Here is a 55,996-nt window from a genome sequence, read left to right on the forward strand (position 1 = left end):
GCGTCGTCAGAGATGGACTTAGGGCGGGTACGCCAGCTCTGATCTGCATGTTCATAGATGTAACAATGGTCGCACGCAAGGTCACACCTGCTGTGAACCTTCAGCACGACCTCGCGAAAGGGGACCAGGGGTCCTGTCATTCGCCCAGTCTAGCCAACGGCCCTCGTCTCAGAGTGCAGAGCTGAAGGTCGAGATTTCGGTGGGGCGACTCGTGGAGGTGCCGAATACCCGCCCGATCTTCCGTGACGCGTCGGCACCCCGGACGTCGATCTTGGCGAGCGGTACGCGGCTCTTCTTCGCAATGGCGAAGGAGGGGGAGGTCTCGTAGGTCTTCACGGGCCGTCCTTGATGGATTGTTTCTGGACACTGGATCACAGCCGGTACCTGCATATTCACAGTGCCCGGCGGCACGACTTTACCGTCCCCACGGGTGGCCGCAAACGCCGCCGTGAGAGGAAATCCTGCGTTTACGCCGAATTGCGATGGCCGAAATCCTGACGCCGATTGAGCCACACGAGCGAGCGCCCGCCGGGCACGTCAGGTGCGGGTGCCAGGACGCGCCGGGTGACGGAGCCGTTCCACCTCGTGATTCTGGCCGCGAACGGCGGTGCCGCCTCCTGCGCGCGCCCCATACACCACCCGTCGCGGCACCACCCGAACGGCAGCGCCCCGGAGTCTCGGGACACCCCCCGTCAACAGGCAGCTCCACAGACGGCGTTCACCCGTCCGGCGCTCGGACACCCTGTGTCCCGCGGATCGCGGCGGGCTCGGGCGTCAGTCGAGCGGAGCGAAGGCCGTCGCCCGCGCACCCTTCAGGCAGTCCCCGATGCGCTCATGGCTGTCCCCGACGACGTCGACCACCCTGACTCGCACGTAGAGAGCGTCGACACGTTCCAGGAAGCGCTTCGAGAAGGCTCCGACCAGCACCGTCTCATAGCTGCCGGTACTCACCAGCGGAAATCCCGGGCTGATGTCGACGAGCTGGAAGTCCTCGGCGACCGTCAGGCCCAGGGCCGTCAGTTCGGCCGCCGCTCCCGGGAGACCGGTCCACCGGGCGGCGGCGTCGGGGGCATCCGCGCCGGCCGGGACCACCAGGAAGTCGTACGACTCGACGGCGGCGATGTGCTGACCGCCGTTCAGCAGGCCCATCCTCCAGGCCTGCGCACCCCCCTTGAGGTGTTCCCTCACCCAGCCCCCGCGCCAGCCCAGGTAGGGGCGCACGGTTCTGGCGTACTGGGCCCGCGCCAGGACGGCGCCGGCCGCGACGGCCAGGAGGCTGCCTAGCGCCTCCATGTCGAGCAGCTGCAGTCGCCAGGGCCAGTCGCTCCGCGCCCCGGGGGCGACATTCGCCCGGACGGACTCCCACACCAGGACCACCGTCAGCAGCAGGAGGAGCACCAGGGGCGCGGTGAACAACAGCGGGCTCCGACGGACTCTCCGCTGGGCACCGGCCATGGGGACGGCAACCCCCGGCTCCGCTTCGGCCACTCACCCTCCCTGGCCGGGCGCGGAGGCAAGAACCTCCGCGCGGATCATCAATTGCCTTACGTGAAAGCCCTGTTGAGCGATCGTCGCACAGGAGTACGCATCGCACGAGAGGGCCCCATCGCAGGAATGCACGCACCCGTGCGCCGCCGAGGCGCCATTGCCGCCGGCGAAGGCGCGACCTACTCTCATGGCCCCGGCAGGCGGTCGCGCATCCTCGGAGCCCCGGGCAGCACCGACGGACCCGGCACCGGCAGCCGGCCCGGCCGCACGACCCACACGTGAGCCACAACTGCAGACGGGGGTGAACATGACAGCGATTCCCGGACCGCTGCAGAGCATGGTCTTCAGGAGCGCCGACCTGCCCGCACTCTTCCACCACACGGACGCCGTCGCCGTCGCCCGCCAGCGGGAGGCGGTCAACAGCACACGCGCACAACTGGTCCTTCTCGTCCTGGGTACCGTGCCCGCCGCGCTGCCGTGGCACGCGGAAGTCGATGGCTCGTTCCAACTCCTGGACGTGATAGCGGTGTTGGCCTACACCGGTGTCCTGATCACGACCTACCTCACCTCGCGCCGCAAAGCAAAGTCGCACTGGCAACTCAACCGCTCCGCAGCCGAGTTCATCAAGTCCAACTGCTGGCGCTACGCCGTCCACGGCTCGCCGTTCGACAGTGGCATCCAGCACCCGGAGGCGGTGTTCGCCAGCCGGCTGGAGGAGGGACTCCAGGAGTTGCGGAAGGTCGGTTGGGACGACCCCCGGGAGCGGATGGCCGACTCCGGGGGCGGGCTCATCACCGCGTCCATGCGGGAGTTACGGGACAAGGCGTTCACCGTGCGCAAGGAGACGTACGTACGGGACCGGCTGATCGAGCAGCGGCGCTGGTACCGCAGACGGATGCAGGTGTCGCGGCGCGGCGCGCTCGTCTGGTCGAGCACCATCGCCCTGCTGACGCTCCCCGCGCTGGTCCTCGCGGTGCTCCAGATGTTCGGCGAGGCCGACTCCTTCGCCCTCACCGGGTCGTTCTCCGCCGCAGCCGCGGCCTGTCTCGCCTGGAACGAGATGAGGCGCCATCACCCTCTCGTCTCGGCCCACTCCCTGGTGGAGGAGGACCTGGAGAACATGCAGGCGGCGATGGAGACGACCCTCACCGAGCGGCACTGGGCCGCGGCGGTCTTCGAGACCGAGCGGATCGTCTCCCCCGAACACACGGACTGGCTGGTCCGCCACAGGACGTGACACCGCCGCCGGTCACGGTCCCGTGCCGGCCGGCACACGCCTCAGCCGCGCTCCACACCGTCCTGCCAGATGACGGTGACCGGCCGGCCGAGCGCCCGCGCGTACGTCACGATGTCGCCGGTGCCGCCGAGCCCGCGGGCCGGGCGCCCGTCCCAGACCGCGAGCAGCCGGTCGCAGTGGTCGGCGATGTACGCGCCCGCCGCGTAGTACGCCTCGTCGGTGGCATGGGGGAAGTCCAGCCGCACCTCCCGCGCGGCGCGGGCCTTCAGCGCCCGGTAGCGGGTGAGTTCGGCCTGGTCGGCGAAGCCCTCCTCGTAGTCCCCGCTGGGGATGACGACGGTCAGCTCCGCGCCGTGGGCCAGCGCGATGTCCGCGAAGAGCTGGTCGGCCCCGACCGCCAGGCTGGAGAGGGCTTCGAGGGAACCGTCGTGGCCGCAGAACGCCGCTCTCATGCTCTCCAGCACATGGGCGTGGGCCTCCGGGGGGATGGAGCGGTGACCGGTCACTCCGATGCGTTTCACGGACCTGGAACCCCCTGGTGTCTGCGGGGGTTCCGGAGGGCATCCCTCCGGAGCGCACAGCCTCCGCCCCCCGTGATGCCAATGCGACCGACCGTAGCGCCATCCTCTCAAAGGGGCCGGGCCCAACGGGAGCCCCCGCCGGAATTCGGCAGGGGCTCACGGGAGTGCGACGGTGCCCCGACGGGTCAGAACACGCTCACCCCGTAGGCGCTCAGGGCTTCTGTGACCGGCTGGAAGAAGGTCGTGCCCCCGGAGGAGCAGTTCCCGCTGCCGCCCGAGGTCAGACCGATGGCCCGGGTGCCCGCGTAGAGGGGGCCGCCGGAGTCGCCGGGTTCGGCGCAGACGTTGGTGCGGATCAGGCCGAGGACGATGTCGCCGCCGCCGTAGTTGACGGCGGCGTTGAGGGCGGTGACGGTGCCGCTGTGAGTTCCGGTGGTCGAGCCCCGGCGGGTGACGGACATCCCCACGGTGGCGTCGGCCGCGCTGGTGATGTCCTGGCTGCCCACGGTGCCGGACTTGGTGACGGAGGCGTTGGTGTAGCGAACGATTCCGTAGTCGTTGGTGGGAAAGCTGGAGCCGGTGGTGGTGCCGAGGACCGTGGTGCGGGCCGAGTCGGACCACCAGGTGCCGGCCCCGTCGGTGCAGTGACCCGCGGTCAGGAAGTAGTACGTGCTGCCGCTGCGGACGTTGAAGCCGAGGGAGCAGCGCCAGCTGGAGGCGTGGACGGCGTCGCCGCCCGAGATCAGCTTGGTGAGTTTCCCGGGGGTGCGTTCGATACGCAGGGCTCCCGCGTCGGCTCCCGCGGATTCCTTGATCTTCGCGATGTCCGCCGGCGTGACCGTGCTGTCCGCCGTGACGACGACGCGTCCGGTGGCCGGGTCGGTGTTCCAGGCGGTGCCGGCGACGTCGGCTTCGAGTACGGCCGCTCCGGCCGCGGCGAGCCGGGCGGCACTGTAGGTTCCTGGCTGGTCGGCTTCGGCCGCGGGGACCGCGAGGGCGGCGACCGCCACGAGTCCTGCGGTGACGGCGGTGATCCGGCTGCGTCTCACCGTGGTGCCGTTGCGGGGGGTGGTGTGCTGGTTCATCCTCACTTCTCGTTCCTCCCGAGGGGAATCGGGGGCCCGTCTGTGGGGTGGCCGGGCCCGTGAGGCGCGGTCGGGCGATGCGCGGCCGGGAGCAACGGAAGGCGTTGGGGTTCCGGTCGCCGCGCGGACCCGACGAACGCTGCTCGGGAGTATCGGGCGGTGCCGGTATGGCGCACAAGGGCACATTTCGGCCGCCCGGAGGGGCCACGGGGGCAGCCCCGGCACCCCCGTGACCGACGGGACTGCCGAGGTTGCCGAGGCTGAGAAGCCTGCCGGGGCGGAGGGGACGGAGGAGGTCGTCCCGCGGTGCGGCACGGCCGTACCGGATCAGCCGTCGATGCGGTTCCGCTCCCCCGCCGGCACGGCCACGGCGAGCGTGTTGCCGGGCGGCGGGAAGGGGCAGATGAAGTGGTCGGCGAAGGCGCACGGCGGCAGCAGCGCACGATTGAAGTCGACCCGCACGCTGCCGTCCTCACCGGGTGCCCGGGGCCGCAGGAAGCGGAAGCGGTAACTGCTCGTGCCGCTGGTGGTGTCGGCGAAGACGGCCCAGAGGGAGCCGTCCGGCTCGACCGCCACCTGGAGGGTGTGCTCGGTTCCGTCCACGGTGAAGGCGATCTCGCCCGAGAGCCCCAGCCCCCGCTCGCGCCCGTCGGCGTTACCGACCCTGATGTTCTTCTCGGCGGCGTACGGCCGGTAGGTGCCCTCCAGCGACCAGCGCGGGTCGTACGGGGTGGCGTCGATGGTCCGGAAGGCGTGCCTGGCCGGCGAGAGCGGGTCGAAGTCCCGCACCGCCCAGAGCCCTTCACGGCGCAGCACGACCAGGCGGCGCTCCCCCTGGGCCACCCTCGACGTGTCGATGGCACCGCGGTCCGCGTCCAGGCGGACCTCGCCGGTGAACGGTTTACCGTCGACGGTCAGCGTGTCTTCGGGGCCGGCGGTGAGCACGACCTCGTCGCCGTCCTCGGTCCACTGCCCGGGAACGGCCGGAATGCGACCCTCCGGATGGTCGGCGAGCCAGTGGGTACCGGTGAGGGCGAGCGGGCCGTGCGGCGCGGCCACCGCGACGATGCGCCCCTCGTGCCAGCGCTGCCAGGCGTGGAACTCCTCGCCGCTGTCCTGCTGTGCGTCCGTGCTCATGCGGTCAACCTTTCCATACCGGCTCGGCCAGGCCGAGGTGCGACCTCAGCGTGGAGCCGGTGTATTCGGAGCGGAAGGCTCCACTCTCCTGGAGGAGCGGGACGACCCGGTCCACGAAGCCGTCGAGGCCGCCCGGGGTGAGATGCGGTACGAGGATGAAGCCGTCGGCCGCGTCGTCGGCGACGAACCTCGTCAGCTCGGCGGCGACCGTCACCGGTGAGCCGATGAAGGACTGCCGGGCCGTGGACTCGATGACCGTACGCCGGATCGAGAGCCCCTTGGCCTCCGAGAGCGCGCGCCACTTCGCGGCCACGGCGAGGGGGTCCGCGACCCTCACCCTCCCCTGGACCAGGCTCGAAGCGGGGTCGGGGTCGATGTCGGGCAGAGGGCCGTCGGGGTCGTACGCGGAGAGGTCGCGGCCCCAGACCTGTTCGAGGGCGAGGATGGCGTTCTGCGGCGAGACCTGCTGGGCGCGGATCTCCGCCGCGTTGTGCTGGGCCTCCGCGTCGGTGTCGCCGAGCACGACGGTGACACCAGGCATGATCTTCAGGTCCTCGGGCTGCCTGCCGTACTTCGCCAGGCGTCCCTTCACGTCGGCGTAGAACGTCCGGCCGGCCTCCAGGGTGCCGTGCCGGGTGAAGATGACGTCGGCGGTGGAGGCGGCGAACTCCCGGCCCTCGCCGGAGTCCCCCGCCTGGATGACGACCGGGTGCCCCTGGGGTGAGCGGGGGACGGTGAACTCCCCGGCGATGTCGAACTGCGGTCCGGAGTGGGTGAACGGCCGGGACGTGCCGTCCGGCGTCCAGGAGTCCCACAGTTCCCGCGCGGTCGCCACGAACTCGGCGGCGCGGGTGTACCGGTCGGCGCGGTCGAGATAGCCGCCGCGGCGGAAGTTCTCGCCGGTGAAGGCGTCCGAGGAGGTCACAACGTTCCACGCCGCGCGGCCGGCGCTGAGGTGGTCGAGCGTGGCCAGGCGGCGGGCCAGTTCGTAGGGCTCGTTGAAGGTGGCGTTGACCGTGGCCGCGAGCCCCAGCCGGTCCGTGACGGCGGCCAGTGCGTTCAGGACGGTGAGGGACTCGGGGCGGCCCACCACGTCCAGGTCGTGGATGCGGCCGTTGTGCTCGCGCAGGCGGAGCCCCTCGGCGAGGAAGAAGAAGTCGAACCTGCCGCGCTCCGCCGTCCTCGCCAGGTGCTCGAAGGAGCTGAAGTCGATCTGGCTGCGGGAGCGGGGGTCGGCCCACACCGTGGTGCTGTTGACGCCGGGGAAGTGGGCGGCGAGGTGCATCTGCTTCATGACTGCGGCTCCGAGGTGCTCGCGGCGGCGAGGCGGCCGGCCGGGCGGGCCAGGCCGAGGTGCTCGCGGAGGGTGCCGCCCGGGTAGAAGGTGCGGAACAGGCTGCGGTGCTGGAGCAGGGCCACGGTCCCGTTGACGATCCGCTCCAGATCGCGTTCCGGGGCGATCGGCGTCAGGTGGAAACCGTCCACGGCCCCGCCCCGGTGCCACCGGGTGATGTGCTCGGCGAGGTCGACGGGTCCGCCCCGGAAATAGGTTCCCGGCCCGGCCGGTCGCGGACCGCTCCCCAGCCCGGGTTCGGGTGCCGTCTCCGCGTCCCCGAGGTCGACGGTGAGAGCGGCCAGGACCCGCAGGGTGCCGGGGTCGCGCCCGTGGGCGGCGGCTCTGCGCCGCAGGTCACCGGCGAGCGACTCGGCCTGCTCGGGTGAGGTCGCCCGCACGTGTACGACATCGGCGTACCGGGCGGCGGGCTCCCTCGCCGGGCCGCTCGTGCCGTCGATGACGGTCACGGGGTGTCCCTGCGGTGGGCGGGGCACGATGGCCGGGCCCCGGACGGAGAAGGTGCCGCCCTCGAAGTCGACGTAGTGCAGTTTGTCGCGGTCGACGAAGCGGCCGGTGGCGACGTCGCGTATCTCCGCGTCGTCCTCCCAGCTGTCCCAGAGCCGTGCCCCGACGTCGGCCACCTCGCCGGCCTCCCGCCACAGCGCGGCGGCGGGGGCGGCGGACCGGCGGCCGAACAGGCGCGCCTCGGCCTCGGTGGCGGACACGTCGGCCTGCCAGCCCGCCCGGCCCTTGCTCACCCAGTCGAGGGTGGCGACGGCGGACGAGACGTGGAAGGGCTCGGTGTGTGTCGTGGTGACGGTCGGCACGAGGCCGATCCGGGTGGTGGCCGGGGCCACGCGTGCGAGCACGGCGAGTGCGTCGGGGCCGGGGCGGGCGAAGGAGTCGTCGAGGGTGACGTAGTCGAGGGTGCCCTGCTCGGCGAGGCGGGCGAGGGCGACGTGGCTGCCGGCGTCGTAGCGGGGCGGGCCGCCGATCTCGGCGGCGAGGTGGAGTGGCCTGGTGGCGGACATGCGGACCTCTCGGAATCGGGTCACGGCCGTGGTGGGGCCGGACGGCCGGGCGTCCCGGCATCAGGACCCGGGCGTGGGGGTGGAGCCGGAAACGGCCGGGCCTTCCGGGGTCAGGACCCGGCCGTGGAGGGGCCGGGCCTTCCGGGGTCAGGACCCGGCCGTGGAGGGGCCGGGCCTTCCGGGGTCAGGACCCGGCCGTGGTGGAGCCGGAAACGGCCGGGCCTCCCCGGATCAGGACCCGGCCGTGGGGTGAGTCGGCGTCAGCTCTTGGTCCTGGGGAGGCCCGGCGGGTTGATCTCGGACTTCTCGACGGCCTCGTTGGACAGACCCCAGCGCGCCAGCACCTCGGCGTACGAACCGTCCTGGATGATGTGGTCGATCGCGGCTCCGTAGGCCCCGACCAGCCCGCTGTCCTTCTTCGTGGTGGCGGCGATCTTCCCCTGGACGCCGTCGCCGCCGCCCGAGAGCGTGCCGACGATCTCGGACTGTCCTGCCGACGCGACGTGGTAGTTGGCCGAGGGGCTCGGGCCGAGGTGGGCGTCGATGCGGCCCGACTGGAGGGCCAGGTAGTAGTCGGTGTCCTTCTGGAAGTACTTGATGTCCACCGGCTCGCGTCCGGCCTTGACGTTCTGTTCGTTCCAGTCGACGAGGATCTTCTCCTGGTTGGTGCCGGAGGCGACGGAGACCGTCTTCCCGGCGACGTCCGCCGGGCCCTTCACCTTCCAGCCCGATCCCTTCTTCGCCTCGAAGGCGATGTTGTCGAGGCGGTAGGTGGCGAAGTCGTACTTCTCCTTGCGCTCCTCGGTCACCGTGACGTTGGACAGGACTCCGTCGAACTTCGAGCTGTCGAGGCCGACGAACAGGTTCTCCCAGGAGACCTCCTCGAACTCGGGCTTGAGGCCGAGGGTGTCGGCGATGAGGGTGGCCAGGTCGATCTCGCTGCCGATCCGGGTCCTGTCGTCCGTCGCGTAGAAGCCGAGCGGCGGCGAGGCGTCGGCGCTGGCGCCGAAGCGCAGCGTGCCCCGCTTCCGTACGGCGGCCGGCACCTCGGCCGCGAGGGCGTCCACCTTCTTGCCTCTGATGCGCTTCTGGTCGGGGCCGATGTTGATACCGGTGTCCTTCTGGCCCTTGGGGCGGATGACGTCCTCGGCCGCGTCACTGGCACCGCAGGCCGTGAGCAGCCCCGCGGCGGTGAGGGTGGCGAGGGCGGTGGTGAGGGTGCGGCGGACGGACACGTGGCTGCTCCTTGACTGCGGGGACGTGTGGTTCGAGGGCGTGGCGATGGGGGACGGGACGCTCGGGGGCGTGGCTTTCGGAGATGCGGCTCCGGGGGACCTGCGTGTCCTCGCCACGGCTCAGAGGACCTTGGAGAGGAAGGCGCGGGTGCGTTCCTGGACCGGGTGGTCGAGCACGTCGGCGGGCGGGCCCTGTTCGACGATCCTCCCCTCGTCCATGAAGACGACGGTGTCGGCGACCTCGCGGGCGAAGCCGATCTCGTGCGTGACGACGATCATCGTGGTGCCGCCGTGGGCGAGGTCCTTGATGACGTCGAGGACCTCGCCGACGAGTTCGGGGTCGAGTGCCGAGGTCGGCTCGTCGAAGAGCAGCAGCTTCGGTTCCAGGGCGAGGGCGCGGGCGATCGCGACGCGTTGCTGCTGGCCGCCGGAGAGCTGCTTGGGGTAGGCGCCGGCCTTGTCGGCGAGTCCGACGCGCGCCAGCAGCCGCTCCGCCGCCTCGACGGCTTCCTTGCGGGGCCGCCCGAGCGCGGAGACCGGGGCCTCGATGATGTTCTCGAGGACGGTGAGGTGCGGGAAGAGGTTGAAGTTCTGGAAGACGAAGCCGATCCGGGTGCGCTGGCGCAGGACCTCGCGTTCGCGCAGTTCGTACAGCTTGTCGCCGGACCTGCGGTAGCCGACCAGGGTGCCGTCGACGCTGATCCAGCCCCGGTCGACCTTCTCCAGGTGGTTGATGGTGCGCAGGAGGGTGGACTTCCCCGAGCCGGAGGGGCCGAGGACGACGGTCACCTCCCCCGTGCGTACGGACAGGTCGATGCCCCGGAGCACTTCGAGCGGGCCGAAGTTCTTGTGGACGGAGTGGATCTCGACCATGGCTTCTGTGCCGGTGGTCCCGACGGGTGCGCTCATCGCACGGCCCCCTTGGCGTAGTGACGTTCGACGTAGTGCTGGAGGACGGAGAGCGCGGTGGTCAGGAGGATGTACCAGACGGTGGCGACCATGAGCAGCGGCACGACCCGGCCGTTGCGCCCGTAGACGACCTGGACCTGGTAGAAGAGTTCGCCGATCGCCATGACGGAGACGATCGAGGTGCCCTTGAAGAGGGAGATGATCTCGTTGGCGGCGTTGGGCAGGATGGAGCGCATGGCCTGCGGCAGCACGATGCGCCGCAGCTGACGGAGCCGGGGGATGCCGAGCGCGGCTGCGGCCTCCAACTGGCCGCTGTCCACGGCGAGTACGCCGCCGCGGACGATCTCCGCGGCGTAGGCGGCCTGGTGCAGGGCGAGCCCGAGCACGGCGGCGCTCATCGCGCCGACGAGGTTCATGGTGTCGAAGGAGACGAAGCCGGGCCCGAACGGGATGCCGAAGCGGAGCTCCTTGTAGAGGTAGGCGAGGTTGAACCAGAACAGCAGCTGGACGATGAGCGGGATCGAGCGGAAGGCCCAGATGTAGGCGTACGCGACCGCCCTGAGGAACGGGCTGGCGGACAGCCGCATGAAGGCCAGGACGATGCCCAGCGCGAAGCCGATCACCGTGCCGTAGAAGGTCAGCTGGAGTGTGATCCAGACCGCGTGGAGGATGGTCTCGGTGGTGAAGAAGCGGGCGAAGACGTCCCATTCCCAGCCGGGGTTGGTGATCAGCCCGTTCACGAACTGGGCGAGCAGGACGGCGGTCACGGCCACCGCGACCCAGCGCCAGGGGTGGCGCACGGGGACGACTTTCAGGGCGGCGTACTCCAGGGCCGCGGCGTCTTCGCCGGGGCCGGCCCCCGCGGGGGTGTCGACGGGTGGATCGCTGGTCAGCGACATGGTATGGGTTCCTTCTGCGACGTGTACGGGCAGGGGGACGCGCGTTCAGGCGGTGCGGAGGTCCCGACAGGAGAGGTCGCGCAGGAACGCGAGGGCCGTGCGGGCGGTGGCGTCGTTCTGCCGGAAGGCCGGCCCGCCGGTGCGCGGCCGGGTGAAGGCGCCGCTGGAGCGGGCGGTGGTGTAGGGGCCGAGTGCGAAGCGGCGCGGGTGCGGACGGCCGTCGCGGTCCAGGATCCGGCTGTCGGCGGGGTCGACGGCGAGCAGTCCCGACTCGGTGCCCGCGGCCCCGTCCGCGTACAGGCCGCTCAGCAGGGTGCTGCGGGTGCGACGCAGAGACGGGTCGGGCAGCCTGGCCTCGACGAGGGCGCGGGCCTCCGTGCAGGCGCCGGGGACGGTGGCGCTGCGGGCCCGGAAGACGCCCTGCTCCTCGTCGGTCTCGACGGTCGTTTCCGCGCCGAGGAAGCGCACGATCCCGGCCCGTGAGAGGGCGAGGAGTTCGCGCAGGCGCTGCCCGGGCGGGCCCGAGGCGAGGTAGCTGAAGAAGCCGTGCCAGTGGCTGCCCGTGTCGCCGCCCAGCCGGGTCAGCTGCGCGTAGGCGGAGAGCAGTCCGAGGAACACCGCGAGGTCGGGGCTGTGCCGGGGGTCGTGGCGGCGTGCGAGGTCGGCGGTGATGTAGTCGCGCAGGGTGTCCTGCAAGGTGTCGTACGAGGCGTGGCGCACCCCGTCGAGCGGCCGGTCGAGGGCGTCCAGGTCGAGCCGGTCAGCCGGGTCGGGTACGGCGGACGCGACGAGGGCGGCGAGTTCGGGGCTGCCGGGATCCGCGACCGCGTACTTCTCCTCGAAGTCGGCCAGGCCGACGGCGGTGCGCTCGGGGTGGGCCGTGAACAGCCGGTGGTAGTGGGCGTGGCCGAGCTCCCTGGCGATCAGCGGCCACAGGTCGCGGCGGAAGTCCGCGGGGCCGGGGCGGTTCAGGGCCTCCGTCAGCTGCTCCGGACCGAAGTGGCGCGGCAGGGGCGGGCGTTCGCCCTGCCAGGTGTAGCCGATCTTGGAGTGGTAGGGGACCCCGCGCCGGGATCCGACGTACAGGACGGGCTCCTGGCCGGAGGGTACGTAGACACCGTTCTCGTGGCGCCCGCCCCGGCCTTCGGTGAGCAGCACCATCAGGTCGATGAAGGCGAGGCCGAGGCCGCGCACGATGACGGGTTCCCCGGCGGGCAGGGCGGTCAGGTCGGTGTCGGCGGTGAAGTCCGGTGGCAGGTGGACGAGTCCGTGCCGCGCGGCGAACGCGGAGAGCGCCGTCTGCTCGTCGTCCGGTTCCGCGTCGAGGTGCCCGACGGTGAGGACGACGAGGTCGGCCACGACCGGTTCGGCGGTCCCCTCGATCCAGACGTGCTGGCGGCCGTCCCGGGGTCCGGAGACGCGGTGCGCGAGCCCCTTGTGCTCGTGGACGGTGATGCCGGGCGGGAGCGCGGCGCGCGCCTGGTCGTACACCCAGCGCAGATAGGCGCTCTGCAGCCGCCTGCTGGGGAAGTCCTGGTCGCCGAGCCGGCGGATCTCCTCCAGGACCTCGGGGACGGCGTCGATGACGGTCCGTCCGTCGCGCACGCGGGCGGCCCAGGTGTGGAGCGCGGGTCCGGGGCGTACGGGCCCGTCGAGCTGGACCGTGTCGTCGGTGTACATGGTGACGTCCTCGGCCATGGAGTTCATCCAGAGCAGCGGGGACTGGTCCGCGCGCCAGATCCGGCCGCCGCCGGGCGGGTACGGGTCGACGAGGTGGATGTCGAGGGGCCGGTCGCCGTACAGCTCGGCGGCGTTGGCGGCGATGCGTTCGACGACTCCGGTGCCGCGCGGTCCGCCGCCTATGACGGCGAGGACGGGTGTGCGGCTCATCGTGCACCCGCCGTGCCGCGCGCGTAGTGCCGTTCGACGTAGTGCTGGCCGACGGACAGCAGCGAGGTGACGGCGACGTACCAGAGGGTGGCGACCAGCAGGAGCGGGATGACCTCGTAGGTGCGGTGGTAGACGAGCTGCACCGAGTAGAGCAGGTCCTGTACGGCGATGATGCTGACGATCGAGGTGCCCTTGAGCGTCCCGATCAGCATGTTCCCGGCGGGCGGGACGATGGAGCGCATGGCCTGCGGCAGCACGATCCGGCGGAGCCGGCGCCAGGGCCCGAGGCCCAGCGACTGGGCGGCCTCGATCTGGCCGGGCTCGACGGACAGGATTCCGCCGCGGACCACTTCGGCGGCGTACGCGGCCTCGTGGAGCGTGAGTCCGATGACGGCGACGGCGACGGGACCGAGAAGGTTGACCGTGTCCACGCCGAGGATCTGCGGGTAGAGCGCGCCGATGTTGAACCAGAAGAGCAGCTGCACCAGGATCGGTGTGGACCTGAACAGCCAGATGTAGCCCCAGCTGACGCCCCGCAGGACGGGGTTGCCGGAGAGCCTGAACACGGCGAGCAGGGTGCCCAGGGCGAAGCCGAGCATCATCACCAGGCCGGTCAGCCACAGAGTCAGTCCGAGGCCCCGGAGCACGGAGTCGGTCGTCAGGTGTTCGCCGACGACGTCCCACTGGAAGGCGTCGTTGCGGACGACGGACACCAGGGCCCCGGCGAGGAGGGCCAGGACCACGACGGCCGCTGTCCACTGCCCTGTTCGGCGTACGGGGACGATGCGCGGGACCGGTGCCCGGGCGTCGTCGTTCTTGCGGGGCGGGGCGGGGGGCGAGGAGGGAGGGCTGTCTGTCTGCGCGGGCATGGGAAGGCTCCGTGGATGCAGAGATCGAACACGGGGCGTGCCTTCAGCGCGAACACAACGTGGACCGGGCCCCTCAGCGCCGGTCCGTTCCTGAGAAAAGCGTCATGCGGGACGAGTTGTCAAGCCTGTCCACAGTGTGAGCCGTACGTCTCACGGCAGTTGACGCGCACCCGGATGCCTGTTCCACTGGGGCCATGTATCCGCAGCTGTGGCTGGTCACCCGCTCCCACATCGACTTCGGTCGTGTGTGGTCCTGTTCCTGTTGAGCTGACCCCCCTGCGCTTCCCCTGCCTCCGCTCGCGCCCTTCCCGGCGTTCGAGCTCTTTCCGCAGCGTTCCTTCGCGTGCACAACTCCGCTCCACCCTCCCCTCGTTCACCTGATCTCCCGCCGCGACGCTCCGTGCCGCCCATGCCACGGAGCGCGGTCGACGAACCCGGAGAAACTCCGTCATGCCCAGAAACAGGCACACCGCCGCCTTCGCGCTGATCACCGTGGCCGCCCTCTCGCTCACCGCCTGCGGGTCCGGCGATCCCGCCGCCTCGCCGGCCGGGGCCACGTCCGGGGTCAAGGGGAAGATCCCCGTCACGGACGTGGTGTCGTCGGTGAAGAAGGACGACGCGGCGGCGAAGCTGCTGCCCGGCAGGGTGCGCGCCTCGGGCACCCTCTCCCTCGCGTCCAGCATCGGGGCGCCGCCCGGGGCGTTCTACCTGGAGGACGGGAAGACGCTCGCCGGCGCGGACATCGACTTCGCGGACGCGGTGGCGAAGAAGCTGGGGCTGAAGCTGAAGCGGGAGGTGGCCTCGTTCGAGGCGATCCTGCCCGCGCTCGGCAGCGGGAAGTACGACGTGGGCACAGGCAACTTCGGAGTGACGGACGAGCGCCGGAAGACGATCGACTTCGTGACGTACATCAACGACGGCCAGGGCTTCGCCGTCCGCGACGACAGCGAGCTCAAGGAGGTCACGGACCTCACCCAGCTGTGCGGCCTGACCGTCGGCACGGGCGCCGGGACCACCTTCGAGGCGACCCTGGAGGAGAACAGGCACCGGTGCGCCGACGCCGGCAGGAAGCCGTACGAGGTCAGGACGTACGCCGATCAGGCGGCCGTCTGGATCTCGCTCCAGCAGGGCCGCAGCGACGTCCTGATGAGCACGATCAACGGGCTGCGGTACGCCGTGTCCCAGCAGGAGGGGCTGCGTTTCCTCAACGAGTTCAAGCGGCTGGACGTCGGTTTCGCCTTCAAGAAGGGCACCCCGTTGGCACCCGCCTTCCAGGCCGCGGTCAACGGCCTCAAGGAGGACGGGACCTACGACCGCATCCTGAAGAAGTGGGGCACCGGGGAGTCGGCCATCGAGTCGTCCCGGATCTCGCCGCCCGAGATCCGGTGAAGCACGGCCGGCGCGGCGGCCGGTCCGGTGCCGGCGGGCGTTCGGACCCGCTGCGCGGCAGCGGTCCGGCGCCGGCTCAGCAGTCGCACCCGCAGTCGCAGCCCTCGCAGCAGCTGCAGCAGTTCCCGCAGCAGTCGCAGCCCTCACCGCACCCCTCGCACCAGTCGCAGCAGTCGGCCTTGTGACAGAGCCCTTCGCGCTCCCTGCCGCTCCAGGGGTCGTGGAAGCTGCCGGCGCAGCACAACTGGCAGGTGCAGGCGAGACCCGCCCAGACCAGGCAGCCGGCGACGAGGCCCCGCCGGTTGCGGGGCGGTTCGGGAGGAAGCGGCGGGCCGGGCGGAGCACCCGGGGCGTACGGGTTCCCGGGCGGCGGGCCGAACGATCCGGCCGGCCCCCCGCCCTCCTGGTGGGTGCACGACGCCGAGCCGAAGGCCCGGTCCACGGAGCGCCGGAGCTCGTGGACCAGCAGGACGTGCGCGAGCGTGCCGTCGGTGAATTCCGTGTCCCGCAGCGCGAGCCGCACGCCGTGGAGCGCGTCGTCGCACAGCCGGCGCGCCTCGGTCAGGGGTGTGCCGGTCGCGGCGAGCGGGTTCCAGGCGCCTGACGCGGCGTCTGTTTCCCTGTCCTCCACGGCGTCCAGCAGATGCGCGAGCCGGCCGAAGAGGCGCCCGGCCTCGGCGAGCGGCGCCGCGTTCCCGGGCTTCCCGGCGAGCACGGCGGTGTGCGCGAAGGCCGCGGCGGTGGCCGTCTCGGTGGGTTCGGTGACCGTCAGCAGCGGGGTGCCGGGCCCGGTGAGGGCCTCGATACCGGTCTGCCGGTCGACGGCCTCGACCAGCACGGTGGTGTCGAAGCCGAGCTCGGCGCCGGTGCGCGCGCCCGCCCTGTCCCAGCCGGCGGCGACCCGGCGTGCGGCGGCGGCCACGGGGCGCCGCTTCAACAGGCCGTCCCGGTCGGCCACATGGTCACGGACCTTGGCGGAGGCCAGGACCAGCGACACGGCGGCGGCGAGCCGGGCCCCTTCGCCTCGGGCCACCGGGGCGGTCCGCATCGAGCGCAGGGGGCAGGGTCCCGCCGTACGCCTCTGCCCGCCGTCCCGGACGGACTGAGCCTCCGTCAGGACCGAGACGATCAGGCCGTCGTAGTTCGTGACGACCCGGGCGAACTGCCCGTGGTCGGCGCGCAGGGCGAGGCACAGCCCGCAGAGATGCGCCATCCACTCCGTTTTGAGCCCCTCGGAGAGCCGGTGGGTACAGGGCCTCACGATTCCGAACACGACGATCCCCCGGGAGCCGTTCACCTGACGCACCGCGCTCGTGCGCCTGCGCGGCGTGCATCGTATCGAGTGATCCGTTCACCCGTACGTACTCCATGTCACCCGTACGGACGGGAGCATCATATTTTCCTTCCGCAACCCCACTTATACGGTAGGAACCCTGACGAATCGCCACATGATCTGCACCAGTAGCGTCACGAATCGCCTGCGCGCCGACTATCCCCTTGGCGCTGTATCCGCATCATGGACGACCATAGGGATAGGAAAGAGATGCGGAACACCAGAGAACCGCGGTGAGAGGAGGCGTCCATGGGATCGGTGCGCAAGGCAAGTGCCTGGCTGGGCCTCGTGGAGGACAACGACGAGCGCTACTACGACGACGAGTACTCCGAGGAGGGCGATACCGGCACGAACCAGCCCTGGGTGACCGACCCGCGCGTTCAGGTCGCATCGGAGAAGGCCGTGGACACGGGCCGCCGGATCGCCACCGTCACCCCGGACAGCTTCCGGGACGCGCGGGGCATCGGTGAGCTCTTCCGGGAAGGCGTACCGGTGATCGTCAACCTGACGGCCATGGACCCCACCGACGCGAAGCGCGTCGTGGACTTCGCGGCGGGACTGACCTTCGGCCTCCGCGGCTCGATCGAGCGGGTGGCGACCCGGGTCTTCCTGCTGACCCCTGCCCACACCCAGGTGGTGAACGGCGAAGCCGCCGGCCGGCCGGCCGACGGCTTCTTCAACCAGAGCTGAGCAGGGCGCTCGCCGGGGAGTCCTACCGGAAAGCGTCCAGGCCGGTGAGCGCCTTGCCCAGCACGAGCTGGTGCATCTCCACGGTTCCCTCGTAGGTGAGCACCGACTCCAGATTCGTCGCGTGACGCATGACCGGGTACTCCAGGGAGATCCCGTTGGCGCCGAGGATCGTCCGCGAGGTGCGGCAGATCTCGATCGCCTCACGCACGTTGTTGAGTTTTCCGAAGCTGACCTGCTCCGGGCGGAGCCTGCCCGCGTCCATCCGGCGGCCCAGATGGTGGGCGAGCAGGACGCCCTTGTGGAGTTCCAGGGCCATGTCCGCGAGCTTGGCCTGGGTGAGCTGGAAACCGCCGATCGGCCTGCCGAACTGCTCGCGGGAGCCCGCGTAGTCCAGCGCGGCCTCGAAGCTCGCGCGCGCCGCGCCCATGGCCCCCCAGACGATGCCGTAGCGGGCGTGGTTCAGGCATCCGAGAGGTCCGCGCAGCCCGGTCGCCCCGGGCAGGACCGCGTCGGCGGGCAGCCGCACCCCGTCGAGCACCAGTTCACTGGTGACGGAGGCGCGCAGCGACCACTTGTGCTTGATCTCGGGCGCCGAGAAACCGGGGCTGTCCGTCGGCACGACGAACCCGCGGACGCCCGCCCCGCCGCTCGCCTCGTCGGTCTGCGCCCATACGACGGCGACACCGGCGACCGAGCCGTTGGTGATCCACATCTTGCGTCCGGTGAGGACCCAGTCCGTGCCGTCGCGCTTGGCGTGGGTGCGCATCCCCGCGGGGTCCGAGCCGTGGTCGGGTTCGGTGAGGCCGAAACAGCCGATGATCTCGCCCGCGGCCATGCCGGGCAGCCAGCGCTCCCTCTGCTCCTCGGAGCCGAAGCGGTGGATGGCGTACATCGCGAGCGAGCCCTGCACGGAGACCAGGGAGCGGATGCCGCTGTCCGCGGCCTCCAGCTCCAGACAGGCCAGGCCGTACTGGACGGCGCTCGCTCCCGCGCAGCCGTATCCCTTCAGGGACATGCCCAGCGCGCCGAGCGACCCCAGCTCCCGGGCCAGCTCACGGATGCCCGGCAGCTCACCCTTCTCGTACCACTCGGCGATGTGCGGGAGGACCCACTCGCCGGCCCAGGTGCGCACGGTGTCCCGGATCGCGAGGTCCTCCGGGTCGAGGAGATCGTCGATGCCGAGGGGGTCGCGCGGGTCGAACGGGGGGAGCTTCGACGGCTTCGCGGACTCGGTGGTGGACATGAGGGTGCCTCCGGCGGCTCGCACGGTACGGAAACGGACGCGCCACGGTACTGAAACTAGCAGTGCTCATTTACGACGCCCTGCCGACGGTACGGCTCAGCGTGCGGCCCGTCCAGAGCCCGCCACCTCGGCCGGTTCGCGGCGCGCGGGCAGCACCGGCCTGCGCCCCTGCCCGGACGCCTTGCGCGGCCCCGCTCCCCGGCCCGGGCCGCCCGGTGCGGCGGCCTGCTCCGGCACCGCGGCCGACGGCTCCCGGCAGGACTCCGCCGCGGTGGAGCAGTCCATGACCCGCGGCAGGCGCAGCGCCGCCAGGGCGCCGAGCAGCAGCAGACCGGCGCTGACCAGGAGCGTGATGTGCAGCCCCTGCACGAAGGCATGCCGGGCCGTGTCCCGCAGCAGGTCCCCCATGGGCCCGCCGAGCCGCCCCGCGACCTGGTAGGCCTCGCCGAGCGAGCGTGAGGCCGCCGCTCCGGCCGGGGCGGGAACCCCCTCCTCGTGGAGCCGGGAGAGCCCGGGGGTGTACGCGGCGTTCATGACGCTGCCGAGCAGGGCGATCCCCATGCCCGCCCCCAGCTGGTAGGACGTCTCGCCGATCGCGGCCGCTCCCCCGGCCCGCTCGGCGGGGGCCTCGCTCAGCATGGACTCGTACGCCCCGAACAGCGTGGACTGCAGCCCGAAGCCCAGCAGCACGAAGGCCGCCGTGAGCAGCGCGGGCCGGTCGTGCTGCCCCATCAGGGTCAGCAGCAGCACCGAGGCCGCCGTGAGCACGAAGCCCCAGCCGACCATCCGGCGCGGGCCGACCCTGCGCAGGGTGTACGAGCCGGTGGCTCCCGCCGCCATCGCGGCGAACGTCAGCGGAAGGAGGCGCAGACCGGTCTCCAGCGGGCTGAGGCCGAGGACGAGCTGGAGGTACTGCACGGCGATCAGTTCGAGGCCGACCAGGGCGAGCATGGCCAGGACGATGCAGCCGACGGAGGTGGTGAAGGCGGGCCGGGCGAACATCGTGATGTCGATCAGCGGATGCGTACGGCGCTTCTGCCGGCGCACGAAGAGGACGAGCAGGGCGGCGCCGACGAGGAGGGGGACGAGCGTGGCGGCGTCCACCAGCCCCTCGCCGCCGCCGATCCGCTTGATCCCGAGGACGACCCCGAGGACACCGGCGGCGGCCATCAGTGCGCCGAGCACGTCCCAGGGACCGTCGTCCCCGCCGCGCGACTCGGGCAGCAGCCAGCGGCCCAGCGGGAGGATCAGCGCCATGAGCGGGATGTTGATCAGGAAGACGGAGCCCCACCAGTAGTGCTCGACGAGGAATCCGCCGATGACGGGTCCGGTGGCGGCGCCCACCGCGGCTACCGCGGTCCACACCCCGATGGCGAGGGCCCGCTCCCGGCGGTCGGGAAAGACCTGGCGGAGTATCGACAGCGTGGCCGGCATGATCATCGCGCCGCCGACGCCGAGCAGGGCGCGGGCCGCGATCAGCATGCCCTGCGAGTCGGCGGTCGCCGCGAGCGCGGAGGCGATCCCGAACAGCGCGTAGCCGATCAGGAGGACCCGGCGTCTGCCGATCCGGTCACCCAGCGTGCCGAAGAGGATCAGCAGCGAGGCGCAGACGAGCGGATAGGCGTCCACGATCCACAGCAGTCCGACGGCACTGGGCCGCAGGTCCTCGGTGACGGCGGGGACGGCGACGTGCAGCACGGTCGCGTCGAGCGCGACCAGCAGCAGACTGAAACAGAGGACGACCAGCACGACCCAGCGGTTGGCACCGTCGGCCGCAGCGCGCAGCCTGCTCACGGCTGTGGACGTCCCGGTCATGTACGTACCTCCCACAATGAGTCCCTCGCGCTCGGCAGACCGCTGGGGATCCGGCTTCCGGCAATCCCCCAGGCCCGGCATCGACGGGCGAGTGGCCGCCAGCGTACGCGAGTTCTCCGTGGTCACACGTGGTGCACCTCATACGTTCGCGCGCCACGCGGTGTGGTGTACGCCACTTGACTTCCGGCGCCCGGGGCGCCCGGTGAGCCACCCCGGCCGCAGGTCCGCGACCCTGCGGCCGTCCGCCGCGGGCCTGCCCCGAATAGCTCCGCGCAGGTGCGAAGGAGCGGCCCTGCACCAATTCATCGACCCTCAAACATTTCTGCGAATAACGCCACACGCGAATAGCGGGAGAGGCCGGGGGGATTCCGCGGAGGGCCGGGAATGGATACCGGCCTGAGACGAAGTCCACATCACATCGTCATCACAAAGACGCGGGATCGGCCGGATCGCACACTCACTCGCTGTAACGTCCATTGCGTGCGTACCGACATCTTTGCCCGTCTGGACCGGGAGCCGGAACCGCCGAAGATAGAGATCCCGCGGATGAGCCGTCACCGCATCGCTCTCTTCGGCGGGACTTTGGCGTTCTATGTCGCCATCGTCTTCGCCGTGCTCGTCTCGTCCTGGCTGGTGGCCCTCGACTGGAAGGTCATGCTGTTCCGGCCGTATCAGCAGTGGCCCGGACTCCATGCCTTCCTCGACTACTACGTCGTGCTCGGACAGCGCGGCCCCACGGCCGTGATGGTCGCCGCCTGGCTCGGCTGGCGCTCCTGGCGCCAGCACACGCTGCGTCCTCTGCTCACCCTCGGGACGTCACTGCTGCTGCTCAACGTGACGGTGGGTGCGGTCAAGCTCGGACTGGGGCGGCTCGGACCTCATTACGCCACGGAGATCGGCTCGGCCGAGCTCTTCGCCGGCGGCGATATATTTCCTTCGGGACACACCGCCAACGCCGTCGTGACCTGGGGGATCCTCGCCTATCTGGCCACCACGCCGCGTGCCAGGCGCTACCTGTCGGCCGTGTCGGCGTTCGTCTCCCTGGGCGTGGGGCTGACCACGGTCTACATCGGCACCCACTGGCTGAGTGACGTGCTGCTGGGCTGGGCGGCCGGCCTGCTGATCCTGCTGGCCCTGCCGTGGTTCGAACCGCTGATCACGCGTACCGAGGTGTGGATCCTGTCGGTGCGCGAGCAGTGGCGGGCCCGGCGCAGGCTCCGGGCCTCCGTTCCGGCAGCCCCCGTGGGGCCGGGACCGGTCGTCGTCCTGCCCCAGTCGCTGAGCGTCGGCGAGGGCTCCCAGGAGCCGGCCAAGGGCCAGGCGCAGACGGGCCCCGCCGGGCATCCGGGGGCGGCCCGGGCGAGGGCGCACCCCGTGCGCTCCGAGCGGACGCCGCTCACCCCGGGCGGCTCGCGCCGTCCGCCGCACGCCGACCGCGCGCCGCGCGGCGCCACCGCTCAGGCCCGTCCCGTCACGGGCGGGACGGTGTCCCCCTGAACGGTGTCCCCCTGACCTGCGGGAACGGTGCGGACGCCCGGTGATCGTGCATGACTGAGGGCCCCGGCGATGCCGGGGCCCTCAGTCATGCACGGCTGCGGTGGCCGGGGTCAGCCCACCCAGCAGCGGGTCACCGTCGCGTCCTCGACCTCGAAGTTGATGCGGCCGCCCCGGAACTCCATGGTGATGACCGTGCCCGGCGGGAGGGCCCTGACGGTGCTCCAGCCGCGCGCTCTGGCCTGCTGGTCGGCGGTCTCGGCGGCGAGGCCGACGTAGGACTCGGGGTTGTCGTCGGGCTGGGCGGAAGCGTTGGGTAGAGGTGCCATACCCCTCACCGTAGGCCGCCTCGCAGCGTGACGGAAGCGGGACGCGGCCCGGCAGCGGCCCACCCCGTGCCCCTCGGCTGTCACGCTTGTGTCACAGGATCCCCACGACCGTTTACGGCGATCCACTTCATCCGAACGGGCGGACGAGCCGTGTCCGGAACAATTGCGAACCGGTCGCGATATGCCGCACCGGTCGTCGCCCCGCCCGAATACACACAGGCCGGAATCCCGGGTGGCCCTCACATTCCCGTCCCCCCGGAAAGGCGAATACACGACCGATCCACTCGGAATTCACACCCGCTTATCCAGGGCTTACCCGGCCCCGGCGCCGCCGCCTCCGGGGGCGCCCCCTGGCGAGGCGGTCCCCGGCACCATCCGGAATGAACCGGTCCGGCAAAGCGCGGGCGCGGGGGCCTCCACGGGCGGCCAAGGGATGTCCCGCGGTCCGTGGTGGACCGGCGCGCGGCGTCCGTTGCGGGACTTCGCACGGCGGAGGGGGGTCCGCATCCGGGTCGCGTCCGGGCGTCCCGACACGGCGGCGAGGGGCCGTGGCCGTCGTCGTACGCCCGCCGGGGCTGACGGGGCAGCCCCTGGGTGCCGTAGCCGTACGCCCACCCTGGATGGCGGGCGGCTCTCAGTTCCGGCCGCGGCGGATCACCTCCGCCGCCCTGTGGCGCAGCGCGTACACCCCGTCCAGGGCATCGCCGCCGGATCGCCAGACCGCGTTGCGCATCGCGCCCTGCGAGCGGCCCCGGGCACCGCGCGCGATCAGATCGTTGAAGAGCGCCTCGTGCCGCTCCGCGATGAGCGCGGGGTCGAACCGGGCGGCGGACTCGCGCGCTGCCCGGCCCATCCGCCGGCGCAGGGCGTGGTCGTCCACAAGGCCGAGGAGTGCCCGGGCGAAGGCCGCCGTGTCCCCCGGTGGCACCAGCCGGCCGTCCGTGCCGTCCTCGATGATCTCGGCGGGCCCGTGCGGGCAGTCCGTGGCGACGACCGGCACCCCGCAGCGCATCGCCTCCACGATGGTCATCCCGAAGGACTCGCGCTCGGAGGTGACGGCCGCGATGGAGCCCTTGGGCCACTCCGCCTCCATCGGGTCGACCGATCCCATCAGGGACACGCGCTCGGCGAGCCCGAGCTCACCGACGAGCGCGCGGAGCGGCTCCCGTTCGTTGCCGGAGGCGTCACCGGCGCCGTAGATCCTCAGCCGCCATTCCGGGCGAGCGGCGGCCACCTCGGCGAACGCGCGGATCAGGACGTCGTACCGCTTGACCCGGTGCAGGCGTCCCGCTGCCACGATCCACTTCGCCTCGCCGTCGGCGGGAGGTCCGGCCGGTTCGGGAACGCTGTTGGGGATGGCCTCGATCCTGACCCCGGGCAGTCGCAGTCTGCTGCGGTAGTCGCGCGCGTCGGCCTCGGTGACGGTCGTGAGCGCGTCGATGAGTCCGTAGCGGTGCCTTATCTCCCTGCGCAGCCGGTAGCCGTGGCTCTCCAGGGTGAGGTGCTCCTGCCCGACGCGCACCGGGCCCCGGCGTGCCTGCCTGCTGATGTGGATGTTGAGGCCCGGGCGCGTACCGACCACGACGTCGGCCTCCAGTGCCCCGAGGTGGCGGGCGATGCGCCGGTCGGTGAGCCTGCTGTACTGCCGGTACCTGCTGTCACCGCGCGGGAAGACCGAGGCGGGCACGGCGTGGTCGGCGCCGGCCCCCTCGTAGCCCGGGCTCGACTTGCGGAGGTCGACGAGATGGCTCATCCGGACACCGGCCGGCGCGCCGAGCACCGGATCGTCCCGGTGCCGGAAGACGGAGACGATCTCGACGTCGTGCTGCTCGGCCAGGGTCCTGGCGAGCGTGAAGGTGGTACGGATCGTTCCCCCGATGCCGTACGCGTTGTGGAGCAGGAATGAAATGTGCATTGCGTAGTCGTTTCCCCTGATCGACCGGTTGGCTTCGGACCTTACGCGGCGTCAGAAGAGGGCACAGGATTCGCACAGGAGTCGTACAGACCCGTGACGATTCGAACGAACAGCCGTGATCTGAGAGGTGTTTTACGGAACCCATGACTCCGAATCCGCTGCGTGCTGCTGCGGCCGGTCACCGTGCGGAATCGGCCGCCCGATCTCCCGTATTCGCGCGTGACCCCGGACCCGGTACGGCCGTTGTCTCTTCATGAGCCGGGAACCGCCCGGCCCATGCCCCGAGTTCGAGGAGCCACCCGTGCCGCGCATGCTCGACGTCAGCGAGGACGTACGCGCCGAGATCGGCGATGCCGAAGCCGACAGGCTGCTCGTCGGCGACAGCGCCCCAGGCAGTTACGACTGCACTTCCTGCCGCACCCCCGGCGACTCCGACCAGGAACGCACCAGCACGGTGCTGTTCGTCGGTGACGAGACCGCCGTGCTCGCCTTCGCCCACGCGACCTGCATCCCCTCACAGGTCGTCCAGGTCGCGGAGGACCAGTTGCAGGGAGCCGTGCGGTCCATCACCGGCAGCGAGCCACAGAATCCGGAGGGCCTCATGCCCGAACAGGCCGTCCTCGGTATCACCAGCGGTCTCGTCCTGATCGAGGACGACCTCCGCCCGGCGCTGGTCGTCGAACCGACCGGTCCGATCGCCCGGCCCGGGACGGACGGCAGCGGTGGCGACCAGTTCCTGCAGCTCCTGCTGGAGCAGGGGTTCATGCACACCCCGAACCTGAACCAGCTCCCCGGTGTCCTTCCCGGGTGGTCGGTCCTCCTGGCGATGGGTCAGCTGCACGCCGTGCTGCAGCCGGGAGCCGGTGGCGGCAACCCGGTCGCCTGGTGGCAGGCGCACCAGCCGCTGCAGGTCACCGAGGGCTGGCGTACGGCCGCGAGCAAGTCGCGGAGCGTCCTGGTGTTCGCCGCGCCGGCCGGCTCCATCGGCCAGCAGCCGCGCGAGGACCTCCTCCGTGACGCCCTGGACAAGGCCGCGGTCAACGGGCTCCTGGTCGCCGCGACGATGCCGCTGGCCGGGACCTGATCGTGCCCGCGCCGCTCTCCCCTGCCCGCCGAACTGCGATTTTCCCGTCCGGCCCGCATCCGACGGGCGGTGAGGTCGTTGGCACCTACGTGCACTCATACGACCCTTCTCGCCACCAGCAGCCCCCGATCCCGGCCATGCGCCCGTCGCAGGAACCCTCGGGAGGCAAGTCCCCCACCCCGATCTACGACGCGCTGTACTCCGAGTACCGGCGATCGTTCCGGGCGCTTCCGGGGGATCGCTCCGGCGAGGAGAATCTCGGCTTCCGGACGTTCGGCATCGGGATGTTCGGCAGCCGTGCACCGCTGAGCGGCCGTACGGCGGCGAACGCCCAGGGAAGTCACGGCGCGGGCGGCGCCAACCCGGGGTCCTGGCAGCGTGTGGGACGGCACGCGGGGCGGGCCAGGCCCGCGGCGCTGCCCCCGGGGTCCACGGACGTGTGACGGCTGGACGCGGCACGGACGCGTGACGGCGTGACGAAGCCCCGGACCTCCCGCTCGACGCGGGGGGTCCGGGGCTTCGTCGTGCACCTGCCGGGGCCGGAGGCCGGCCCTCGGCTCACTTCTTGCGGCCGCGCTTCTCGCGCACCCGTACGGACATGTGGATCGGGGTGCCCTCGAAGCCGAACTCCTCGCGCAGACGGCGCTCGACGAAGCGGCGGTAGCCGTGCTCCAGGAAGCCGGACGAGAAGAGCACGAAGCGCGGGGGCTTGGTGCCGGCCTGGGTCCCGAAGAGGATGCGGGGCTGCTTGCCGCCGCGCACGGGGTGCGGGTGGGAGGCGACGATCTCGCCGAGGAAGGCGTTCAGCCGGCCCGTCGGGATGCGGGTCTCCCAGCCCTCGATCGCGGTCTCGATCGCCGGGACCAGCTTCTCCATGTGGCGGCCGGTCACCGCGGAGACGTTGACGCGGGGCGCCCAGGCCACCTGCGCGAGCTCGGTCTCGATCTCGCGCTCCAGGTAGTAGCGGCGCTCCTCGTCGAGGGTGTCCCACTTGTTGAAGGCGAGCACGATCGCACGGCCCGCTTCCACGGCCATGGTGACGATGCGCTGGTCCTGGACGCTGATCGACTCGCTGGAGTCGATCAGGATGACGGCGACCTCGGCCTTCTCCACGGCGGCCGCGGTGCGCAGCGAGGCGTAGTAGTCCGCACCTTCCTGGAGGTGGACCTTCCGGCGGATACCGGCCGTGTCGATGAACTTCCAGGTGATGCCGCCGAGCTCGATGAGTTCGTCGACCGGGTCGCGGGTGGTGCCGGCGAGCTCGTTGACGACGACGCGGTCCTCGTTGGCGACCTTGTTCAGCAGCGAGGACTTGCCGACGTTCGGACGGCCGATGAGCGCGATGCGGCGCGGGCCGCCGAGCGCGTTGCCGAAGGTCTGGGCGGGCGCCTCGGGCAGGGCCTCCAGCACGGCGTCCAGCATGTCGCCGGTGCCGCGCCCGTGCAGGGAGGACACCGGGTGGGGCTGGCCGAGACCGAGCGACCAGAGCGCGGTGGCGTCCGCCTCGCCGCTCTGTCCGTCGACCTTGTTGGCGCACAGGACGACGGGCTTCTTGGCCCGGCGCAGCAGCCTGACGACGGCCTCGTCGGTGTCGGTCGCCCCGACGGTGGCGTCGACCACGAAGACGACCGCGTCGGCGGTCGAGATCGCGTACTCGGCCTGGGCGGCGACGGAGGCGTCGAGGCCCAGCACGTCCTGCTCCCAGCCGCCGGTGTCGACGAGCTTGAAGCGGCGGCCCGCCCACTCCGCCTCGTAGGTCACCCGGTCGCGGGTGACGCCCGGCTTGTCCTGGACGACGGCCTCGCGGCGGCCGAGGATGCGGTTCACCAGGGTCGACTTGCCCACGTTCGGGCGGCCGACGACGGCGAGCACGGGAAGCGGTCCGTGACCGGCCTCACCGATCGCGCCCTCGACGTCCTCGAGGTCGAACCCCTCCTGCGCGGCGAGCTCCATGAACTCCGCGTACTCGGCGTCGCCAAGTGCTCCGTGCTCGTGGTCCGAGCCGCCGGAGTGAATCTGGTCGTTCATGAAGTCCGTTCCTCTTTGCATCATCATCGATGGGCCACGATCGCGCGGCCCACTACTCAAGTGTCACAGGCGTCCGGTGAGACGCCTGGCGTTCCCCAGGTGAGCGGTCAGCTCGGCCTGGATACGCACGGTCGCCTCGTCCAGCGCCTTCCTGGTCCGCCGCCCGCTGCCGTCGCCCGCCCGGAAGGCGTCGCCGAAGACGACGTCGACCCGGCTGCGCAGCGGGGGCAGCGCCGGTATCAGCCGTCCGCGTGCCTCGGTGCTGCCCAGGACCGCGACGGGGACGATCGGCGCCCCGCCGCGGACCGCGAAGTACGCGAGTCCGGCGCGGAGGGAGGCGAAGTCCCCTTCGCCCCGGGTGCCCTCGGGGAAGATCCCCAGTGCCCCGCCGTCCGCCAGCACGCCGAGTGCCTGCGTGATGGCGGTGCGGTCGACGGTCGTACGGTCCACCTTCAGCTGCCCGATTCCGCGCAGGAACGGGTCGAGGGGGCCGACGAACGCCTCCTTCTTGATCAGGAAGTGGACGGGCCTGGGCGCGGTGCCCATCAGCATCGGCCCGTCGAGGTTGTGCGCGTGGTTCACCGCGAGTATGACGGGTCCGGAGGCGGGGACCCGCCACGCGCCGAGCACACGGGGCCTGAACAGCCCGTACATGAGCCCGATGCCGATACCGCGCCCGACGGCCGCTCCACGCGGCGTGGGTGCGACGGTGGCTGCGGTCACTTCGCCGCCCGCTTCTCCCCGACGAGAGTGACCACACACTCGATGACCTGCGCGAGGGTCAGCTCGGTGGTGTCCACCTCGACGGCGTCCCCGGCCTTGGCCAGCGGCGAGGTCTTGCGGCCGGAGTCGGCGGCGTCCCGCTTGATCAGCGCCTCCTTGGTGGCCGTCAGGTCGGAGCCCTTGACCTCACCGCTGCGACGGGCGGCGCGCGCCTCGGGGGAAGCGGTCAGGAAGATCTTGATGTCGGCGTCGGGCAGCACCGTGGTGCCGATGTCGCGGCCTTCCACGACGATGCCGCCCTCGGCCTCGGCCGCGATCGTGCGCTGCAGCCCGGTGATCCGCGCCCGCACCTCGGGCACCGCGCTGACGGCGCTGACCTGCGAGGTGACCTCCTGGGTGCGGATCGGACCGGAGGCGTCCTCACCGTCGACGGTGATCGTCGGGGCGGACGGGTCCGTGCCCGAGACGATGACCGGCTTGGCGGAGGCCGTGGCGACCTCGGCCGCGTCCCGGACGTCGATGCCGTTGTTCAGCATCCACCAGGTGATCGCGCGGTACTGGGCGCCGGTGTCCAGGTAGCGCAGGCCGAGCTGGGCCGCGACGGCCTTGGACGTGCTCGACTTGCCTGTGCCGGAGGGACCGTCGATGGCGACGATCACTGCGGCCGGGGCGGTCCGGGCGGCGGCGCTTACGGTTTCCACGGTGGTGGACACCTTCCTGGTACACGGGGGCGGGCGAGCGGGGCCGTGAAACGGCCTCCCCCAAGGTTACCGAGTGCGCGAAGCGCCTTTGTACCCCTGGGGACGGGGGCCCGTCCGGCCGGTCCGTCAGGGCCGGATCGACCAGCCGCGTTCGCCGAGTGCGGCGCTCAGCGAGGGTGCCGCGCTGGGCTCGACCATGAGCTGGACCAGGCCGGCCTGCTGGCCGGTGGCGTGCTCGATGCGGACGTCCTCGATGTTGACCCCGGCCCGGCCCGCGTCGGCGAAGATCGCGGCCAGCTCCCCCGGCCGGTCGCTGATGAGCACGGCCACGACCTCGTACGAGGCCGGAGCGGCCCCGTGCTTGCCGGGCACCCTGACCCGGCCGGCGTTGCCGCGCCGCAGGACGTCCTCGATGCCCTCGGTGCCCGAGCGGCGCTTGTCCTCGTCGGCGGACTGCAGTCCGCGCAGTGCCCGGACCGTCTCCTCGAGGTCGGTGGCGACCCCGGCCAGCACGTCGGCGACCGGGCCGGGGTTGGCGGAGAGGATCTCCACCCACATCCGGGGGTCCGACGCGGCGATCCTGGTGACGTCCCTGATTCCCTGCCCGCACAGGCGGACGGCGGTCTCGTCGGCCTCCTCCAGCCGGGCGGCGACCATCGAGGAGATCAGCTGCGGGGTGTGGGAGACCAGGGCGACGGCACGGTCGTGGGCGTCGGCGTCCATGACGACCGGGACGGCCCGGCAGAGCGCCACCAGCTCCAGGGCGAGGTTGAGGACCTCGGTGTCGGTGTCCCGGGTCGGGGTGAGGACCCAGGGGCGCCCCTCGAAGAGGTCGGCGGTGGCGGCGAGGGGACCGGAGCGCTCCTTGCCGGCCATGGGATGCGTGCCGATGTACGGAGCGAGGTCGACGCCGAGCGCCTCCAGCTCGCGGCGCGGGCCGCCCTTGACGCTGGCGACGTCGAGATAGGCGCGGGCCACTCCGTCCCGCATGGCCGCGGCGAGCGCGGAGGCGGTGTGGGCGGGCGGCACGGCGATGACGGCGAGGTCGACGGGCCCCTCGGGCGGTCCGGCCGTACCGGCGCCGAGGGCTGCCGCCGTGTGCGCGGAGGCCGGGTCGCGGTCGACGAGGTGCACCTGGACGCCTCGGCCCGCGAGGGCGAGGGCGGCGGAGGTCCCGACGAGGCCGGTTCCGATGACGAGGGCGGTTCTCACTGGGCGATGTCCTTGCGGAGGGCGCCGGTGGCGCCGAGGTAGACGTGGCTGATCTCCGCTTTGGAGAGGTACGTCTCGACGTGGGCCATTATGCGGACGACCCGGGGCATGGCACCGGCGATGTCGAGTTCCTGGGCGCAGATCAGCGGTACGTCGACGATCCCGAGGCCCCGGGCGGCGGCCGCGGGGAAGTCGCTGTGGAGGTCGGGGGTGGCCGTGAACCAGACGCTGATCAGGTCGTCGGCGACGATCTCGTTGCGCTCCAGGACGGCGGTGAGCAGCTCGCCCACGCGCTCGGCCATGTGACCGGCTTCGTCCCGCTCCAGCTGGACGGCTCCACGGACCGCTCGTACCGCCACGTCGTACCCCTCGTCGCTCGTGCTGCGTGCCCTTTCAGCCTAGAGGTGCGGCCGGCTCCCCGGTCACCGCGCTCTGTCCGTGAGACGTGGCGGAGGCGTGCACGGCGAGGAGCGTGCGCCAGACCTGCCCGGCGAGTTGCTCCGGCCCGGCGTCGATCCGGCCGTGGACCCAGTCGGCGAGTACGCCGGTGAACAGTCCGGCCACGGCGCTCGCGGTCAGGTCGTGGCCGCTCCCCGCGGGTCTGCGGCGGCGGAGTTCGTCGAGGCTGCGGCGGCGGAGCTCCCGGTGCAGCAGTTCCCCGAGCGGGCCCCCGCCGGGTCCCAGGAGGCTCCGGTGGAGGGCGGCCCTGCCCCGGATCCCGCGGAGCAGGGCGACGAGCTCGCGCGGCGGGTCCCCGGGGCCGGGCGGGGTGCGGTCCCAGGCGTGCAGGGCGTCGACCGCCTCCCGTACGGCCTCGGCGCAGGCGTCCAGGGCGAGCGCGTGCAGATCGTCGTAGTGCAGGTAGAAGGTGGCCCGTCCGACGCCTGCCCGGCGGACCACCTCGGCGACGGCGACCCGGTCGGGCGGCTGCTCCTCGCAGGCCTCCAGCAGGGCGGCCCTGAGCCTGGCGCGGGTGCGGGCGGTCCTCGGGTCCTTGCTGCCGCCGGTCACGGCGGGCGTCATGCGCTCAGCCCGCCGCGAGCACGACGGCGAGGGCGAGTGCGGCGGGCGCCGCCTGGACGTAGAGGATCTTGCGGCTGACGGTGGCCGCCCCGTAGACGCCCGCGACGATCAGGCAGCTCAGGAAGAAGACCGCCGCCTGGTACCCGACGGGGTCGGCCGCGATCAGGCTCCAGACGAGTCCGGCGGCCATGAAGCCGTTGTAGAGCCCCTGGTTGGCGGCGAGCGTGGCGCTCTGAGCGGAGAACTCCTCGGTGGTGGAGAAGGCCTTGCGGCCGCGCGGGGTGTCCCAGAGGAACATCTCCAGGACCAGGAAGTAGGTGTGGATCAGTGCGACGAGCGCGACCAGCACCTGGGCGGCGGTCTGCATGGGGGGCCTCCTGCGGCGGAATTTTCTGGACGACTGTACAGGAAATAGCCGGACCGTCACCCACTCGGCCGTAGCCGCCGCCCGGTTGCTTCGCCGGTGCACCGCGGGGCGCCACGATGCCCTTCGGCGGCCGTCACGCGGTCCGGCGACCGCCGCACGACGACCAGCAAACGAGGAGAGTCATGGACGCACGGCGAAGGACGGTCCTGGGCGCGGGGGCCGCGGTCCTGGTGACCGGCTGCGGCTCCTCCGGGGACGGGGGCGGCGGTGGCGGCGACGAGAGCTCGGCGCCCGCGTCCGCGGGAGGCGAGCTGGCCCGGACCTCGGACATCCCCGTCGGCGGCGGCACGATCTTCAAGGACCGCAAGATCGTGGTCACCCAGCCGAAGGCGGGCGAGTTCAAGGCCTTCTCCGCGGTGTGCACGCATGCGGGCTGCATCGTCGCGACGGTGGCGGACGGCACCATCGACTGCGCGTGCCACGGGAGCCGGTTCGCCATCGAGGACGGGGCGGTCGAGCGGGGCCCGGCGACACGGCCGCTCCCCCCGGAGCGGATCACCGTCGAGGGCGGTGCCGTCCGGCAGGTCTGAGGGCTGTCCCGCCCGGATCGTGCCGGGCTCGCACGCCCTGAAGCCCTCGTATCGTGCCGGGCTCGCACGCCCTGAAGCCCTCGTATCGTGCCGGGCTCGCACGCCCAGAAGCCGCACCCCGACCCGGACGGAGGACCCGGGGCGCGTACCGTCTCGCCCATGATCACCCCTGAGGGCGAACGGCTCGTAGGCGAGCACACCGTGTACTCCTGCGTGACGGGGTCCCGCGCCTTCGGGCTGGCCACCGAGGGCAGCGACACGGACCGGCGCGGGGTGTTCCTCGCGCCCACCCCGATGTTCTGGGGGTTCACCAAGCCGCCGGCCCATGTCGAGGGGCCGGGCGAGGAGCAGTTCTCCTGGGAGCTGGAACGCTTCTGCGAACTGGCGCTCCGGGCGAACCCCAATGTGCTGGAGTGCCTGCACTCCCCACTGGTGGAGCGGATCGACGACACGGGCCGCGAACTCCTTGATCTGCGCGGGGCGTTCCTGTCCCTGCGCGCCCACGAGACGTACCTGCGCTACGCGCTGGGCCAGCGGCGGAAGCTGGAGGCGGACGTCCGCACGCACGGTGCCCCTCGCTGGAAGCACGCCATGCACCTGCTGCGCCTGCTGGCCGCCGGAAGGGACCTGCTGCGGACCGGCGAGCTGCGGGTCGAGGTCGGGGAGGCGCGTGAGGACCTGCTCGCGGTGAAGCGGGGCGAGGTCGCCTGGGCCGAGGTCGAACGCCGGATGGCGCGTCTGGCCGGGGAGAACGACGAGGCGGCTGCGCGCTCCCCGCTGCCGCCCGAGCCGGACAGGGACCGCGTGGAGGCGTTCCTGATCCGGACCAGGCGGGCCTCGGCGGGCGTCCGGCAGCGGTCAGAGCGCTCCTGACGCGCCGCTCCCGGGCAGGACGAGGGACCCCAGCCGTGCCCGGACGACGAGATCGTGCAGGGCGTCGAACCCCGACGGGGCCTCGGCGAGCCGGGACCGCGCCTGTGCCTCGTCGAGGACGGCGTGGAGCGCCGCGACGTCGCGCGCGGCCGCCGCGGCGTCCACCATGTGCGCCGCGCCGTGTTCGGCGTCCGCCTTCGCCTCGATCAGGGCGGGCAGGCAGGCCGGTGCGGACACCTCGCCCACCAGGGCCGGCAGGTGCGCGACCAGGGTGCCGGTGCGCATGAGGTGGATGCCGGTGAGCAGTGCGCGGAAGGTGTAGAGCAGCGGTTTCAGCTCACCGGTCCTCTCGTACAGCCGCCATTGCGTGCCGGCGAACCCCCGGTAGTGGTGGGCGTGATGACGCGTCAGCACCGTCGGGGCCAGTGCCGCGAGTTCCTCGTGGAGCGGCGTGGTGTGCACCACGAGCGGTGAGAGGAGCTGCTCCAGCACGTAGCCGTTGGGCTTCAGCATGAGCCGGACGAACTTGCGGAGGTCGTGGGTGACGAGGTCCATCTCGACGCGGTCGTGGTCCCACATCCTCGACCGCGTCTCCTCCGGCTGCCGGAGGCCGACCAGGTCCTCCGCGGGCAGGACGTGGACCCCCCGCAGGTCCACGTCCGAGTCCCGCGAGGGGAAGCCGTACAGGTGCGCGCCCGAGACCGTGGCGAAGAGGAGCGGGCTGGGCTCCTCGGCGAGTATCCGCGCCAGGTCGATGTCCGGCAGCCCGGCCCCGCGCAGGAGCGTCGTGTCCGTGTGCATGGATCAAGCGTCCCAGAGGGCGGCGAGCGACAGCAGGTCGGAGCGGTACTCGATGCGCTCCGACCATTCCTTGGGCCAGGCGTCCGCCCCCAGGTGGGCGCCGGCCAGCGCTCCCGTGAGGCATCCCAGCGAGTCGGAGTCGCCCCGGGTGCAGGCCGCCCTGCGCAGGGCGGTGACGGGTTCCTCGGGGAAGAGCAGGAAGCAGTGCAGCGCGGTGGCGAGCGCCTCCTCCGCGATCCAGCCGTCCCCGGTCCGCTCGCAGGGGTCGGTCTCCGGCGACGGGTGGCGCAGGGCCTCCTGGACGCGGGCGAGAGCGGTCTGGCACTCGTCCCAGCCGGGCCGGATGTACGCCTCGGGCGAGGGGGCTCCCGCGTGACGCCAGAGGTCGCCGAGCCAGCGCTCCGGGTAGCGGCCGCCGTTCTCGTAGGCGTAGCTGCGCAACTGGCCGACCAGACCCGTCGGTTCCGCGCCCTGCGCCAGGAGGAACACCGCGCGGGCCATCAGGTCGGATGCGGCGAGCGCGGTGGGGTGGCCGTGGGTGAGCGCCGCCTGGAGCTGCGCGGCACCCGAGCGCTGCTCCTCGCTGAGACCGGGTACGAGCCCGACCGGCGCGACCCGCATGTTGGCGCCGCAGCCCTTCGAACCGGTCTGGCTGGCCTCCTGCCAGGGACGGTCGCCGTCGAGCAGGCGGCAGGCGGTCATGCAGGTGCGGCCGGGCGCACGGTTGTTGTCCGGTGAGTGGTACCAGTCGACGAACTCCTCGCGGACGGGGCGCACGAGGCGCTGCGGGGTGAGCAGCCCGCGGTCCATGGCGGTGCGTATGCCGCGTCCGAGCGCGAGTGTCATCTGGGTGTCGTCGGTGACGAAGGCCGGCTTCGGCAGCCGCATCTGCCGCCACGGCCCGCACTTCGCGAGGATGGCCGGCACGTCGTTGAACTCGGTCGGGAAGCCCAGGGCGTCGCCGAGCGCGAGCCCGGTCAGGGCGCCCGTGGCCGCCTGCTTGGTGGAGATCCTCGTGGGAATCATGGTGTCCGTCCTTCCGGGCGTCCTTCCGGGCGCAGTAGGGGTGGGTGCAGGGCGGTGGCGGCACCCGCCCGGTAGAGGGCGGCCGGTTTCCCCCGTCCGCCGGTGCGGCGCGGCGGTCCTTCCACGGCCTGCACGAAGCCGGGCGTGGTGAGGACCTTGCGCCGGAAATTGGGCCGGTCGAGCTCGACGCCCCAGACCGTCTCGTAGACCCGCTGGAGCTCCCCGAGGGTGAATTCGGCTGGGCAGAACGCGGTGGCGAGGCAGGAGTACTCGAGCTTGGCGCCGATCCGGTCGTGCGCGTCGGCCAGGATCCGGTCGTGGTCGAAGGCGAGCGGCCCGGTGCCTCCGGCGTCCCACCACCGCGCGAGCACGGCGTCACCGCCACCGCGTGGCTCCGGCAGGTCGGGGACGAGCGCGGCGTAGGCGACGGAGACGACCCGCATCCTGGGGTCGCGGTCCGGGTCGCTGTAGGTGCGCAGCTGTTCCAGGTGCAGGGCGCGTGCGGTGTGCCGGGAGAGGCCGGTCTCCTCGGCGAGTTCGCGGCGGGCCGCCGCCTCGGCCGACTCGCGCGGCAGGACGAAGCCGCCGGGCAGTGCCCACCGGCCCTTGTGGGGCTCACCGCCGCGTTCCACCAGCAGGACGTGCAGCCGGCCTTCGCGGACGGTGAAGACGGCGAGGTCGACGGTGACCGCGAAGGGGGTGAAGTCGTGGGGGTCGTACCCCTCGGGCGCCGTGGTCATCGTCGCTCCGGGAGGGGGTCGGTGAAGTGCCATCCGGTGGCCAGGAGTCCGTCGACGGCGGCGACGGCCGCGTCGAGCCGCTCCTGGCGGCTCCCGGTGATCTCGACGAACGTCCGTCCGGTCCTGGTGAGTTCGGCGCGGAAGCGCTCCGTCATCCAGGGCCGCAGTTCCTCACCGTCGCGCAGGCCGTCGTCCTCGAAGGCGACGCCCTCGTGGCCGGTGAGGAGCCAGAGGTGGTGGGTGACCCGGTCGGCGGTCTTCTCGACGAGCGGGTTGCGGCCTCCGACGTAGCGCTCGTGCCAGACGGTGGTGGCGAAGGAGTCGGTGTCGCAGATCAGCACCGGCGACCCGACGCGCGCGGCGGCCTCCTCCCGCGCGTTCTGGGTCTCGGCGATGCGGGGGAAGTCGTCGGTGGTGAAGCTGACGTCCTCCCACCGGGCGCCGGGCCACCGGCCGCGCAGTGCGGCGAGCTTCGCCTCGCTGTACTCGCGCCCGTACTCGGCGACGTATCCCGTGCGGGCCCAGGTGCCGCCGCGGCGGCGGTAGTGCTCGGCGAGGGCGAGGGCCAGGGTGGTGGTGCCGGTCGACTCGGCGCCGAGGACGACGACCCGGCGGGTGAGCGCGGCCTTCACGGGCGGCTCCAGGTAGTCCCAGCAGCCGGCCGGGTCGGCGCGCACCGCGGTGCCGGACACGGGGAACAGGGTGCGGCCGGGGTCGACGAGGACGGACCGGGCCCCGAAGCGGCGTGCCAGCTCCGCGCCGTAGGTCTCCGACGAGAAGACGGCGTCTATGGGCTCGGGCACGGCGGCGGCGAACACGGCCATGTGCGCGTCCCAGACCGCGGAGTCGTTCAGGTCCATGGGGATGTCGTCGACGGTGCCCACCACCCGGGCGCCGGGGTGTGCCTCCCGCATCCAGGCGACCCGGTCGGCGAGCGGCACGGACTCGACGGAGGCGGCGCAGACCAGGACGGTGAGCCGCTCGCAGCGGTCCAGGGCGGTGCGGACGAGGTGGTGGTGCCCGGCGTGCGGCGGATAGAACTTGCCGAGGACCAGGCCGTGTCCGTGGCGCTTCATGCCGGCACCACCACGCCGTCGCGCCGGTCCGCCGCCAGATCACGGTTCCAGTTGCGCAGCCCGATGAGGCAGAGCGTGAGGAAGCCGAGGTAGAGCAGGGACGTGAGGTAGAGCTCCTTGTACGCGTACAGCGGGATGTACACCAGGTCGGCGGCGATCCACAGCCACCACGACTCGGCGCGCTTGCGGCACTGTCCGTACGTCGCCATGAGCGACAGCGAGGTCGTCACCGCGTCCCAGAACGGCACGGTCGAATCCGTGGCCCGGGACAGCAGCAGGGTGAGGCCGAGGGTCGTCACCGCCCCCGCCGCGAGCAGCCAGGCCCATTCGGTGCGGGTGGTGCTCCGCACCGGCAGGACGGACGTCCCCGGTCCACCCCCGTGGGTCCAGGTCCACCAGCCGTACGCGGCGAGGGCGATGAAGACGATCTGCAGGCCGGCGTCGGCGTACAGACCGGACTGGGCGAACAGCAGGATGAAGAACAGGTTGTTGGCGATGCCGATCGGCCAGTTGGCGAGGTGCTGACGGGCGACGAGCCACACGCACAGCGCGCCGCTGCCGAAGCCCAGCACCTCGGTCCAGCTGACCGGGGTGTCCAGGACCGTCACCAGGGGCTGCTGCAGGGGTTCGAGTATGTCCGCGAGCGTCACGCGCGCCGCCCTCCTTCTTTAATGGTCACTCTGACTATAAAGAAGAATCCGTGGCGGCAGAAGGCCCGCGGCCGGTCCCGTTCGGAAAAGTGAACGAGGGACCGGCCGCGGGCCGTTCGGGTCGGGTCTGGACTACAGGCCGACCTCGCGCATCAGCATGCCCACCTCGGTGTTGGTCAGACGGCGCAGCCAGCCCGACTTCTGGTCGCCCAGCGGGATGGGCCCGAAGGACGTCCGCACGAGGCGGTCGACCGGGAAGCCGGCCTCGGCCAGCATGCGGCGGACGATGTGCTTGCGGCCCTCGTGGAGGGTGACCTCGACGAGGTAGTTCTTGCCGGTGTTCTCGACGACCCGGAAGTGGTCGGCGCGGGCGTACCCGTCCTCCAGCTGGATGCCGTCCTTGAGCCGCTTGCCGAGATCGCGCGGCAGCGGGCCCTGGATGGCGGCCAGGTAGGTCTTCTTCACGCCGTACTTGGGGTGCGTCAGCCGGTGGGCGAGCTCGCCGTGGTTGGTGAGCAGGATGATGCCCTCGGTCTCGGTGTCGAGCCGTCCGACGTGGAACAGCCGCGTCTCGCGGTTGTTCACGTAGTCGCCGAGGTTCTGGCGGCCGTCCGGGTCACCCATGGTGGAGACGACGCCGGCGGGCTTGTTCAGCGCGAAGAACAGGTGCGACTGCGTCGCGACGGTCAGGCCGTCGACCTTGATCTCGTCCTTGTGCGGGTCGACCCGCATGCCCTGCTCCAGGACGATCTCGCCGTTGACCTCGACCCTGGCCTGCTCGATGAGCTCTTCGCACGCGCGGCGCGAGCCCATGCCGGCCCGGGCGAGGATCTTCTGCAGACGCTCGCCCTCCTGCTCGGCGCCCGGGTGCGTCTTCGGCGTCCTGATCTCGGGCTTCTCGGCGTACCGGTCCCGGTTGCGCTGCTCGATCTTGGCGTCGAGCTCGCGCGGACGGGCCGGTGCGCCCTGGCGCCGGCCGCCCTTGCTCACGTTCTGTGCGGGCTTCGGTCCGCCCTTGGCCCCGCCGCGGGCCGCGGCGCCGCGGCCCTTGCGGGGACCGCCGTCGCCGCCCGGCCTGTCGGAGCCCACGTCGTAGCGGCGCTCCTCGGGGCGGGGCCGGCGGGGGCGCTGCTCCTGCTGCTCCTCACGGCCGGAGCCGGAGACCCTGGGGCTCGGGTTGCTGTTCCTGCCCGTGCCGGCGTTGTTCCTGGCGCCGCTCCAGCCGCCACCGCTGCTGCCGCCGCTCCGGGAGCCGCCGCTCTTGCCACCGCCGCTCCTGGAGCCGCCGCTGTTGCCGCCGCCGCTCCTGCCGCTGCCGCTTCCGCTGTTGCTGCCACTGCTTCGCATCAAAAATCCGTCTTGTCGTCTGCGTGAGTTTCCGGGGTGTCCGGTGCGTCCGGATCGAACGACGGCACACCCTCTAGCGTCTCAGCCTCGATCGCGTCCGCCTCCGGGAGGAAGGGCGCGAGCTCCGGGAGCTCGTCCAGGCCTCGCAGGCCCATGCGCTCCAGAAAGTAGTTCGTCGTCCTGTACAGGATCGCACCTGTTTCGGGTTCCGCGCCCGCCTCCTCGACCAGACCCCTCTGGAGCAGGGTCCGCATGACGCCGTCGCAGTTGACTCCGCGGACCGCCGAGACCCTCGACCGGCTCACCGGCTGCCGGTACGCGACGACCGCCAGCGTCTCCAGCGCCGCCTGGGTCAGCCGGGCGTGCTGGCCGTCCAGGACGAAGCCCTCGACGGCGTCCGCGTACTCCGGGCGCGTGTAGAAGCGCCAGCCCCCGGCCACCAGCCGCAGGTCGAAACCGCGGCGCTGGACGGTGTAGTCGTCGGCCAGCTCGCGCAGGGCGTCGGCCACGGCCCTGCGGGGGCGCTGGAGGACCTTGGCGAGGTGTTCCTCGGTGGCGGGCTCGTCCACGACCATCAGGACGGCCTCCAGCGCGGGCTTGAGGTCGAGTCCTGCGACCCGGGCGTCGCGCCCCTCGTCCGTGCTCATTCCTGTACGTCCTCCCGCGCATCGCGCGCCTCTTGGTCGAACTCGTCGGTGACCACGGGTGCGGCCTCTTCGCCCCCCGCCCAGCGCACGAGGAGTTCCCCGAGCGCCTCCTCCTGGTCGAGGGCGACGGCCTTCTCCCGGTAGAGCTCCAGCAGTGCGAGGAACCGGGCGACCACCGTGAGGGTGTCGCCCGCGTCCTCGGCGAGCTCGCGGAAGCTGACCTCGCCGTCCGCGCGCAGCCGCGCCACGACGATCTCCGCCTGCTCCCGCACGCTCACGAGGGGCGCGTGGATGTGGTCGACGTACACCTGCGGCTCGGGTCTCGGCTGCATCGCCTTCACCGCGAGCCGGGCGAACCCCTCCGGGCCGATGCTGATCACGACCTCGGGCAGCAGCTCGGCGTGCTGGGGTTCGAGGCCGACGGTGCGGGGGTAGCGGCGCGACTCGGACTCGAGCCGGTCGCTGAGGATCTCGGCGATCCGCTTGTAGGCGCGGTACTGCAGCAGCCGCGCGAAGAGCAGGTCCCGCGCCTCAAGGAGCGCGAGGTCGGCCTCGTCCTCCACCTCGGCGGTGGGGAGCAGTCGGGCCGCCTTGAGGTCGAGCAGGGTCGCCGCGACGACGAGGAACTCGGTGGTCTGGTCGAGGTCCCAGTCCGGGCCCATGGCGCGGATGTACGCCATGAACTCGTCGGTGACCCTCGACAGCGCGACCTCGGTCACGTCGAGCCGGTGCTTGGAGATCAGCTGGAGCAGCAGGTCGAAGGGGCCCTCGAAGTTGACCAGCCGCACGGTGAACCGCCGGTCGTCGCCGGTTCCCGCGGGGGCCTCGACCGCGCGGGCCCCGGCCGCGGGCGCCACCGGGGCTCCCCCGGGGGCGGTCTCCCCCGCGCCCGCGCCCTCGGGAAGGTCCGTGACGGGCCCGGAGACCGCCGGCGGCGCCTCCTGGACCGCGAGGGCCCCCGGGACCGCCTCAGGGGCCGCCGGAGCCCGGGGAGGCACGCTGTGGGCGTGAGGCGGGCGCCGAGGCCCTGCGTCAGGGGGTGCGGGCGTCCTGGGAGGCGCCTCCGTGGGCGACGGGGCGGGCGCCTGGGCCCGTGTCTCCGTCGCTTCCGGCCCGCCCGGGGCAGGATGCGCCGACGGCCGTATCCCCGGTCCGCGGCCGAGGGCTCGGCGGAGGGGACGGGGCGGGTCGTCGGCGTCTCGCATGTGCTGGGGTCCAGGGGTGCGGCGGGATGTCGGGCGATGGCCCTGGGCGGGGCCGCCCGGTCGGCGGCCCTCCCCCGGGCAGGCTACCGGCGCCGCGCCGGTCAGCGGCCCCGCAGCCTCCGCACGAGGATGCTCGCGTCGCCGCGGGACTCCAGGTCGGCCAGCACCACGGCGACCGCCTCACGGACGATGCGCCCGCGGTCGACGGCCAGGCCGTGCTCACCGCGCAGGACGAGCCGCGCGTGCTCGAGGTCCATCAGTTCCTCGGCCGAGACGTAGACGGTGATCTTCTCGTCGTGGCGCTCCCGGCCGCTCGGCCGGCGGTTCGCGCCCCGGCCGCCGCCGCCGCGCCCCCGCTGGGGCTGGACGGTGACCGCCGCCTCCTGGGGCGGCGCGGTGCGGGAACGGTCCGGGGCGGCCGCACCGCGGTCGCCCCCTTCGGCCCGGCTGTGCGAGGAGCCCCCGGCGTCGGTCTCCGCCGCCGCGTGCTCCCCCCGGGACGGCTCCGCGGCCGCCGCGGCCGCGCCGCCCTGGCCGGGGTCCGCCGGTGCCGAATCGCTTCCTCCGGCCGGCGCGGGCACCCGCGCCTCGCCGTTCGCCTTGCGCCGCCTCTCGGCGGGGGACGAGGCCTGCAGGCCCATGCCCCCGGTCGTACGGAACAGCTCGTCGGCCCCCGGCAGACTCACTCGGCGTGACACCGGGCGAGCACCTCCCTGGCGAGCTGGCGATAGGCGGCGGCACCGACCGAGTTGGACGCGTACGTGGTGATGGGCTCACCGGCGACCGTGGTCTCCGGGAACCGCACCGTGCGCCCGATGACCGTGTGGTAGACGTGCTCGTCGAAGGCCTCGACGACGCGCGCGAGCACCTCACGGCTGTGCACCGTGCGGGAGTCGTACATGGTGGCGAGGATGCCGTCCAGCTCCAGCTCGGGGTTGAGCCGCTCCTGGACCTTCTCGATGGTCTCGGTGAGCAACGCCACACCGCGCAGGGCGAAGAACTCGCACTCCAGCGGGACTATCACCTTGTGAGCCGCCGTCAGGGCGTTGACCGTGAGGAGGCCGAGCGACGGCTGGCAGTCGATCACGATGTAGTCGTAGTCGGCCATCAGCGGCTTGAGGGCGCGCTGCAGCGTCGACTCCCGGGCGACCTCGCTCACGAGCTGCACCTCGGCGGCCGAGAGGTCGATGTTGCTGGGGAGCAGGTCCATGTTGGGCACGGCGGTCTTCAGGAGGACCTCGTCGGCCGCCATGCCCCGCTCCATGAGCAGGTTGTAGACGGTGAGGTCGAGCTCCATCGGGTTGACCCCGAGACCGACCGACAGGGCTCCCTGCGGGTCGAAGTCGACGAGCAGGACGCGCCGGCCGTACTCGGCGAGTGCGGCGCCCAGGTTGATGGTCGACGTGGTCTTGCCCACGCCGCCCTTCTGGTTGCACATCGCGATGATCTTCGCGGGGCCGTGATCGGTCAGCGGACCGGGGATCGGGAAGTACGGCAGGGGCCGGCCGGTCGGGCCGATGCGCTCGCGGCGCTGGCGGGCGGCGTCGGGCGCGAGCGTGGCCGCGTACTCCGGATCGGGCTCGTATTCGGCATCGGGGTCGTAGAAGTGCCCCTCGGGCACCTCGGCGAAGTCGGCGAAGTGGGCGGTCTCCCGGCCACTCTCGTTGCCGGCCATGGCGTTCACGTGTTGGCCGTCCATCATCTGGGGGGCTGTCGTCATGTGCTGGTGGGTGGCGAAGGTGCGGACTGCGACGGAGCCGACAGCTTCGAGCCCGATCGGGCTCAGACCCCGTGCAGGCATCCCTGGTTGACCACCCCCGGGAGTAATTGTCGACTCATTCACAAGTCGTCTTACCTCCTTGGATGTGACCAGGACTACTTATCGATAGGTCAGCGTGGCACCATGCCGACGATTGGCGACTCTATGGCGTGTCACCGGTTCGCAGCAACACAATCCGCCGGACCCGGCCCGATGTGTCGGCAATCGAACACCCTCCTGTCAAGGGTGTGGAGCGTCCGCGGCGCACCTTTCGCAGGGGTGCAAAACGGGTAGAGGGTTACGTCTCCGGCCAGTTGGCGCGGGCCCGCTCATGCGTCCGGCCGGACCTTGCTGGGCAAGGTCCGGCCGGACGCATGAGGTTGACCCGGAGGGTTGACCGCTCAGCCGAGGAGCGTGCTCAGTTCGACGTGGTCGAGACCGTGGGCCTCGGCGACCTCGCGGTAAACCACCTGGCCGTCATGGGTGTTGAGGCCCTTGGCCAGTGCCGCGTCGCGACGCAGGGCCTCGGCCCAGCCGCGGTTGGCGAGCTCCAGGATGTACGGCAGCGTGGCGTTGGTCAGCGCGTAGGTGGAGGTGTTCGGGACCGCACCCGGCATGTTCGCGACACAGTAGAAGACCGAGTCGTGGACCATGAAGGTCGGCTCGGCGTGCGTCGTCGGATGCGAGTCCTCGAAGCAGCCTCCCTGGTCGATCGCGATGTCGACAAGAACACTTCCGGGCTTCATCTTGGCGACCAGCTCGTTGGTGACCAGCTTCGGCGCCTTCGCGCCGGGGATCAGCACGGCGCCCACGACGAGGTCGGCCTCGACGACGGCCTTCTCGAGTTCGAGGGCGTTGGACACGACCGTCCGCACCTTGGTGCCGAAGACCTTGTCGGCCTCGCGCAGCTTGTTGATGTCCCGGTCGAGCAGCGTGACGTGGAAGCCGAGCCCGACGGCGATCTGCGTGGCGTTCCAGCCGGAGACACCGCCGCCGATCACGACGGCCCTGCCCGCGCCCGTGCCGGGGACACCGCCGGGGAGCACGCCGCGCCCGCCGACCGAGCGCATCAGGTGGTAGGCGCCGACCTGCGGGGCCAGGCGGCCCGCGACCTCGGACATCGGGGCGAGCAGCGGCAGCGCGCGGGTCGCGGTCTCGACGGTCTCGTACGCGATGGCGGTCGTCCCGGACTCGATCAGGGCGTCCGTGCACGCGCGGGAGGCGGCGAGGTGGAGGTAGGTGAAGAGCGTCTGCCCCTTGCGGAGGCGGTGGTACTCCTCGGCGACCGGCTCCTTGACCTTGAGCAGCAGGTCGGCGGCGGCCCAGACCTCGTCGGCGGTGGGCAGGATCCGCGCGCCCGCCGCGACGTACTCCGCGTCCGGGATGGACGACCCCTCGCCGGCGTGCTGCTCGACGAGGACCTGGTGGCCGTGACGGACGAGCTCATGCACTCCGGCGGGGGTGATCGCCACCCGGAACTCGTTGTTCTTGACTTCGCGGGGGATGCCGACCTTCACGTCGATCACGGTCCTTGGCTCGGATGGTGCTCGGGCATAGCGGGACGAACCCACATGAACCAAGCATAAAGGGAGACACCGCGGGGATGTGCGGCAGAGCCATCATTAATGAAGGACTTCTCGCTGTCCAGCCTTACAAAGCATTAACTTTCCAGCGAAGTACTACGGATTTCGCAGGCTGCCCCGTCCTCCCCCAGCAGTCTGTCCGCCGTGGCCCGGTGCAGCCTGGCCGCGGCCGGATCACCGAGCCGGTCCAGGGTGTCCGCCAGCCTCAGCTCGAGCGCCGCCTGAAGCCGCACGTCACCCGCCCGGCGGGCCAGGTCGACCGCCTCGCGGCAGGTGTGCAGCGACTCCTGGGGCCGGCCCGCGTACTCCTGCACCCGCGCGGCCTCGCTGAGCGCCCGCGCCTGGGCCGGCAGGTCTCCCAGCCTCCGGTGGCCCGCGGCCGAGGCGCGCCAGTTCCGCAGGGCCTCGCCGTAGCGTCCGGCGTACGTGTGGACGGCCCCCAGCCGCCCGTAGAGCCTCGCCTCGTCGGCCCGCTCCCCCTGGCCGAGCCGCTGCGCGAGGGCCCTTCCGTACCAGTCGGAGGCCCGGCTGAAGTCCCCCAGTTCCGCGTAGGCGCCGCCCGCGGACTCCATGGCCCTGCCGGTCGCGTAGAGGTCGTTCGCGGCGCGTCCCGCGTCCAGCGCGGCCCGGTAGCGGGCCAGTGCCTCCCGGGTCCGGCCGGTCCTGGCGTCCAGGTCGGCGAGGTTGAGCAGCGCCGCGGCCTTCTCCCTGGGCAGGTCGCGGCGCTCGGCGACATCGAGGACCAGGCCGTGCAGCCCGTAGAGCACGGGCGCGGCGTCCTCGGTGCCGCGGTGCACCGCGAGGGCTCGGACGAGCGCCGCGACCAGGCGGCGGGCGAGGGTGTCGAGGCCGCCGTCCCGCACCGCGAGCCGCGCCGAGGCAACGAGGGCGGGTTCGCGGACGCGCAGCCAGGCGGCGGCCGACTCGGGATCGGCGAAGCGGAGCGAGCGCGGCAGCCCCGCGAGCCTGCGGCGCGCCGGGGAGTCCTCGGGGTCGGTGACCGCGCGGCAGGCCTGGAGCCGGCGCACGGTGCGCTCCAGCATCCTGGCCAGGGCCAGCTGGATCTCCGCGGGCCGCTCCACTTCCTCCAGCATCGCGCGCACCAGCGGTGCGAGGCAGCCGGGCAGTTCGTACTGTTCCGGATCGGCGGTGGTCCGCAGCAGTCCCAGCCGGACGAAGTCGTCGAGGGTGGTGGCGGCCTCCGGCACCGAACATCCGGCGAGGGCCGAGGCCGTGTGGGCGTCGGCCAGGCCCGCGGGCGCGAGGGCGAGCATCCGCAGGAGCGAGGCTGCGGCCGGCGGCAGCGAATCGTGGACCAGCCGGAACGCCCGGGCCAGCGGCCGCGTCCCCGAGGGCTGTTCGGAGCCTTCCGGTTGTTCGCTCAGCTGCTTGGTGACGTCGGCGACGGACGCCCCGGGCCGGGACGCGAGCCAGCCCGCGACGAGGATCAGCGCGGCCGGCTGGCCGCCGCACTCCTCGGTGAGCGTCTCGGCGGCCCGCGGGTCGACGGTGATGCGGACCCGGCCGATGGTGCGGGCGAGCAGCGAGACGGCGGATGCGGCGTCCAGCCCGCCGATGGTGCACGGGCGGACGTCGGGGATCCCGGTGAGCGGTCCGGTGGCCGTCGCCACGACCAGGCAGTCCGGATTGTCCGGCAGCAGGGGGTCGACCTGTCCGGCGTCCACCGCGTCGTCGAGCAGGATCACGGCACGGCGCGCGGCGAACGCCTCCCGGACCAGCTCCGAGAGCTCGTCCTCGCCGGCCCCGGGCGGGGCCGCGACCGAGAGCTGGTCCAGAAGCCGGCGGGCGGTGCGTTCGGCGGGGACGCGCTCACCCCCGGAGTCGGTGAGGGCGACCCGGAACACCCCGTCCGGGTAGTCACCCGGCTCGGCGAGTCCGCGGGCGAGTTCGGCGGCGAGAGCGGAGCGTCCGGATCCGGGTCGCCCGGCGATCAGCAGGACCCTGGCGCGGGGTGCCTTGCGGCCGGCCAGGGTGTCCAGACCGGCCCGCTCGATGTCCTCCTGAAGGGACCTCAACTCTCTTTCGCGCCCGAAGAATTGGACCGTGTCGACATCGGACGGCTGCTCGGCTCCCGCCGTCCGGGCCGGTCCGGCCGGGATGCTGGTGTCCACCGCCTGGTCGGTCACGGGCCACGCTCCACTTCGCTGCACGCGTTTGCCCGCCCGGTAGTCCGGCCGGGGCCTTTCGAGCGTAGTTCAGCGGCGCGGACGATCACTGCCGCGCAGGGCGGAAACGTCCCTCGATCGCATCAGCGTTTCATACGATCGGGCCCGTCGCGGGGGTGTCCCACGGCGGGCCCGACGGTGTCTTCCGGGCGCCCGTACGGCACCTGAGGGAGTCCGGCGAACGGGGCGTCAGGCCTCGAACGGCCGGGCCGGCCAGGGCGCCTCGGCCGGGCGCAGCGAGTCCACCCCGTCGCCCGCGAGCGCGGCGGTCAGCGACAGGACGCCCACCACCAGGCAGTTGTTGTGCAGGTCGCCCGCGAGCACACTGCGCACGAGCTCCTCCAGGGGCACCCTGGCCTGCTCCATGTCGGCCTCCTCCTCGGAGACCTCGAAGCGCTCCCCCTCGGCCTCGGAGAGGTCCCGGGCGAGGAAGACGCGTACGGCCTCGTCGCTGCCCCCGGGCGTGGTGTAGACGTCGGTCAGCACCCGCCAGTCCTCGGCCTTGACGTGCGCCTCCTCGTACAGCTCGCGCTGCGCGGCGTGCAGGGGGTTCTCGCCCGGGACGTCGAGCAGCCCCGCCGGGATCTCCCACAGCTTCTGGCGCACGGGGTGGCGGTACTGGCGCAGGACGAGGACGCGGCCCTCCTCGTCGAGCGCGAGCACGGCGACGGACCCCGGATGGACCTGGTAGTCGCGGTTGTGGACGCTGCCGTCGGGCATGACGACCGCGTCGGTGCGGACGCTGGTCTTGTTACCGGTGAAGGGGGTCACCGTCTCGGTGACCTGCCACTCCTCGGGCGTGTCCTGGAAACCCATGTACGTCCTCCCACGAACAAACAGAAACCGGGGTACGCATCCCGTGAGGGATCCGTACCCCGGTCAACCGTATCGCTCCGGACGCTCCTACGCGTCGGCCCCTTCCGCGGCGACCTTGCGCTCCACGGCCGCCTTCACCAGGCCGGCGAAGAGCGGGTGCGGGCGGGTCGGGCGGGACCGCAGCTCCGGGTGCGCCTGGGTGGCCACCAGGTAGGGGTGGACCTCACGCGGGTACTCGACGTACTCGACGAGCTTGTTGTCCGGGGAGGTGCCGGAGAAGACGAGCCCGGCCTTCTTCTCCAGCTCCGTGCGGTAGCCGTTGTTGACCTCGTAGCGGTGGCGGTGGCGCTCCTCGACGTAGGGCTCGCCGTCGTACGCCTCGCGGACCAGGGAGCCCTCGGCGAGCTTCGCCGGGTACAGGCCGAGCCGCATGGTGCCGCCCAGGTCGCCGGCCCCCTCGACGTACGCGAGCTGCTCCTCCATCGTGGAGATGACGGGGTGGCTCGTGGCGGCGTCGAACTCGGTGGAGTTGGCGTCGGTGATGCCGGCGAGGTTGCGCGCCGCCTCGATCACGATGCACTGCAGGCCGAGGCAGAGGCCGAGCAGCGGCACCTTGTTCTCGCGGGCGTACCGGATGGCGCCGACCTTGCCGACCACACCGCGCTCGCCGAAGCCGCCGGGGATGCAGATCGCGTCGACGTCGCCGAGCTGCTCCTGGGCGCCGGCCGGGGTCTTGCAGTCGTCGGAGGCGACCCACTTGACCTTGACGCGGGCCTTGTTGGCGAAGCCGCCGGCCCGGATGGCCTCGGTCACCGAGAGGTAGGCGTCGGGCAGGTCGATGTACTTGCCCACCAGGGCGACGGTGATCTCGTGGTCGGGGTTGTGGACGCGGTCCAGCAGGTCGTCCCAGGTCGTCCAGTCGACGTCGCGGAACGGCAGGTCCAGCTTGCGCACGACGTAGGCGTCCAGGCCCTCGGTGTGCAGCACCTTGGGGATGTCGTAGATCGACTTGGCGTCCACGCAGGCGACCACGGCGGCCTCGTCCACGTCGCACATCAGCGAGATCTTGCGCTTGATGGCGGTCGGGACGTCGCGGTCGGCACGGAGCACGATGGCGTCCGGCTGGATGCCGATGTTGCGCAGCGCGGCGACGGAGTGCTGGGTGGGCTTCGTCTTCAGCTCGCCGGAGGGGCCGATGTAGGGCAGCAGCGAGATGTGCACGACGAAGACGTTGTCGCGGCCGACCTCGTGGCGGACCTGGCGCACCGTCTCCAGGAAGGGGAGCGACTCGATGTCGCCGACCGTGCCGCCGACCTCGGTGATGACGACGTCGACGTCGTCGGTCGCCATGCGGCGGATGCGGTGCTTGATCTCGTTGGTGATGTGCGGGATGACCTGGACGGTGTCGCCGAGGTACTCGCCGCGCCGCTCCTTGGCGATGACCTGCGAGTAGACCTGGCCGGTGGTGACGTTGGCCGAGCCGTCGAGGTCGACGTCGAGGAAGCGCTCGTAGTGGCCGATGTCCAGGTCCGTCTCGGCGCCGTCGTTCGTGACGAACACCTCACCGTGCTGGAAGGGGTTCATCGTGCCGGGGTCGACGTTGAGGTAGGGGTCGAGCTTCTGCATGGTGACCCGGAGGCCACGCGCCTTGAGCAGGGCACCCAGGCTGGAGGCAGTCAGACCCTTGCCGAGGGAGGAGGCGACACCCCCGGTGACGAAGATGTGCTTGGTCGTCGTGGATGAGGGCTGCATAGCCAAAGGGGGCTCCCGTGGTCGCGATCGTGAGGTGCGTGCCGGCGAGCCGGACGGAGGTCTCCGTCGGTGCCGTCGCTGCGGTTCGGGGGCCTCGTCCACTGTCGGGACGACCACCGGTCCACGGGCTACCAGGGTAACAGCGACGAGGAGAGGCTGCTTCCGGCCATGCCTCCCCGTCGGCGGACACAAGATCATCACGTCCGTTTCAGGTCCCACCCATTCGCCCGTGACAGGCGACTGACAACTTGTGGACAGGCGCGCGGATCTCCCAGGTGCGTCGTATCCTGCTCGGACACTCGCTGCCGAGTTGGCCGGCCCAGCGGCTCCACCCCAGCCCGCTCACCCGCGCAAGAGCTCGTCGGTTCGATTACAACGACCCCTTGACCAGCAGTAAGCGCCCTGCGGGGCGACATGGCCGTTCGACTGGAGACGCACGTGGCCGGGCGCATCGAGGATTACGCACTCATCGGAGACATGCAGACCGCAGCCCTGGTCTGCCGGGACGGCACAGCGGACTGGCTGTGCCTGCCCCGCTTCGACTCCCATGCAATTTTCGCCGGGCTTCTCGGTACCGAGGAGCACGGTTTCTGGCGGCTGGGACCCGCCCGTCCCGAAGGCGCTCCGGCGCCGGCGGCGGACCGGCGCCGCTATCGCGGAGACTCCCTGATCCTGGAGTCGGAGTGGGACACGTCCCGGGGCACGGTCCGCGTGACGGACTTCATGCCGCCCCGTGACGGCGCTCCCCAGCTGATCCGCATCGTGGAGGGGGTGAGCGGCCGCGTCCCCATGCGCTCGGAGCTCCGGATGCGGTTCAGCTACGGGCGGGTCACCCCCTGGGTCCACAAGGTGGACGGCCGTACGGTCGCCGTCGCGGGCCCCGACTCCGTGTGGCTGGACACCGACGCCGAGACGTACGGCCAGAACCTGACGACGTACTCCGACTTCACCGTCGCCCCCGGCGACCGCATCGCCTTCACGATCAGCTGGCAGCCCTCGCACCACGAGCCGCCCGCCATGCCGGAGCCGGAGTCGTCCCTGGAGGCGACCGGGAACTTCTGGCGTGAGTGGGTCGACCAGTGCACCTATCACGGCCCCTACCGCGAGGCGGTCGTCCGCTCGCTGATCACGCTGAAGGCGCTCACCTACGCGCCCACCGGCGGCATCGTCGCGGCGCCGACCACCTCCCTGCCGGAGGACATCGGCGGCTCCCGCAACTGGGACTACCGCTACACCTGGCTGCGCGACGCGGCGATCACGCTGTCCTCGCTGCTGCGCACGGGGTACCGCGAGGAGGCCCGCGCCTGGCGCGAGTGGCTGCTGCGCGCGGTCGCCGGCGACCCGGAGAACCTGCAGATCATGTACGGCATCGCGGGTGAGCGGGAGCTCGGCGAGGCGGAGCTGGACTGGCTGCCCGGCTACGAGAACTCCGGCCCGGTCCGGGTCGGCAACGGCGCGGCGAACCAGCTGCAGCTCGACGTGTACGGCGAGGTCACCGAGGCGCTCCACCTGGCCCACATGACGGGTCTGACGCGCAACGACTACGCGATGGGCCTCCAGCTCAAGCTGATCGAGTACCTGGAGAAGCACTGGGAGGAGCCGGACGAGGGCATCTGGGAGGTGCGCGGGCCGCGCCGCCACTTCGTGCACTCCAAGGTGATGGCCTGGGTCGCGGTGGACCGCACCATCAAGCTGATCGAGTCGGGCGACGCCGAGGGGCCGCTGGAGCGCTGGCACCAGCTGCGCGACGACATCCACCGGGACGTCTGCGAGCGCGGATACGACCCCGAGCGCAACACCTTCACCCAGTCCTACGGGTCGAAGGAGCTGGACGCCTCGCTCCTGCTGATCCCGCAGATGGGCTTCCTGCCGCCGGACGACAAGCGCGTCATCGGCACGATCGAGGCGATCCAGCGCGAGCTGTCCACCGAGGACGGGTTCGTCCTGCGCTATCCGACGGACGGCGACGAGGCCGGCGTGGACGGCCTGGAGGGTGACGAGGGCGCGTTCCTGGCCTGCTCCTTCTGGCTGGCGGACGACCTGGCGATGATCGGCCGGGTCGACGAGGCGCGCAGGCTCTTCGAGAAGCTGCTGTCCCTGCGCAACGACCTCGGCCTGCTGGCCGAGGAGTGGGACTCCCGGCTCCAGCGCCAGGTGGGAAACTTCCCGCAGGCGTTCAGCCACGTCCCGCTGATCGACACGGCGCTGCGGCTGACGGCCAGCGGGGCGTACGTGGGCTGACCGTGCGGGCGTGACAGGGCCCCGGTGGAACGGCCGATGTCCGCGGCCGGACCTACGATGGAAGGGTCCTGTCACGCCCTGCGAAGGGGGCTCAGCATGACGCCCCGCACGACCCTTCCGGACGCCGCCCTGACGGGCCTGCGCTCCGGTTTCGCCGGTGAGGTCCACGCGCCCGGCGACCCGGGCTACGACGAGGCCCGCAGCGTCTTCAACAGCATGATCGACCGCAGACCCGCGGTGGTCGCCCAGTGCGCCTCCGAGGCGGACGTGGCGCGTGCGCTCGCGCTGGCCCGCGACCGGGACCTGGAGGTCGCGGTGCGCGGGGGCGGCCACAGCGTGGCGGGCATGTCCGTCAGCGAGGGCGGGCTCGTCGTCGACCTGCGCCGGATGTCCGGGGTGAGTGTCGATCCCGGGGCCCGGTCGGCCCGCGTCGGCGGGGGCGCCGTGATGAGCGACCTGGACCGGGCCACGCAGCCGCACGCGCTGGCCACGACGGGCGGCCGGGTCTCCACCACCGGCGTCGGCGGCTTCACCCTGGGCGGCGGCTCGGGGTGGCTGGAGCGCAAGTTCGGACTGGCCTGCGACAACCTCCTGGCAGCCGACGTCGTGACGGCGGACGGGGAGACCGTGCGCGCGAGCGAGGACGAGAACCCCGAGCTCTTCTGGGCGCTGCACGGCGGCGGCGGGAACTTCGGCGTGGTCACGTCGCTCACGCTGCGGCTCCACGAACTCCCGGCGATGAGCATGGTGCTGCTGCTGTTCCGCCCCGAGAGCGGCCCGGACGTGGTGCGTACGTACCGGGACGTGATGGAGTCCGCCCCGGACGAGGCGGGCGGGGCCTGCATCTACATCACGGGGCCGCCCGAGGAGTGGGTGCCAAAGGAGCTGGTGGGCCACCTCGTGTGCGCGGCTCTGGTCACCTTCGCCGGTACGGTGGCCGAGGCGCGCGAGGTCGCCGCGCCCCTGCTGGCGCTGGAACACGAGGCGGAGATCGTCGACGCGGTCGGCTACGCGGACCTCCAGTGCATGCTGGACGACCCGCCCGGCCTGCGGAACTACTGGTCGGCGGAGTACCTGGACGGACTGCCCGACGAGGCGGTGACCGCCTACTGCGCGGGCGCGGCCACCCTGCCCGTCCCCACGAACTCGCAGCACGTGCTGTTCCCGATGGGCGGCGCGGTCGCGCGGGGGCCCGCCGACTACCCGCTGCCCTGGCGCTCATCCCCGTGGGCCGTGCATCCCTTCGGCGTCTGGGAGGGCGAGGCGGAGGACGAGCGGGTCAGGCGGTGGGTGCGCGAGGTGCGGGGCGCGATGGCGCCGTGGGCGAGCGGCGCCGTGTACCTCAACTTCATCGGGCGCGAGGGGCAGGAACGCGTCGTCGCCGGATTCGGTGAGCGGGCCTACGAGCGGCTGGCCGCGGTGAAGGCGCACTACGACCCGGACAACGTCTTCCGTCTGAACCACAACGTGAAGCCAGCGGTGGCCGTGGTGTGACGCGCCCGGGCGACGCCCGGTAGCTTCCTGGCCGGGGCGTTCGCGCCCCGCGTCGGCGAACACGCGGGCGCACGAGTGGAAGCACGAGGCCGGAGCCAGTGGAACAAGAGGGCGGGATCACCGTACGGCGGGCGCTGGAGCTGCCCGGGCTGCGCGGCGGGCTCCCGGAGGTGCTCACGTGCGAGGACCGGCTGGACCGCCCGGTGCGCTGGGTGCACGCGGGTGAGGCGCCGAACATCCCCGCACTCCTCAAGGGCGGGGAACTGCTGCTCATGACGGGCCTCGGCCTCGGGACCCGGCCGGCCGAGCAGCGTGCCTACGTCCGCAGGCTGGCGGACCGGGGCATCGCCGCCCTGGTGGTGGAGCTCGGTCCGCGCTTCGACGTGCTGCCCGCGGCGATCGTGGACGCGGCGCGGACGGCGGGGCTCCCGCTGGTCCAGCTGCACCGCGAAGTGCCGTTCGTGGCCGTGACCGAGGAGATCCACACCGAGATCGTCAACGGGCACTACGCGCTGCTGCAGCGGGCCGAGGAGGTGCACCGGCGGTGCACCCGGGCGGTTCTCGAAGGGGGCGGGGCGCCGCAGGTCCTGCAGATCCTGGCCGACTTCACGGCCAACCCGGTGTTCCTGGAGACCCCGGACGGCAGGCTGCTCTTCGCGGCGGGCACCGGGACCGGGACCGGTCCCGTGGGCGCCGATCCGCTGCAGGTCTGGGAGGGGCTGCGCGGCGTACGTGCCGCGCGCGACGCGCCCCCTGCGGGAGCCGTCCTGGTGGAGGTGCCGGGTGGCGGCGCGGGCGCCGGAGCGGTGCGGGCCCGGCTGGTGCTGCTCGCCGTGTCGGGGCCGCTGGTCACGGTCCACCGGATGGCGGCGGAGCGTGCCGCGGGCATCCTGGCGGTCGTGCTGATGCAGGCCCGCCAGGAGGAGGAGGTCGCGGCGCGGGGCCGGGGCGACTTCCTCACCGATCTCGCCGAGGGCCGGGTCGCGCCGCAGGACGCGCCGGCCCAGGCGGGCGTCCTGGGGTTCAGGCCGGGCGGGGATCCGCTGCTGCCGGTGGTGATGCGGCTCGCCCCGGAGTCCGCCCCGTCGGGCAGTTGGGCGCTGCTGGCCAGGGCGGTGACGGAGGAGCTCGCCGCGGTGGGGGCGCCGGTCCTGGTCGGGGTGCGGCCGGTGGAGGACAGGGTGCCGCTGCTGCTGGCGCTGCGCCCGGAGACGACGCGCACGGCGCTCGCGGACCGGGTGGCGGCGGCTCTCCGGGCCGGGGCGGAGCGGGCGGGCCTGGAGCGGGCCGGGGACCGCACCCCGGTCGTCGTGGTGGTCGGGGCCGCGGGAGGCTGGGCGGCGGCGGGCCCGGGACTGCGGCACGCCGCTGAGGCGGCTGCCGCCGCGCAGGGGCTCGGGGAACGCCCCTGGTACGACGCGCGGAGCCTGGACATCGACCTGCTGCTGTGGCGGCTGCGCGACCACCAGGACCTGGCGTCCTTCGTGGACCGGGCGATCGGGCCCCTGCGGGAGCACGACCGGACGTCCCGCCCCGCGCTGCTGCCCACCCTGGAGGCCTACCTCGCGCATGCGGGGCGGAAGGCGGAGGCTGCCCGGGACCTGCACCTGAACCGGCAGACGCTCTACAACCGGCTGGCCCGCATCGGTGACCTGCTCGGCACCGACCTGGACGACCCGCAGGCGGTGCTCGCCCTGAGCCTGGCCCTGCGGGCGCGCCGGCACACCCGCTGAGGGCTCACGCCCGGACGGTGGCCGACGGCTGGGCCAGTTCGTCGTACACGGACAGGACGTGGGCGATGGTGTCGTCCTCGGTCGGCCAGCCCGCGGCCTGCGCGCGCCCGGCGTCGACGAGCCGCTGGCGCCGCTCCGCGTCGCCGAGGAGGCGTACGACGCCGGCCGCCAGGGCCGGCGCGTCCCCGGGCGGCACGAACGCGGCGGCGTCGCCGACGAGTTCGGGCAGACCGTGGCCGCGGGCCGCGACCAGGGGGACACCGCGGCGCAGCGCCTCCCGGGCGAGCAGTGCCCCGGCGTCGCCGCGGTCCGGGAGCACGGCCACGTCGGCGGCGGCGAGGAGCGCGCCGATGTCCTCCCGGCCGTCCGCGAGGACGACGGGCAGGCCCTCGTCCGCGATCCGGCGCCGCAGCGCCCCGGACCAGGTGTCCTCGCCCACGACCACCAGCAGGGGCACGGGGTCCAGCGCCTGCCACGCACGAGCGGCGTCCAGCAGCGTGCCGTCTCCGTCCTGGATGACGGAGACGAGGAAAGGCCGTCCCACGGCGCCCAGTTCGGCCCGCGTCTTGTCGGCGTCCGCCGTGTCCCCGAAGGGACTCGCCGGGACGGCCGCCGGGGCGAGCCGGGCATCCCGGGCGCCACGCCGGCGGGCGCGGTCGACCAGCTCCCACGACGTGCCGAGGACGACGGCCGCGGCCCGCGCGGCCCTTCGCTCCAGCAGGCGCAGCAGCCGGCCGTGGGTGCCCTCGGCGTGGACGCGGGAGTGCCAGGTCATCACGAGCGGTGTGCCGCGTCCGCTGACGGCGATCGCCGCGCGCACGGCGGCGTGCAGGCCGTGGGCGTGGACGATGTCCGCACCGGTGCAGGCGGTGCGGAGGGCGGCGACGGCGGCGGGGTCACTGCGCCGGGGCACCGCGACGAAGCGGGCGCCGGTCGCGGGGAGGCCGTGGGCGCGTCCCGCGCCGGCGGGGGCGCAGACGGTGACCTGGACCCCCCGGGCGATGAGACCGGCGGCGAGCGAACTGACGTGAGCGCTGCTTCCGGCACCACCGCCGAGGACTTGGACCGTACGCAGCTGTGACACGTTGATCGGCTCCCGGAGCTCCCGAGTCGGTGGAAGGTACAGCGCCAAGGATGCCAGTCCGTACGCACGTTCCGGGACCGATGAAACGTTGCTCCCGCCGTCTCCCCCGAGACGGGCCGCCCGTCTCACTCCTACGAGTGAGACGGGCGGCCCGGAACTGACGTCCGCCGGTCTCTCAGCCGTCGGCGCGCGCGGTCTCCAGGAGCTCCTCGGCGTGGGCGCGTGCCGTCTCCGAGTCCTCCTGGCCGGCCAGCATCCGGGACAGCTCCCTGACGCGGTCCTCGCCCTCCAGTACCGTGACGCCGCTGCTGGTCACCGATCCGTCCACGGTCTTCTCGACCAGCAACTGGCGGTCGGCGAAGGCCGCCACCTGCGGCAGGTGGGTGACGACGACGACCTGCGCGGACCTGGCGAGTTTCGCCAGCCGCCGGCCGACCTCGACGGCCGCCTTGCCGCCGACACCCGCGTCGACCTCGTCGAAGAGATAGGTCGGCACCGGGTCGGAGCCCGCGAAGACCACCTCCACGGCGAGCATCACCCTGGACAGCTCACCGCCGGACGCGCCCTTGGCGATCGGCCGGGGCTGCGCACCGGGGTGGGGGGCGAGCAGCAGCTCCACCTCGTCGGCGCCGGACGGCCCGTAGAGCACGCTCCGGCCGCCCACGTCGATGCCGGACGCCTCGTCCGCTGCCTCGGTCTGCCGGATGGCGAACGAGACCCGGGCGTGCGGCATCGCGAGCGACGCCAGCTCCTGGGTCACGGCGGCGGCGAAGCGCGCGGCGGCCTCCGTCCGGGCGTCGCTCAGCTCCTGCCCGAGGGCGGAGAGTTCACCGCGCAGCGCGTCGCGCTCCGCCGTCAGTTCCCCGATCCTGTCGTCGTCGCCCTCCAGCTCGGTGAGCCGGGCGGCGCCTTCCTGCGCCCAGGCGAGTACGGCGGTGATGTCCTCGCCGTACTTGCGGGTGAGCGCGGCCAGCGCGGCCCTGCGCTCCTCCACCGCGGCGAGCCGCAGCGGGTCGGCGTCCAGCTGGTCGGCGTAGCCGGCCAGCTCTCCGGCGACGTCGGCGAGCAGGATCGAGATCTCGCCGATCCGGTCGGCCAGCGCGGCGAGCGCGGGATCGTGCGCCCGCACGGCGTCCAGGGAGCGTCCGGCGGCGGCGACGACCGTGGTGGCGTCCACGCCCTCCTGGTCCTCCGGGTTCCCGGCCAGCGCCGCGTGTGCCAGGGCGGCCGCGGACGCCAGGGCCTCGGCGTGGCCGAGCCGTTCGGCCTCGGCGGCGAGTTCGGTGTCCTCGCCGGGCAGCGGCTCCACCGCGGCGACCTCGTCGAGGCCGAAGCGCAGCAGATCCGCCTCCTGCGCCCGCTCCCTGGCCCGGGTGGTCAGCTCGTCGAGCTCCGTGACGGCCGCGCGCA

Annotated in this window: 52 protein-coding genes (2 of these 52 running past the window's edge); 11 read left to right on the plus strand and 41 right to left on the minus strand. The window is 72.3% G+C overall.

Annotated features, from left to right (window positions below; translation table 11 throughout):
* The 3 genes from fxsBH to OHT61_RS06835 all read right to left on the minus strand — a co-directional run.
* Positions 1–140: the 5' end (the start) of a radical SAM/SPASM protein FxsBH, inactivated beta-hydroxylase extension form gene (gene fxsBH, locus OHT61_RS06825; protein WP_329035965.1), read on the minus strand. The gene continues 2,122 nt to the left of window position 1, outside the view; the window shows 140 of its 2,262 coding nt (coding positions 1–140); it begins with the start codon at positions 138–140; its stop codon lies off the left edge, out of view.
* Between the two features lie 28 nt (positions 141–168).
* Complete coding sequence (fxsA, locus tag OHT61_RS06830) at positions 169–336, minus strand: FxSxx-COOH cyclophane-containing RiPP peptide (RefSeq protein WP_329035966.1); 168 nt, start codon at positions 334–336, stop codon at positions 169–171.
* 438 nt (positions 337–774) lie between these two features.
* Complete coding sequence (locus OHT61_RS06835) at positions 775–1,416, minus strand: hypothetical protein (protein ID WP_329035967.1); 642 nt, start codon at positions 1,414–1,416, stop codon at positions 775–777.
* A gap of 379 nt (positions 1,417–1,795) precedes the next feature.
* Between OHT61_RS06835 and OHT61_RS06840 the strand changes: the two genes are divergently transcribed.
* Positions 1,796–2,725, plus strand: a complete 930-nt coding sequence (locus OHT61_RS06840) for a DUF4231 domain-containing protein (RefSeq protein WP_329035969.1) — start codon at positions 1,796–1,798, stop codon at positions 2,723–2,725.
* Positions 2,726–2,766: 41 nt separating this feature from the next.
* Here the strand turns inward: OHT61_RS06840 and OHT61_RS06845 are convergent, their stop codons facing one another.
* From OHT61_RS06845 to OHT61_RS06890, 10 genes are all read right to left on the minus strand, one after another.
* Positions 2,767–3,246, minus strand: a complete 480-nt coding sequence (locus tag OHT61_RS06845; RefSeq protein WP_329035970.1) for a hypothetical protein — start codon at positions 3,244–3,246, stop codon at positions 2,767–2,769.
* A gap of 185 nt (positions 3,247–3,431) precedes the next feature.
* The gene (locus OHT61_RS06850; protein WP_329035973.1) at positions 3,432–4,331 is read right to left on the minus strand and encodes a S1 family peptidase; all 900 of its coding nucleotides are present in this window, start codon (positions 4,329–4,331) and stop codon (positions 3,432–3,434) included.
* Positions 4,332–4,658: 327 nt separating this feature from the next.
* Positions 4,659–5,468 (minus strand): DUF1684 domain-containing protein, encoded by an 810-nt coding sequence (locus OHT61_RS06855; RefSeq protein WP_329035974.1) that lies wholly within the window; start codon positions 5,466–5,468, stop codon positions 4,659–4,661.
* A 4-nt stretch (positions 5,469–5,472) separates the two neighbouring features.
* Entirely contained in the window at positions 5,473–6,753 is a 1,281-nt protein-coding gene (locus OHT61_RS06860; RefSeq protein ID WP_329043123.1) for an NtaA/DmoA family FMN-dependent monooxygenase, read from the minus strand.
* 5 nt (positions 6,754–6,758) lie between these two features.
* Positions 6,759–7,835 carry an LLM class flavin-dependent oxidoreductase gene (locus OHT61_RS06865; protein WP_329035976.1) on the minus strand — a complete coding sequence of 359 codons (1,077 nt, stop codon included), beginning with the start codon at positions 7,833–7,835 and terminating at the stop codon, positions 6,759–6,761.
* A 260-nt stretch (positions 7,836–8,095) separates the two neighbouring features.
* Positions 8,096–9,070 (minus strand): ABC transporter substrate-binding protein, encoded by a 975-nt coding sequence (locus tag OHT61_RS06870; protein ID WP_329035977.1) that lies wholly within the window; start codon positions 9,068–9,070, stop codon positions 8,096–8,098.
* Positions 9,071–9,190: 120 nt separating this feature from the next.
* The gene (locus tag OHT61_RS06875) at positions 9,191–9,943 is read right to left on the minus strand and encodes an amino acid ABC transporter ATP-binding protein (protein ID WP_329043125.1); all 753 of its coding nucleotides are present in this window, start codon (positions 9,941–9,943) and stop codon (positions 9,191–9,193) included.
* Positions 9,944–9,975: 32 nt separating this feature from the next.
* Positions 9,976–10,878, minus strand: a complete 903-nt coding sequence (locus tag OHT61_RS06880) for an amino acid ABC transporter permease (protein WP_329035979.1) — start codon at positions 10,876–10,878, stop codon at positions 9,976–9,978.
* Positions 10,879–10,923: 45 nt separating this feature from the next.
* Positions 10,924–12,768, minus strand: coding sequence for an FAD/NAD(P)-binding protein (locus tag OHT61_RS06885; RefSeq protein WP_329035980.1), 1,845 nt, complete (start codon positions 12,766–12,768; stop codon positions 10,924–10,926).
* A complete protein-coding gene (locus OHT61_RS06890) occupies positions 12,765–13,637 on the minus strand; it encodes an amino acid ABC transporter permease (protein ID WP_329035981.1) in 873 nt (290 codons plus the stop codon). Before OHT61_RS06890 ends, OHT61_RS06885 begins: the two co-directional genes overlap by 4 nt.
* Positions 13,638–14,087: 450 nt before the next feature.
* On the opposite strand from OHT61_RS06890, the gene OHT61_RS06895 reads away from it, so the two are divergent.
* Positions 14,088–15,026, plus strand: coding sequence for an ABC transporter substrate-binding protein (locus tag OHT61_RS06895; protein ID WP_329035983.1), 939 nt, complete (start codon positions 14,088–14,090; stop codon positions 15,024–15,026).
* Positions 15,027–15,102: 76 nt separating this feature from the next.
* On the opposite strand, the gene OHT61_RS06900 is transcribed toward OHT61_RS06895, so the two are convergent.
* On the minus strand, positions 15,103–16,299 hold the full coding sequence (locus OHT61_RS06900; protein WP_329043126.1) for a DUF5685 family protein: 1,197 nt from the start codon (positions 16,297–16,299) through the stop codon (positions 15,103–15,105).
* A gap of 309 nt (positions 16,300–16,608) precedes the next feature.
* On the opposite strand from OHT61_RS06900, the gene OHT61_RS06905 reads away from it, so the two are divergent.
* A complete protein-coding gene (locus tag OHT61_RS06905) occupies positions 16,609–17,049 on the plus strand; it encodes a cell division protein SepF (RefSeq protein WP_329035985.1) in 441 nt (146 codons plus the stop codon).
* Between the two features lie 22 nt (positions 17,050–17,071).
* On the opposite strand, the gene OHT61_RS06910 is transcribed toward OHT61_RS06905, so the two are convergent.
* Entirely contained in the window at positions 17,072–18,292 is a 1,221-nt protein-coding gene (locus OHT61_RS06910; RefSeq protein ID WP_329035987.1) for an acyl-CoA dehydrogenase family protein, read from the minus strand.
* A gap of 96 nt (positions 18,293–18,388) precedes the next feature.
* Positions 18,389–20,107, minus strand: coding sequence for an MFS transporter (locus tag OHT61_RS06915; protein WP_329035989.1), 1,719 nt, complete (start codon positions 20,105–20,107; stop codon positions 18,389–18,391).
* A 480-nt stretch (positions 20,108–20,587) separates the two neighbouring features.
* Here OHT61_RS06915 and OHT61_RS06920 point away from each other — a divergent pair, with 480 nt between their 5' ends.
* On the plus strand, positions 20,588–21,604 hold the full coding sequence (locus tag OHT61_RS06920; RefSeq protein WP_329035990.1) for a phosphatase PAP2 family protein: 1,017 nt from the start codon (positions 20,588–20,590) through the stop codon (positions 21,602–21,604).
* A gap of 110 nt (positions 21,605–21,714) precedes the next feature.
* Here OHT61_RS06920 and OHT61_RS06925 read toward each other — a convergent pair whose 3' ends face one another.
* On the minus strand, positions 21,715–21,930 hold the full coding sequence (locus OHT61_RS06925) for an I78 family peptidase inhibitor (protein WP_327120096.1): 216 nt from the start codon (positions 21,928–21,930) through the stop codon (positions 21,715–21,717).
* A 634-nt stretch (positions 21,931–22,564) separates the two neighbouring features.
* Positions 22,565–23,845 carry a glycosyltransferase family 4 protein gene (locus tag OHT61_RS06930; RefSeq protein WP_329035991.1) on the minus strand — a complete coding sequence of 427 codons (1,281 nt, stop codon included), beginning with the start codon at positions 23,843–23,845 and terminating at the stop codon, positions 22,565–22,567.
* 301 nt (positions 23,846–24,146) lie between these two features.
* Here OHT61_RS06930 and OHT61_RS06935 point away from each other — a divergent pair, with 301 nt between their 5' ends.
* Both OHT61_RS06935 and OHT61_RS06940 read left to right on the plus strand, forming a co-directional pair.
* Positions 24,147–24,929 carry a hypothetical protein gene (locus OHT61_RS06935; RefSeq protein ID WP_329035994.1) on the plus strand — a complete coding sequence of 261 codons (783 nt, stop codon included), beginning with the start codon at positions 24,147–24,149 and terminating at the stop codon, positions 24,927–24,929.
* A gap of 137 nt (positions 24,930–25,066) precedes the next feature.
* Positions 25,067–25,372: a hypothetical protein gene (locus tag OHT61_RS06940; RefSeq protein WP_329035996.1), complete on the plus strand. Its 306-nt coding sequence runs from the start codon at positions 25,067–25,069 to the stop codon at positions 25,370–25,372.
* 115 nt (positions 25,373–25,487) lie between these two features.
* Here OHT61_RS06940 and der read toward each other — a convergent pair whose 3' ends face one another.
* The 7 genes from der to OHT61_RS06975 form a co-directional block, all read right to left on the minus strand.
* The gene (der, locus tag OHT61_RS06945; RefSeq protein WP_329035998.1) at positions 25,488–26,957 is read right to left on the minus strand and encodes a ribosome biogenesis GTPase Der; all 1,470 of its coding nucleotides are present in this window, start codon (positions 26,955–26,957) and stop codon (positions 25,488–25,490) included.
* A 63-nt stretch (positions 26,958–27,020) separates the two neighbouring features.
* On the minus strand, positions 27,021–27,680 hold the full coding sequence (locus OHT61_RS06950; RefSeq protein WP_329036000.1) for a lysophospholipid acyltransferase family protein: 660 nt from the start codon (positions 27,678–27,680) through the stop codon (positions 27,021–27,023).
* Positions 27,677–28,393, minus strand: a complete 717-nt coding sequence (cmk, locus tag OHT61_RS06955) for a (d)CMP kinase (RefSeq protein ID WP_329036001.1) — start codon at positions 28,391–28,393, stop codon at positions 27,677–27,679. The genes OHT61_RS06950 and cmk overlap by 4 nt, the downstream gene beginning before the upstream one ends.
* Before the next feature lie 114 nt (positions 28,394–28,507).
* Entirely contained in the window at positions 28,508–29,593 is a 1,086-nt protein-coding gene (locus tag OHT61_RS06960; RefSeq protein WP_329036003.1) for a prephenate dehydrogenase, read from the minus strand.
* Entirely contained in the window at positions 29,590–29,952 is a 363-nt protein-coding gene (gene aroH, locus OHT61_RS06965) for a chorismate mutase (RefSeq protein ID WP_329036005.1), read from the minus strand. Before aroH ends, OHT61_RS06960 begins: the two co-directional genes overlap by 4 nt.
* Before the next feature lie 34 nt (positions 29,953–29,986).
* The gene (locus OHT61_RS06970) at positions 29,987–30,616 is read right to left on the minus strand and encodes a TetR/AcrR family transcriptional regulator (protein WP_329036006.1); all 630 of its coding nucleotides are present in this window, start codon (positions 30,614–30,616) and stop codon (positions 29,987–29,989) included.
* Between the two features lie 4 nt (positions 30,617–30,620).
* A complete protein-coding gene (locus OHT61_RS06975; protein WP_329036008.1) occupies positions 30,621–30,983 on the minus strand; it encodes a DUF1304 domain-containing protein in 363 nt (120 codons plus the stop codon).
* Between the two features lie 182 nt (positions 30,984–31,165).
* Between OHT61_RS06975 and OHT61_RS06980 the strand changes: the two genes are divergently transcribed.
* Together OHT61_RS06980 and OHT61_RS06985 are read left to right on the plus strand one after the other, a co-directional pair.
* Positions 31,166–31,573 carry a Rieske (2Fe-2S) protein gene (locus OHT61_RS06980; protein WP_329036009.1) on the plus strand — a complete coding sequence of 136 codons (408 nt, stop codon included), beginning with the start codon at positions 31,166–31,168 and terminating at the stop codon, positions 31,571–31,573.
* Between the two features lie 159 nt (positions 31,574–31,732).
* Entirely contained in the window at positions 31,733–32,446 is a 714-nt protein-coding gene (locus tag OHT61_RS06985) for a nucleotidyltransferase domain-containing protein (RefSeq protein ID WP_329036011.1), read from the plus strand.
* On the opposite strand, the gene OHT61_RS06990 is transcribed toward OHT61_RS06985, so the two are convergent.
* The 14 genes from OHT61_RS06990 to OHT61_RS07055 all read right to left on the minus strand — a co-directional run bounded on the left by OHT61_RS06990 (position 32,432) and on the right by OHT61_RS07055 (position 48,034).
* The gene (locus OHT61_RS06990; RefSeq protein WP_329036012.1) at positions 32,432–33,247 is read right to left on the minus strand and encodes a nucleotidyltransferase domain-containing protein; all 816 of its coding nucleotides are present in this window, start codon (positions 33,245–33,247) and stop codon (positions 32,432–32,434) included. The two genes, OHT61_RS06985 and OHT61_RS06990, sit on opposite strands and share 15 nt — an antisense overlap.
* A gap of 3 nt (positions 33,248–33,250) precedes the next feature.
* Positions 33,251–34,273, minus strand: a complete 1,023-nt coding sequence (locus OHT61_RS06995; protein ID WP_329036014.1) for an ADP-ribosylglycohydrolase family protein — start codon at positions 34,271–34,273, stop codon at positions 33,251–33,253.
* Positions 34,270–35,013 (minus strand): NUDIX hydrolase, encoded by a 744-nt coding sequence (locus tag OHT61_RS07000; RefSeq protein WP_329036015.1) that lies wholly within the window; start codon positions 35,011–35,013, stop codon positions 34,270–34,272. The genes OHT61_RS06995 and OHT61_RS07000 overlap by 4 nt, the downstream gene beginning before the upstream one ends.
* The gene (locus tag OHT61_RS07005) at positions 35,010–36,089 is read right to left on the minus strand and encodes an AAA family ATPase (protein ID WP_329036017.1); all 1,080 of its coding nucleotides are present in this window, start codon (positions 36,087–36,089) and stop codon (positions 35,010–35,012) included. Before OHT61_RS07005 ends, OHT61_RS07000 begins: the two co-directional genes overlap by 4 nt.
* On the minus strand, positions 36,086–36,739 hold the full coding sequence (gene pnuC / locus OHT61_RS07010) for a nicotinamide riboside transporter PnuC (RefSeq protein ID WP_329036018.1): 654 nt from the start codon (positions 36,737–36,739) through the stop codon (positions 36,086–36,088). The genes OHT61_RS07005 and pnuC overlap by 4 nt, the downstream gene beginning before the upstream one ends.
* Before the next feature lie 132 nt (positions 36,740–36,871).
* On the minus strand, positions 36,872–38,086 hold the full coding sequence (locus OHT61_RS07015) for a pseudouridine synthase (RefSeq protein WP_329036020.1): 1,215 nt from the start codon (positions 38,084–38,086) through the stop codon (positions 36,872–36,874).
* Positions 38,086–38,733, minus strand: a complete 648-nt coding sequence (scpB, locus tag OHT61_RS07020) for an SMC-Scp complex subunit ScpB (RefSeq protein ID WP_327120056.1) — start codon at positions 38,731–38,733, stop codon at positions 38,086–38,088. Before scpB ends, OHT61_RS07015 begins: the two co-directional genes overlap by 1 nt.
* Positions 38,730–39,938, minus strand: a complete 1,209-nt coding sequence (locus OHT61_RS07025; protein ID WP_329036024.1) for a segregation and condensation protein A — start codon at positions 39,936–39,938, stop codon at positions 38,730–38,732. The genes scpB and OHT61_RS07025 overlap by 4 nt, the downstream gene beginning before the upstream one ends.
* 101 nt (positions 39,939–40,039) lie before the next feature.
* Entirely contained in the window at positions 40,040–40,636 is a 597-nt protein-coding gene (locus OHT61_RS07030; protein ID WP_329036025.1) for a hypothetical protein, read from the minus strand.
* Entirely contained in the window at positions 40,621–41,739 is a 1,119-nt protein-coding gene (locus tag OHT61_RS07035) for a ParA family protein (protein ID WP_327120052.1), read from the minus strand. The genes OHT61_RS07030 and OHT61_RS07035 overlap by 16 nt, the downstream gene beginning before the upstream one ends.
* Positions 41,740–42,098: 359 nt before the next feature.
* On the minus strand, positions 42,099–43,214 hold the full coding sequence (ald, locus tag OHT61_RS07040; RefSeq protein WP_329043127.1) for an alanine dehydrogenase: 1,116 nt from the start codon (positions 43,212–43,214) through the stop codon (positions 42,099–42,101).
* 143 nt (positions 43,215–43,357) lie between these two features.
* Positions 43,358–45,427: a tetratricopeptide repeat protein gene (locus tag OHT61_RS07045; protein ID WP_329036028.1), complete on the minus strand. Its 2,070-nt coding sequence runs from the start codon at positions 45,425–45,427 to the stop codon at positions 43,358–43,360.
* Between the two features lie 228 nt (positions 45,428–45,655).
* The gene (locus OHT61_RS07050) at positions 45,656–46,282 is read right to left on the minus strand and encodes an NUDIX hydrolase (RefSeq protein WP_329036030.1); all 627 of its coding nucleotides are present in this window, start codon (positions 46,280–46,282) and stop codon (positions 45,656–45,658) included.
* An 87-nt stretch (positions 46,283–46,369) separates the two neighbouring features.
* The gene (locus OHT61_RS07055) at positions 46,370–48,034 is read right to left on the minus strand and encodes a CTP synthase (RefSeq protein ID WP_329036032.1); all 1,665 of its coding nucleotides are present in this window, start codon (positions 48,032–48,034) and stop codon (positions 46,370–46,372) included.
* 438 nt (positions 48,035–48,472) lie between these two features.
* On the opposite strand from OHT61_RS07055, the gene OHT61_RS07060 reads away from it, so the two are divergent.
* The 3 genes from OHT61_RS07060 (at position 48,473) to OHT61_RS07070 (ending at position 53,502) form a co-directional block, all read left to right on the plus strand.
* Positions 48,473–50,275, plus strand: a complete 1,803-nt coding sequence (locus OHT61_RS07060) for a glycoside hydrolase family 15 protein (RefSeq protein ID WP_329043129.1) — start codon at positions 48,473–48,475, stop codon at positions 50,273–50,275.
* Between the two features lie 96 nt (positions 50,276–50,371).
* Positions 50,372–51,769, plus strand: a complete 1,398-nt coding sequence (locus tag OHT61_RS07065) for an FAD-binding oxidoreductase (protein ID WP_329036033.1) — start codon at positions 50,372–50,374, stop codon at positions 51,767–51,769.
* A gap of 98 nt (positions 51,770–51,867) precedes the next feature.
* The gene (locus tag OHT61_RS07070) at positions 51,868–53,502 is read left to right on the plus strand and encodes a PucR family transcriptional regulator (RefSeq protein ID WP_329036035.1); all 1,635 of its coding nucleotides are present in this window, start codon (positions 51,868–51,870) and stop codon (positions 53,500–53,502) included.
* A gap of 4 nt (positions 53,503–53,506) precedes the next feature.
* On the opposite strand, the gene OHT61_RS07075 is transcribed toward OHT61_RS07070, so the two are convergent.
* Entirely contained in the window at positions 53,507–54,586 is a 1,080-nt protein-coding gene (locus OHT61_RS07075) for a glycosyltransferase family 4 protein (RefSeq protein WP_329036037.1), read from the minus strand.
* A gap of 175 nt (positions 54,587–54,761) precedes the next feature.
* Positions 54,762–55,996: the 3' portion of a DNA repair protein RecN gene (recN, locus tag OHT61_RS07080; protein ID WP_329036038.1), read on the minus strand. Its footprint extends 511 nt past the window's final position; the window shows 1,235 of its 1,746 coding nt (coding positions 512–1,746); the start codon falls outside the window, past its right edge; its stop codon occupies positions 54,762–54,764.

Origin of the sequence: Streptomyces sp. NBC_00178, from assembly GCF_036206005.1 — a bacterium.
Taxonomy (GTDB): Bacteria; Actinomycetota; Actinomycetes; order Streptomycetales; family Streptomycetaceae; genus Streptomyces.

What these genes read in the sequence shown, in the direction of transcription:
- OHT61_RS06840 (WP_329035969.1), top strand. Translation starts at nt 1,796, where the DNA reads ATGACAGCGATTCCCGGACCGCTGCAGAGCATGGTCTTCAGGAGCGCC.
- OHT61_RS06850 (WP_329035973.1), bottom strand. Translation starts at nt 4,331, where the DNA reads ATGAACCAGCACACCACCCCCCGCAACGGCACCACGGTGAGACGCAGC.
- OHT61_RS06855 (WP_329035974.1), bottom strand. Translation starts at nt 5,468, where the DNA reads ATGAGCACGGACGCACAGCAGGACAGCGGCGAGGAGTTCCACGCCTGG.
- OHT61_RS06860 (WP_329043123.1), bottom strand. Translation starts at nt 6,753, where the DNA reads ATGCACCTCGCCGCCCACTTCCCCGGCGTCAACAGCACCACGGTGTGG.
- OHT61_RS06865 (WP_329035976.1), bottom strand. Translation starts at nt 7,835, where the DNA reads ATGTCCGCCACCAGGCCACTCCACCTCGCCGCCGAGATCGGCGGCCCG.
- OHT61_RS06875 (WP_329043125.1), bottom strand. Translation starts at nt 9,943, where the DNA reads ATGGTCGAGATCCACTCCGTCCACAAGAACTTCGGCCCGCTCGAAGTG.
- OHT61_RS06880 (WP_329035979.1), bottom strand. Translation starts at nt 10,878, where the DNA reads ATGTCGCTGACCAGCGATCCACCCGTCGACACCCCCGCGGGGGCCGGC.
- OHT61_RS06885 (WP_329035980.1), bottom strand. Translation starts at nt 12,768, where the DNA reads ATGAGCCGCACACCCGTCCTCGCCGTCATAGGCGGCGGACCGCGCGGC.
- OHT61_RS06890 (WP_329035981.1), bottom strand. Translation starts at nt 13,637, where the DNA reads ATGCCCGCGCAGACAGACAGCCCTCCCTCCTCGCCCCCCGCCCCGCCC.
- OHT61_RS06895 (WP_329035983.1), top strand. Translation starts at nt 14,088, where the DNA reads ATGCCCAGAAACAGGCACACCGCCGCCTTCGCGCTGATCACCGTGGCC.
- OHT61_RS06905 (WP_329035985.1), top strand. Translation starts at nt 16,609, where the DNA reads ATGGGATCGGTGCGCAAGGCAAGTGCCTGGCTGGGCCTCGTGGAGGAC.
- OHT61_RS06910 (WP_329035987.1), bottom strand. Translation starts at nt 18,292, where the DNA reads ATGTCCACCACCGAGTCCGCGAAGCCGTCGAAGCTCCCCCCGTTCGAC.
- OHT61_RS06915 (WP_329035989.1), bottom strand. Translation starts at nt 20,107, where the DNA reads ATGACCGGGACGTCCACAGCCGTGAGCAGGCTGCGCGCTGCGGCCGAC.
- OHT61_RS06925 (WP_327120096.1), bottom strand. Translation starts at nt 21,930, where the DNA reads ATGGCACCTCTACCCAACGCTTCCGCCCAGCCCGACGACAACCCCGAG.
- OHT61_RS06930 (WP_329035991.1), bottom strand. Translation starts at nt 23,845, where the DNA reads ATGCACATTTCATTCCTGCTCCACAACGCGTACGGCATCGGGGGAACG.
- OHT61_RS06940 (WP_329035996.1), top strand. Translation starts at nt 25,067, where the DNA reads ATGCGCCCGTCGCAGGAACCCTCGGGAGGCAAGTCCCCCACCCCGATC.
- der (WP_329035998.1), bottom strand. Translation starts at nt 26,957, where the DNA reads ATGAACGACCAGATTCACTCCGGCGGCTCGGACCACGAGCACGGAGCA.
- OHT61_RS06970 (WP_329036006.1), bottom strand. Translation starts at nt 30,616, where the DNA reads ATGACGCCCGCCGTGACCGGCGGCAGCAAGGACCCGAGGACCGCCCGC.
- OHT61_RS06975 (WP_329036008.1), bottom strand. Translation starts at nt 30,983, where the DNA reads ATGCAGACCGCCGCCCAGGTGCTGGTCGCGCTCGTCGCACTGATCCAC.
- OHT61_RS06980 (WP_329036009.1), top strand. Translation starts at nt 31,166, where the DNA reads ATGGACGCACGGCGAAGGACGGTCCTGGGCGCGGGGGCCGCGGTCCTG.
- OHT61_RS06985 (WP_329036011.1), top strand. Translation starts at nt 31,733, where the DNA reads ATGATCACCCCTGAGGGCGAACGGCTCGTAGGCGAGCACACCGTGTAC.
- OHT61_RS06990 (WP_329036012.1), bottom strand. Translation starts at nt 33,247, where the DNA reads ATGCACACGGACACGACGCTCCTGCGCGGGGCCGGGCTGCCGGACATC.
- OHT61_RS06995 (WP_329036014.1), bottom strand. Translation starts at nt 34,273, where the DNA reads ATGATTCCCACGAGGATCTCCACCAAGCAGGCGGCCACGGGCGCCCTG.
- OHT61_RS07000 (WP_329036015.1), bottom strand. Translation starts at nt 35,013, where the DNA reads ATGACCACGGCGCCCGAGGGGTACGACCCCCACGACTTCACCCCCTTC.
- OHT61_RS07005 (WP_329036017.1), bottom strand. Translation starts at nt 36,089, where the DNA reads ATGAAGCGCCACGGACACGGCCTGGTCCTCGGCAAGTTCTATCCGCCG.
- OHT61_RS07015 (WP_329036020.1), bottom strand. Translation starts at nt 38,086, where the DNA reads ATGCGAAGCAGTGGCAGCAACAGCGGAAGCGGCAGCGGCAGGAGCGGC.
- scpB (WP_327120056.1), bottom strand. Translation starts at nt 38,733, where the DNA reads ATGAGCACGGACGAGGGGCGCGACGCCCGGGTCGCAGGACTCGACCTC.
- OHT61_RS07025 (WP_329036024.1), bottom strand. Translation starts at nt 39,938, where the DNA reads ATGCGAGACGCCGACGACCCGCCCCGTCCCCTCCGCCGAGCCCTCGGC.
- OHT61_RS07035 (WP_327120052.1), bottom strand. Translation starts at nt 41,739, where the DNA reads ATGCCTGCACGGGGTCTGAGCCCGATCGGGCTCGAAGCTGTCGGCTCC.
- OHT61_RS07050 (WP_329036030.1), bottom strand. Translation starts at nt 46,282, where the DNA reads ATGGGTTTCCAGGACACGCCCGAGGAGTGGCAGGTCACCGAGACGGTG.
- OHT61_RS07055 (WP_329036032.1), bottom strand. Translation starts at nt 48,034, where the DNA reads ATGCAGCCCTCATCCACGACGACCAAGCACATCTTCGTCACCGGGGGT.
- OHT61_RS07065 (WP_329036033.1), top strand. Translation starts at nt 50,372, where the DNA reads ATGACGCCCCGCACGACCCTTCCGGACGCCGCCCTGACGGGCCTGCGC.